The sequence below is a fragment of the Antarctobacter heliothermus genome (genome assembly GCF_900188425.1).
Lineage (GTDB): Bacteria > Pseudomonadota > Alphaproteobacteria > Rhodobacterales > Rhodobacteraceae > Antarctobacter > Antarctobacter heliothermus.
On record NZ_FZON01000046.1, the window covers coordinates 1 to 43,599 of the forward strand.

Here is a 43,599-nt window from a genome sequence, read left to right on the forward strand (position 1 = left end):
TGGAAGCCATCGACTGCAGGGGCTATCGCTCGGAACGAGGCGCTGCGCGCTTCGAAATACCTTGGCCGCGCCATCTGGAGAAAATGGAGCGGATACCACCGACGAAGCCGCGCCGAGACGAAGATGCATTGCGTGAAGCTGCTGGGGCAGAGCCTCATGGCGCGCGACTTCGATCGTCAGGTCGCCGAACTTCAGATCCGCGCCGCCGTGCTCAACGGCTACACCGCGCTCGGCATACCCGTCACAGAGCCTGTGGGATAATTGCGTCCGGGGAAAGGGGAACTCCGGACGTTACCGACTTTGCGCAACAAAGCCCTTCGGCATGGAAAAAGAGCTATTCGAAACTGCCTGCTCTCTAATTGCATCCAAGCAATCCATTATTGGCCTTACCGGTGAATTCGACGCCTATCAGAGCAAGCTTGTGGCAGCAGGAATTTTGACAGAATCCGTCACTGTTTTCGAAAACGTTTCCAGGATTACCGGGGGTTTCGACGAGGCGATTGCACGCCTGAAACCGGATCAGGCGAAGCTTTTAACCGAGTACACAATCTGGGATGATAAATTGATCGCCTTTGCTCGATCAATCGAAAACTCCTGAATCATAATGGCAAAAGGCTGAGCTGGCTGGTGTGCCCCTAACACCGCAGGCACTTAAGTTAAGCGTTCCCCGTTCTGTCAGTTTTCGATGATCGATGTGCGTACTCTTAAAGGTACCCTTGCTTAACTCGTCTCTCCAGAACGGCTAAATGGTGCAAAATTCATGAATCTCGCACTCCCCATGATCACAAATGATTTCAATACCTTAGGTCATGTTGCCCCCGTACGCTGCGCAGCACTCCGGACAATGGGTTCATCTCTGCCGAATACCGCGATCGATCAGGATGCTCGCTCTCTCATCACACCCCTGCCCCAACCAAAGCACCGTCCGCCTGTAAGCCTTCATACGCCGAAAATTGCGCCTCACCCCCGGCCTGAAACACCCCACTCCAAAGCGGGAAACCCTAACAAAACCTAAAAACGTCTCTGTAACCCATTGATTTCTCACAGGCGCAGACGTGTCCACGCGTGGACACGCCCTCAAAGCCCTCAGATCAATAGGGCATCGGATGCGCCTTGTGCGCCTCATCCAGCGCCGCCAAAAGCTCCTCAGACAGCGTCACATCCACGGCCCCCAACAGATGCTCCAGCTGCTCAAAAGTCGTCGCGCCAAAGATCGAGGAGGCCACAAAAGACCGCCGCGCCGACCACGCCAGCGCCATGTGCGAGGGATCAATATCAAAGTCCCGCGCCACCTTCAGATAGGCGTCCACGGCGGCAAAAACCCGGTCCGTCTTGCGCCCGCCCATGCCCTCATTCAGGCTCATCCGCGAGCCTTCAGGGATGGCCCCGCCCTGATACTTGCCGGTCAAAAACCCCGCCCCCAAAGGCGAGAACGGCAGCAGGCCCACATCCTCATAGATCATCATCTCGGCCAGATCCGTATCGGCCAGACGGCAGAGCAACGAATATTCGTTCTGAATGGACGCCACCCGCGGCCCGCCCACACGCTCGGCCGCCTCCAGCCACATCTGCGTGCCCCAAGCGCTTTCATTCGACAGGCCAAAGGCGCGGATCGTCCCGCGCTTGACCTCATCCTGCAGCGCGCCCAGACAATCCTCCATGTCGGCGATCACCTGCGCCCGCGTCCACCCCGACTGCGCCGGATCGTAGCTCCAGTTCTTGCGGAACATATAGCTGCCCCGGTTCGGCCAGTGGAATTGATAGAGGTCGATGTAGTCGGTCTTGAGCCGCTTCAGCCCGGCCTCGACCGTCTCACGGATCGTCTTGGACGAGATCGGCGCCCCATCGCGGGCAAAGCTGCCCTCGCCGGAATGTTTGGTGGCCAAAATCCACTCACCCCGCCGCCCCGAGGCCGCGTTCCAATCGCCGATGATTTCCTCCGTCCGCCCCAGAGTTTCGGCCCGCACCGGGTTCACCGGATACATCTCGGCGGTGTCGATAAAGTTGATGCCCGCCTCCAGCGCGCGGTCGATCTGGCGAAACGCCTCAGCGGGCGAAGTCTGGTTGCCAAAGGTCATTGTGCCAAGGCAAAGCTCGGACACCTGCAGGCCGCTTTGGCCCAGCGGGTTCATTTTCATGGGATCGTCCCGTCATCTGTTTGCTTTGGACGCAAAATGACACCTCCCGCCCGGATGGCAAGGGGGGCCACGCGCCGCACGTCCCATGTTGGACCTTCAACATTCAAAGTCTTGAGAACAAAGTGCGAACATGCTATGGATTCGGACATGACCATGGCCTCTGCCCCCGCCCTTCTGTCCCGCCGCCCTCACACGCCGCCGCCCGCGCTAGTGCTGTGGCGCGACCTCATCTTGCCGCTGTGCCGGGTGCATGAGCTGTGCGGTCAGGCGCGGCGCACGCTGGCGCTGCATATTGCGGCGCAGGCGGGGGGGCCGGTGATCTGGATCACCCGCCGCCACAGCCCCGATCAACTGAACCCCTGCGGCATGGCCGGTATCCTGCCCCCCGGCGATGTGATCTTTGCCGCCACCGACCGCGCCACGGACAGCCTGTGGGCGATGGAAGAGGCATTGCGCAGCGGGGCCGCGCCGGTGGTGGTCGCCGATCTGGCGGAACCACCCGGCATGACCCCCGTGCGGCGCCTGCATCTGGCCGCCGAATCCGGCGCCGAGGTCGGATTGTGCCGTCCGCTGGGGCTGATCCTGACGCCGGGCGCGGGCGGCGCACCGGGGGTCGAAACACGGGTCCGCTGCGATGCCGCCCATGGCCCCGGACAAACCGCCTGGCGGATCGAACGGCTGCGCGCACGGATGCTGCCGCCCAAGGTGTGGCGGCTGGCCGACAATCGGCTGCCCCCCTGGGCCGCCCCCTCATCCACCTGACCGCCCCCGGAAAAAGACCGAAACGACGAAATTTATGTCGCAAGGCCACCTGACTTCCGTTTGCGAAAGGCGCAGAACGGGGCCATGCGCCTGGTCATCTCATTTGCCTCCCTCTTTCTGTCCGTCATCCTGCTACAGCTTTCCTCGGGCAGCGTCGGGCCGCTGGATGCGCTGTCTGGCCTGAGCCTGAACTTTACCAACGCCCAGATCGGCTTTCTCGGCTCGGCGCATTTCGCCGGGTTCTTTGTTGGCTGCTGGTGGGCGCCGCGCCTGATGGGCAATGTCGGCCATTCACGCGCCTTTGCCGCCTTTACCGCGCTGGGGACCATCGGCATCCTGGGCCACATCCTGACCGACAACCCCTACGCCTGGGCCGCGCTGCGGATTGGTCAGGGGATCTGTGTGGCAGGCTGCTACACCGTGATCGAGGCCTGGCTGCACGCCAAGGTCACAAACGAGAACCGCGGCCGCGCCACCGGGGCCTACCGGCTAGCCGACATCACCGCCTCACTGGGCGCACAGTTGATGATCTCTGTCCTGCCGCCCGCGCATTACGTCAGTTACACACTGCTGGCGCTGCTGTGCACCGCAGCCCTGCTGCCGCTGACACTGTCCCGACTGCGCCCGCCGGAAACACCAGAGGCGCCGCGCCTGACACCGGGACTTGCCTGGGCGCGGTCGCCATTGGCGGTGGCGGGTGTGCTCGTCTCTGCGCTGTCAAGCGCGTCCTTCCGCATGGTCGGGCCGATCTACGCCACCGGAGTCGGGCTTCAGACCGGGCAGATCGCGCTGTTTCTGGCCTCTTTCGTTGCGGGTGGCGCGCTGGCGCAATACCCGGCGGGCTGGCTGGCGGACCGATATGACCGGCGCTGGGTGCTGATCTGGCTGTCCGTCGCCGCCATTGCCAGTTGCACCCTGACCGCCACCGCCACGGGGCTGCCCACGGCCGGAATCATGCTGACGGCGGCGCTGTTCGGGCTGACGACCTTTCCGATCTTCTCGATCGCCGCCGCCCACGCGCATGACTTTGCCGCATCGGAAGAGCGTATCGCCCTCTCGGCGGCGTTGATGTTCTGGTACGCCGTGGGCGCCATCGCCGCGCCCTGGATCGCCTCGCTGCTGATCGAGTGGTATGGCCCGCCCGCGCTGTTTGTCATGATCGCCGTGGGCCATGCGTTCCTGGTGATCTTTGGCCTGATCCGGATGCAAAGCCGCCGGTCCTCGGACAGCCGCACCCGCTATATCTATACGCCGCGCTCCAGTTTCATGGTGGGCCGCCTGCTGTCCAGCACGCGCGAGCGCACCAAAAAGGACACCTGAGACACCGCGCAACGGAACGAGACTCGGTTTGCAACACGCTCTGGCCTCTCGGGCGCAGGGTCGGTACACCATGCGCAAACCTCAGGACGGACAAGCGCGCAGATCATGGCACGACATCTCATCACTTCCGCCATTCCCTACATCAATGGCATCAAGCATCTGGGCAACCTTGTGGGCAGCCAACTGCCTGCGGATCTGTATGCCCGCTACCTGCGCGCCCGTGGGCATGAGGTGCTTTACCTGTGCGCCACGGATGAACACGGCACCCCAGCCGAACTGGCCGCCACCAAGGCGGGCAAGCCGGTGGCCGAGTATTGCGCCGAGATGTGGGAGGTACAGGCCAAGCTGGCCGAGGGGTTCCGCCTGTCCTTCGATCACTTCGGGCGGTCGTCGTCGGAACAGAACCGCAAGCTGACGCAGCATTTCGCCAAGGTGCTGGACGAACAGGGCCTGATCCGCGAAGTGTCCGAGACGCAGATGTATTCCAAGGCGGACGGGCGTTTCCTGCCCGACCGTTATATCGAGGGCACCTGCCCCAACTGCGGCTTTGAGAGCGCGCGCGGCGACCAATGCGACAACTGCACCAAGCAGTTGGATCCGGTCGACCTGATCAATCCGCATTCGACCATCTCTGGCTCGACCGATCTGGAAATGCGCGAGACCAAGCATCTGTACCTGCGCCAATCGGCGATGAAGGAGCAGATCGAGGAGTGGATCGACACGCGCGTCGGCTGGCCCGTGCTGACCACCTCCATCGCCAAGAAATGGCTGAACGATGGGGACGGGTTGCAGGACCGGGGCATCACCCGTGACCTTGACTGGGGCGTGCCAGTCCAAAAGGGCGATGAGCCCTGGCCCGGCATGGAGGGCAAGGTCTTTTACGTCTGGTTCGACGCGCCCATCGAATACATCGCCTGTTCCCAGGAATGGGTCGAGGCGGGCAAAGGCGACGACTGGGCGCGCTGGTGGCGCACCGACAAGGGTGCCGACGACGTGCGCTATACCCAGTTCATGGGCAAGGACAACGTGCCCTTCCACACGCTGTCGTTCCCGGTCACGATTCTCGGGAGCGGTGAACCGTGGAAGCTGGTCGATTACATCAAGTCCTTCAACTACCTGAACTATGACGGCGGTCAGTTCAGCACCTCGCGCGGGCGCGGCGTGTTCATGGATCAGGCGCTGGACATCCTGCCCAGCGACTATTGGCGTTGGTGGCTGCTGTCTCATGTGCCGGAAACCTCGGACAGCGAATTTACTTGGGAATCCTTCCAGTCGGGCGTGAACAAGGATCTGGCCGATGTGCTGGGCAACTTCGCATCGCGCGTCACCAAATTCTGCCGTTCGAAATTTTCCGAGGCGGTGCCGGACGGTGGCGCCCCCGGCGAGGCCGAGGCCAAGTTGGTTGCAGACATCACCGCCAAGGTGCGCGAGTATGAGACGCACATGGAGGCCGTCGAGATCCGCAAGGCCGCCGCCGCCCTGCGCGGGGCCTGGGTGCTGGGCAACGAATACCTGCAAGAGGTCGCGCCGTGGACCACCTTCAAGACGGACCCGGAACAGGCTGCGATGCAGATCCGTCTGGCGCTGAACCTGATCCGGCTTTACGCGGTGATCTCTGCCCCGTTCATTCCGGACGCCTCTGCCGAATTGCTGACCGCCATGCACGCCGAGGGCGCCGACTGGCCCGATGACGTCGCGGCCGCGCTGACCGCTCTGCCCGCCGGTCACGCCTTTGACGTGCCCGAGGTAACCTTTCGCAAGATCACGGATGCAGAGCGCGAAGAGTGGCAAGAGCGGTTCGCAGGCAAAAGGGACTGAGCGGCGGCGATGCCTGCGCGCCTCGCCACCCCGGTCCTGACACTCTGCCTGGCCGGGGCGGCGACAGCGGTCTGGCGTCTTCTCTACCCACTCACGGATTGGGCCGGGGTGGCCTTGGGCCTGTTGGCCCTGCTCGTCTTCATGAGCAACTGGCAGGTCGGCATCACCCTCCACCGCGCTCGGCTGCAGGCCGCGCTGCAGCCGGATTCGCCCTTGCGGCACTGGCTGACAGGACGGGTGCGGACGTTCCTGTCCGCGTTTGCCTTTGCCTGCGCGTTCCTCGTGCTGGCCGCCGCGCAGGTGCTGGAGGCCGATCCGCTTGAATTGACCCTTTACGGTGTCCTGACCGGTCTCACGGCCCTTACCACCTGCGGCTCCCGCCATATCCTGCTGCGCCATCTCCGCCCGCCATTTGCAGCGGCGGCGGCCGTGACCCTGTCCACTCTGATCTGCGGGCTGATCTTCACGCCGCTACTCTTCGTCGCCGCCTGGACGTACAAGAGCTTTCCGGGCGAGATTCGTGGCGCCGCCACACTGGCCGAGGCCGCGCTGGCCGGGTTGCGGGATCTTCCGCCGCGCGGCGGCTGGATCGCCGAGGCACTGGCCCCGATCCGCGCCTTTGAGGCGGCCAAGCTTTGGCTGGCCACGCGCGCGGCATGGGCCGGGTGGGGACCCCTGCTGTTTGCAGCCGAAAGCGCGGTTTTTTCCTTTGTTCTCGCGCGCGCGGCGGCTTTAATGTCCCTGATCGTCGCGTCGACAGCAGGATCCAAAGACCCGTGACACCGCCGAAAACAGATAGGACCAGAACCACGACGCGGTTCTTCTGGGGAACGCTGGTCGCCCTTTTCGCAGTTGTGTCCATTGCCGCAGTCGCGGCCTTTCTGCACAAGCCAGCACCCACCCACTTAGACATCCCGCCCACCCGGCTGGAAACCGCGCTGACCGAAAGCGTGGAAAAGGCCCGAGCAGAGGTTGTCAGCGACCTCGATACCTATCTCGACCCCGTCTATGCCCCGGCCTATGCCGCCATCCCGCGTTACGCGGATTTCCACTATTCCATCCTTGGCGAATATGTCGAACTGGGCGAAGCCGCGTTGGGCCAGTCCAGCGAGGCGTTGGAACAACGGCTTCTGGCCGGGTTTGACGCGCGCTTGACCAATGCCGCTGCCGGGATCGACGCAACCTTTGTGCAGGCCTACCGGGACACGGTCGAAACCCGAATCCGGCAAGAGGCCGCGCCCGAGACGTTCGATCTGCCTTTGGGAGAGATGACCGCCAGCGCCATTTCAGACGCGGTGCAACGGGCCAAAGTTACGGCGCCCGTCGCCGCAATGGTCGCGCTTGGCGGCAAAAGCGCGCTCAAGGCGACGGCCAAGCTCTTTGCCAAGAAGTTGGCCACCAAGGTTGCGTCCAAGGCCGCCGCCAAGGGCATCGCCAAAGGCGGCGGCATCGCCGCCGGCGCGGGCGGCGGGGCCCTGCTGTGCAGTTGGTTGGGGCCCGGTGCCGCCATCTGCGGTGCTGCCGGGGCACTGGTGGTCTGGCTGGCGACCGATGCGGCGATCATCGGCCTGGACGAATATTTCAACCGCGACGAATTCGAGGCCGAGCTGCGCCTCATGCTGGACAAGGACCGCGCCGCAAAGCGTCTGGTGCTGGAAAACGCCCTGACCCGCAAAGCGTCGGCGATGGAGGACTTTCGCCTGAATCAGCTTGCCCCCGCCAAGTGACCCCTGCGATTGACAGCCCCCCGCCTGCTTGATACCTCGCCGCCTTCCAATTCATGCAGGGGCATCACATGGCACGCAAACGCAAGGGACGCGATATTTCGGGCTGGCTGGTTGTCGACAAACCCGCAGGCCTGACCTCGACCGCCGTCGTCAACAAGGTCCGCTGGGCGCTGGACGCGAAAAAGGCCGGCCACGCCGGCACGCTGGACCCCGAGGCGACCGGCGTTCTGGCCGTGGCGCTGGGTGAGGCGACCAAGACGGTGCCCTACATCACCGACGCGCTCAAGGCGTACCGCTTTACCGTGCGCTTCGGACAGGCGACCAACACCGACGATGCCGAGGGTGAGGTGATCGCCACATCCGACCTGCGCCCCACCGACGACGACATCAAGGAGGCGCTGCACGGTTTCGTCGGGGACATCATGCAGGTGCCGCCGCAGTTCTCCGCCGTCAAGATCGACGGCGAACGCGCCTACAAACGCGCCCGCGACGGCGAGGAAATGGACATCGCCGCCCGCCCTCTGTGGGTTGAGGAGTTGGTGCTGACCGACCGGCCCGACGCGGACACCGCCGAACTGGAGATGATCTGTGGCAAGGGCGGCTATGTCCGGTCCATCGCCCGCGATCTGGGCAAGATGCTGGGCTGCCACGGCCATGTGCTGCGGTTGCGTCGGGTCTGGTCCGGCCCGTTTGAGGCTCATAACGGCCTGACCCTGGAGGCGATCGAGCAAATGGCGCGGACGCCCGAACTGGACGACCATATCCTGCCGTTGGAACTGGGCCTGACCGATCTTCCGGAACTGCACTGCACCGCGCAGGGGGCCGCGCGTTTGCGCAACGGCAACCCTGGCATGGTGATCCCCGGCAATGTCGAATACGGCGATGAGGCATGGGTATCGTTCGAGGGCCGCCCCCTGGCTGTGGGCCGCTACAAGGCGGGTGAGTTGCACCCCTCAAGGGTCTTCAACCTCACCGACTAGGGGTCTTTCTGCCGGGGACGGTGGGCGGGGCGACTTGGCCCCGCAGGGGGCAAGAGCGCCGCTCCCGTGTCCCGGCTATTTCAGCATGCCCAGCCACTTGTGCAGCGCCTCCAGCGCCTCGGGCTCATCCAGAAACGGGATATGCCCGCGGCCCTTGACCTCGACCGCGATCATGTCCGGGCGCCGCTTTTGCATCTCGGCAAAGCACGCAGGCGTCAGCAGGTCTGAATTTTCGCCTCTGAGCGTACACAGCGGCAGGCCTGCCAGGGCATCGAAATAGGGCCACAGATCCGGGGCGGGCTGCACATTGCCGCCCAGCACCGCCTCACGCAGCTTGGCATCATAGGGCAGGTCCAGCCCGTCCTCTTCCTGCACAAACAGCCGCTCGGCCTCTTCCAGCCAGCGGCTTTCGGGCACGCCGACAAATCCGGTCATCACCTCTGCCCGCCGCTGCGCCACCTCAGCCAAGGTCTTTTGTGGCGGCCTGCGCCCCAGATAGCCTTTGATGACCTCCAGCCCCGTCTCCGCGATCTCCGGCCCGATGTCGTTCAGCGCCACGCCCAGCAACCTGTCCTTGACCGTTGCGGCCAGAACCATGGCGATCAGCCCGCCACGCGACGTGCCCAGCACCGCCGCCTTGTCCAGCCCAAGATGGTCCAGCAGTTCCATCGCGTCGCGCCCTTCGACAGGGATCTGATAGGTCTCGTGCGGACCCCGGTCCGACTGCCCGCGCCCGCGATAATCCAGCCGGATCAGCCGCACGCCCGTCAGATGCGGGGCTACGAAATCGAAATCCCGGCTGTCGCGCGTCAGCCCCGCAAGGCACAACAGCGGAAGGCCTTCGCCCTCATCGCGATAAAACAGCGACAACCCGTCAGAGGTGGTGAAATGTGGCATCAGACAAGCTCCGGTATGGTAGTCAGATCACTCAGGACGTGGGCCGGTTGCGCCATCAGGCGATCCATCGGCAGGCCCATGCGGTTCACCCAGACCGTGTCGAACCCATAGGCCGCCGCGCCCGCCGCATCCCATCCGTTGGACGACACGAACAGCACCTCCTCCGGCGCACAACCGAATTCCTGCCCGACAAGATCATAGACCGCGCGCGCGGGTTTGAAGGTGCCCACCGTTTCCACCGACAACACCGCGTGCAGGAACTCCCCGACACCCGCGCTGTCGACCGCGCCGTCCAGCATGTCGCGGCTGCCGTTCGACAGGATCGCCGTGCCGACACCCTTGGCGTTCAGCTTGGCCAGCATCATCGGCACTTCGCGGTAGGCGGGCAGTTCCCAGTACAGCGCCAGCAACCGTTCGCGCAGTTCCAGATCGTCCAGACCGGCGCGTTCCATCGCCCAGTCCAACCCGTCCTTGGTGACCTGCCAGAACGGCACATAATCCCCCGTGACCGCCCGCAGCCAGCTGTATTCCAGCTGCTTGGCGCGCCAGTCGGCAGCCAGTTGCGGCCAGACCTCTGCCAACGCCGCGCGCCCCGGTTCCTCCGCCGCCACAAGCGCGGCCCCTGCCACGTCGAACAGCGTGCCATAGGCATCGAATACGCAAACCTTAGTGGCCATGAATGCCCTCCTCTCGGGATTTTGCGGCACCCTGACACGGGCCGCTGCCGCCGAAAACCCCGATCCGGGCGAAAGCCGCGCAGACAATCGTTTGCAAACCGCGCTCCGGATGCTTAGTTTACTGCAAATCTTGAGCACCCGGGACGCCCCCGGCCTCACCCAATCACCCCCCAAACATCGAGGTTCCCCCATGACGCAGGTCAAATCCGGCGACACCGTGCGCATTCACTACACCGGCACTCTGACAGACGGCACCAAGTTCGATTCCAGCGAAGGCCGCGACCCGCTGGAATTTACCGTCGGTGAGGGCCAGATCATCCCCGGCCTGGAACAGGCGATCCCCGGCATGGCCGTGGGCGACAAGAAAACCGTCGCCGTCCCGGCAGAAAACGCCTATGGCGACACCAACCCCGACGCCCGTCAGGATGTGCCGCGCGCCGAGATCCCCGACGACATCCCGCTGGACCTTGGCACCCAGTTGCAGGTGCAGGCCCCCGACGGCCAGGTGCTGCCGGTGACCGTGGTCGCCGTGACCGAAGAGGTCGTGACACTGGACGCCAACCACCCGCTGGCGGGCAAGGATCTGACCTTTGACATCGAACTGGTCGAGATCGCCTGACTTTCGCCAGACACTTGCATCTCCCGAATCGAGAGCAGATTGATGGGCCTGTTATTCCAAATGACAGGCCCATTTCATGACCACGATTGTCCGTCTCCTTACTTCTCTGACCTTCTTGGTTATTGCCGGCCCAGCGCTGGCCGGAACGTGGAGCAAATTGACCCCGACCGGGTACGGCGACTGCGCTCTGTTGTTCGAGGGCCCCATTGCCAAAGGGGATCTGACCCGCGCCATTGACGACGGGCTGCTGGACGACTTCGCCCCCCGTATCTGCCTCAACAGCCCCGGCGGATCACTGGCTGAAGTGCTGGCCTTTCTCGAAGCGTCGGATCGACCCGAAAACGGGTTCTACTTTGGAACGCGTGTGCGCACGGGAGACGAATGCCTGTCCTCTTGCGCGATCCTTTTCATGTTCGGGTTGAGCTTCGGCGCCAACAGCCCCTCCCCCAGCCGACAGTTGGCCCCTGGCGCAAGGCTGGGTTTCCACTCGCCCTTCATTCGGGACGGCGCAGCCCCTGCAACGTCGGACGCAGAGGTCTTCTCCGTCGCGCTGCAGGTCGTCAAACTGTTGGCAGACCGTTCTTACAAGGCCACATCAACTGCGGGACCGGCATTGCCGCAGGAGCTATTGGCGCTGGTGCTGGGAACACCGTCGGCAGAGATGCATTACGTCGACACCTTCGCCGAAGCACGACTGTTGGGCATCGAGATGACGCAAAACATCGAATCCAACACCATTTTCACCGACACACCGGAAAACATGGACCGGTTGGCGCGACAGATCTGCCAATCGAGTCACACCCTGACATTTCGGCAGTCTTTCGTGAAGGAGGGGTACGATTTCGATGATCTCATTGCCCGTGCCTCGGACCCGACCAAGGCCGACATCGTCTTTCCCGGGAACCATCAAGTCCATTTCAGAGGTCGCGTCCAACCGCAGACCAACCAACCCGAAAAGTACATCTCTGTCCTGACGGGTCCGGGCTATTTTCAACCTCACTGGAACAGCGCTGGGTCATCCATGTACTGCCGCGTCGAACTCCAGATCAAACGCGTCCGCGGCGGCGCCCAAATCCCCTACTACACTGCAGACTTTAGTTTTCTCGGCCTTGTAGATCTGACCAGAGACCCAGGACAAACAACGACGTTTTGGGAAATGAGCATTGGTCTACTTCCGCTCTCCACACGGTACTGAGCTGCGGCAAGCCCCTTTCTCCTCACCCGGACTTCGGGGTAGACCGAAACCAACGGAGGGACACGACATGCACATGGCTCAATTCGGCGACCTGCGCCTGCACTACGACGTTACCGGCCCCGAGGATGGCACGCCTGTCGTCTTTGCCAACTCGCTTGGCACTGACTTCCGGCTTTGGGACAAGATCCTGCCGCTGCTGCCCGCTGGTCTGCGTATCCTGCGGTTCGACAAACGCGGGCACGGGCTGTCGGATGTGCCGGACGGACCCTACAGCATGGGCGCGCTGATCTCGGACACCGAAAAGCTGATGGAGCATACCGGGTTCAAGGACGCGATCTTTGTCGGGCTGTCCATTGGCGGCATGATCGCGCAGGGGCTGGCGGCCAAGCGTCTGGATCTGGTGCGCGCGATGGTTCTGTCCAACACCGGGGCCAAGATCGGCACCCGCGACATGTGGGCAGAGCGGATCAATGCTGTGAATGAGGGCGGGCTGGCGTCGGTTGTGGACCCGACGATGGACCGCTGGTTCTCCAAACCCTTCCATGCGGACCCCGAATTCCCGGCCTGGCGCAACATGTTCCTGCGCACGCCTGCGATGGGCTGGACCGGCTGCGCTGCTGCCATTGCGGGCACCGATTTCATCAGCACCACCAGCGGGCTGCGCCTGCCGACACTGGCCATCGCCGGGTCCGAGGACGGATCGACCCCGCCCGATCTGGTGTTCGAGACCGCAGACCTGATCCCCGGCGCGCAAAAGGAACTGATCCGGGGCGCGGGCCACCTGCCCTGCGTGGAAAAGCCCGAGGAATACGCGGCTATTCTATCCGCTTTCCTTAAGGCCCAGGGCGCGGCCTGACCCGGTGGCGCGCATCCTGCTGATCCACGGCGCGGCGCATGGTGCATGGTGCTGGCGCGACACGCTGCCCGCGCTGACTGCGCTTGGCCACGAGGTCCGCGCCATCGACCTGCCCTCACATGGGGACGACCCGACCCCGGCGGGCGAGGTCACGCTGGAGGATTACGGACGCGCGATCATTGATACTCTGGACGGACCAACGGTGCTGGTGGGGCATTCCATGGCCGGCTATGCCATCACGCAGGCGGCCGAAATGGACCCGACGCACATCGCCGGACTGGTCTATCTGTGCGCGTACGATCCGTGGCCCGGACTGGGGCTTGCCCAGATGCGGATGGAGGCGGACGAACAGCCGCTATTGCCGGCGATCCGCATGGCCGAGGATCGACTCAGCTTTACTTTCGATCCGGATATGTCCTCCGATCTGTTTTACCACGACTGCCCGTCAGAGACGGTCGCCTACGCGCTGGACAACATCTGCCCGCAATCGGTTGCCGCCTCGAACACGCCCGTAGACCTGACCGAAAACTCCCGTGCCCTGCCGCGCAGCTATATCATCTGCGCCAAGGACCGCGCCATTCCGCCCGCCTTTCAGTGCGTGATGGCATCGCGGTTCGACCCCACCCGCGTGGCCAACCTGCCCAGTGGCCATTCGCCGTTTTTCTCCATGCCTGATGCGCTTGCCCGCACCATCGACACCCTAGTGAAAGCCTGACCGCCCATGCCCGCAACGCCCTTTGACAGCGCCCATCTGACCCGCCTTTTCGCCACCGGCGACACCGCCCGCCTGTTTTCGGACAGCGCCGAGATCCGCGCCATGATGCTGGTCGAGGCGGCGCTGGCCAAGGCGCAGGCGGCACAGGGCATGATCCCCGAAATCGCCGCCGCCGCGATCCAGCGCGCCAGCGTCGAATGCCAGATCGACCCGGCGCAACTGGCCGAGGCGACGGGACAGAACGGCGTCATCGTGCCCGCCTTTGTCAGCGCGTTTCGCGCCGCGATGAGCGCACCGGAACACGCGCAGTACCTGCACTGGGGTGCAACCTCGCAGGATATCCAGGACACCGGGCTGATGCTGCGACTGCGGCAGGCTCTGGCCCAGCAAGAGCACCGCCTGCGCGCCACCCTGACGGCACTGGCGCAGCTGGCAACAGACCATGCAGAAACGCCCATGGCCGGGCGCACCTACGGTCAGCACGCCACGCCCGTCAGCTTTGGTGCCCAGGTGGCCGCATGGGGTTGGCCGCTCATGGACGCGTTGAAGGCACTGCCCGCCCTGCGTGACAGCGCGCTGCGCGTGTCGCTGTCGGGCGCTGCGGGCACCGGGTCCGCACTGGGCCCTGATCCGGCGGGTCTGCGAACCCATATGGCCGAGGCGCTGGGGCTGACCGATCCCGGCCATAGCTGGCACAGCGACCGCACGCCGCTCCTGTCCATCGCCGGGTGGTTCACCCGCACCGCGCTGGTCGCCGGCAAGATGGGTGAGGACCTGATCCTTGCCACCCAAAGCGGCATCTCCGAAGTCCGCCTTGGCGGATCTGGCGCGTCCTCGACCATGCCGCAGAAACAGAACCCCGTGGCCCCCTCGGCCCTTGTTGCGCTGGCCCGTCACGCGCAGGGTCTGGATGCCACGCTGCAGGGTGCCAGCCTGCACCGCCAGCAACGCGACGGCGCGGCGTGGTTCACCGAATGGCTGTGCCTGCCGCAACTGGTGCTCAGTTCCGCCGCCGCGATGACCCACGCACAAAAGCTGGCCGAGACGTTAACCCCCGACGCGGACGCGATGCAGGCCACGCTGGACGCCACCGGCGGCTTGCTCATGGCAGAGGCGCTGTCCTTTGCGCTGGCCGAAACAATGCCCCGGCCAGAGGCTCAGGCCCTGTCAAAGGCCCTGTGCAAAGAGGCCATCTCCAGGGGAAGCCCCCTGTCAGAGGTCGCCCGAGCCGCCCATCCCGATCTGCCAGCCTCCCTGTTTGATCCAGCCACGCAGATGGGCACCGCCCCGGCGGAGGCCCGCACCTTTGCCAAGGCCGTCACCGCCCTGACGGACTGACACCGGAATGCGCCTGCACGTTGTCTTTCTGTTGGCCACGGTGACGCTGAACGCCATGGGGATCGGGCTGATCCTGCCGGTCATCCCGGACCTGATCCGCGACGTCACCGGCCAGCCGCTGTCACAGGCAGCCCTGATCGGCGGCGTCCTCAGCACCGTCTTTGCCACGATGCAGTTCCTGTTTGCACCGTTCATGGGCCGTCTGTCGGATGCCTATGGGCGGCGGCCCGTTCTGTTGGGGACACTGGCGATCATGGTGCTGGACTATGCCGTTCTGGCGCTGGCGAACACGCTCTGGATGCTGGTGGTGGCGCGGATGATCGGCGGCTTTGCCTCATCCACGCAATCCACCGCCAGCGCCGCCATCGCCGACCTGTCAGAGCCGGGGCACCGCGCGCGCGGCTTTGGCCTGATCAGCGCGGCATTCGGGCTGGGCTTTGTGCTTGGCCCGGTGCTGGGCGGCCTGCTGGCAGAACTGGGCACGCGTGCGCCATTCTGGGCGGCAGGGGGTCTGTGTGGCGCGGGCGTCTTGCTTGGCCTGATGAGCTTTCCCGAAACCCATGCCGCCGCAAACCGCCGCCCCGTCACCTGGCGTGGCAGCAACCCTTTCGGGGCCTTTCGCGCCCTGAACCGTCTGCCCGGCCTGACCCGTTCGCTGATCGTGTACTTCCTGTACAACGTGGCCTTTGGCACCTACCCGGCGATCTGGTCGTTCTTTGCACAGGCGCAATTCGCCTGGTCGCCTGCCATGGTCGGCCTGTCTCTGGGGATCTTCGGGATTTCCTTTGCCGTGGTCCAAGGCGGCCTGATGGGCCTGATCCTGCGCGCCCTGGGCGAGCGTGGCACCGCCGCGATGGGCCTTGCCGTCTCAGCGGTGGGGTTCGCAGCGCTCGGCGTGGTCAGCAACGGCACACTGGTCCTGTTCTTTGCGCCCATCGCCGCCCTTGGGGCGACCTATGCCCCGGCGCAGCAGGCCCTTCTCAGCCAACGTCTGGGGCCGGACGAACAGGGGGCCTTGCAGGGGGTTCTGACCTCGACCGTGGCCGTTGCCATGATGGTGGCCCCCGCGCTGATGTCTCAGGTCTTTGCGCACTTCACCGCCCCTGAAAGGATAAATCCTTTGCCCGGTGCGCCGTTCCTGCTGGCGATGCTCCTTGTGCTGGCCGCCTGCGTGCTCTTTGTCTGGCCCCGCCGCGCGCCTGTCGTGGCGTAACCGTCCGCATCCGACATGCACAATGTCGGTTTTTGACGCGCGACGCCCCCAACCCGACCTCAGGTTCAGCCCAAACACGGAGAAATTCCCACCATGCCACGCATTCGCGCCGCGGTTTGCACCGCCTTCGACGCCCCCCTCCAGATCGAAGAGCTTGACCTCCGCGCGCCCGGCGCCGGAGAGATCGAGGTCACGCTGGAGGCGGTCGCCATCTGCCATTCCGACATCTCATACGCCGAAGGTGCCTGGGGCGGCGATCTGCCCGCCGTCTACGGCCATGAGGCGGCAGGGCATGTCACCGCAGTGGGTGGCGGCGTCACGGACTTGCACCCGGGTGACCGTGTTGTCGTTACTCTGATCCGCGCCTGCGGCACCTGCCCCAATTGCGCCGGCGGCCAACCCACGATCTGCATCGGCGACCGCCGCAGCGACCCGGTTCTGACCCGCCCCGATGGCACCCCGGTGATCCCGGCCATGTTCTGCGGGGCTTTTGCCGAAAAGGTGGTCGTCGACCAGAGCCAGGTTGTCGTCATGCCAGCGGATATGCCCGCCGAGGCGGTCTGCCTGCTGGCCTGTGGCGTGATCACCGGCATTGGCGCGGTGATCAACGCGGGCAAGATGCGCCCGGGCGACGACGTGGTGGTGATCGGTGCCGGGGGCGTGGGCCTCAACGCGATCCAGGGAGCGCGCATCGGCGGCGCACGCCGGATTGTCGCCGTCGACATGAGCGAGGAAAAGCTGGAGACCGCCCGTGCCTTTGGTGCGACCGACGGCGTGCTGGCCAGCGAAGCGGCCCCGTGGAAAACCGCCACCGACATCATGGGTCGTGGCGCGGACGTGGTTGCCGTGACCGTGGGCGCGATCCCGGCCTACGATCAGGCGCTGCGCTATCTGGGCTGGGGTGGCCGCATGGTGATGGTCGGGATGCCGCATTCCGGCGCGATGGCCAGCTATGAGCCGGTGGTGCAGGCCTTCATGGGGCAACAGATGGTCGGGTCCAAGATGGGCGATGTGGTGATCCAACGTGACATCCCGTGGATGGCCGACCTGTACCGACAGGGCCGCCTGAAACTGGATGAACTGGTCTCTGGCCGCTGGTCGCTGGAACAGATCAACGAGGCGATTGCCGATACCAAGGGTGGCGGCGCGCGCCGCAATGTGATCGTCTTCGACAAAACGTAACCCGGGTTTTCCACCGAAAATCCGGCGCTGCGCCCAGACCCCTATCCGCAGGAAGGCCCGCCTTGAAACTCCGCGATCTCGATATCATCGTCACCGCCCCCCCGGCCCCCGGCTGGGGCGGGCGCTACTGGATCCTTGTCAAGCTGACCACGGATGACGGCATCACCGGCTGGGGGGAATGTTATGCCTCATCCATCGGGCCGCAGGCCATGCGCGCCGTGATCGAGGACGTCTTTGCCCGCTACTTTGAGGGCGAAAACCCCGAAAACATCGAACGCATGTTCCGCCGCACCTATTCCTCCGGCTTTACCCAGCGCCCGGACCTGACGGTCATGGGGGCCTTTTCAGGGCTGGAGATCGCCTGTTGGGACATTCTGGGCAAGGCGCGCAATCGCCCTGTCTGGGCGCTGTTGGGCGGCATGATGAACGAACGCGTGCGCGCCTATACCTATCTCTACCCGCTGCCCGCCCACAATCTGGACGATTTCTGGACCTCGCCGGACATGGCCGCCGAATCGGCGCTGGACTGCGTCAATCGCGGCTATACGGCGGTCAAGTTCGACCCCGCCGGCCCCTACACCATGCGCGGCGGCCACCAGCCCGGCATGCGCGACATTTCCATGTCCGTCGCCTTTTGCAAGGCGATCCGTGAGGCGGTGGGCGACCGCGCCGACCTGCTGTTCGGCACCCACGGCCAGTTCAACACCGCAGGCGCCATCCGTCTGGGGCAGGCGCTGGAACCCTACCTGCCACTCTGGTTCGAGGAACCGGTCCCGCCTGACAACCCGCTTGAATTTGCCGAGGTAGCGCGTGCGGTCCGCATCCCCATCGCCACCGGCGAACGGCTGACCACCCGCGCCGAATTTGCCTCCCTGTTGCGCACCGGCGGGGCCAGCATCCTGCAACCGGCACTGGGCCGCGCGGGCGGCATCTGGGAAATGCGCAAACTGGCCGCCTTGGCCGAAAGCTTTAACGCGCAGATGGCCCCGCATCTGTACGCCGGTCCCATCGAATGGGCGGCCAACATCCAGCTAGGTGTGTCGATCCCCAATCTGCTGATCGCCGAATGTATCGAAACACCGTTCCATGACGCCCTGATCAAAAGCACCATCAAGGTCGAAGACGGCTTTATTCCTGCCCCGCAAGCCCCCGGTCTGGGCATCGAGGTCGATGAGGATCTGGCGCGCGCGCATCCCTACACCGGCGACGGTCTGCATCTGCAGATGCAGGATGCGCCTTGTGATTATGCAAACGGCAACGCGTTTCAGGGTGGAGCACCGGCAACCGAATCATGATCTCGCATTTCTGGAACGAGGTGTTTATATTGTTCGGAAAGAGCAAACCGCGAGTCCCATGGAAGATCTGACCAAACTGCCGCCTCCCCCGGAGGAAATGCAAGCCAATGCCCAGCACGCCGCCGCCTTTCTCAAGACGTTGGCGCATGAAGGGCGGCTGATGATCCTGTGTCATCTGGGGTCGGGCGAAAAGTCCGTCGGAGAACTCGAAGAGTTGCTCAGCATCCGGCAGGCGGCCGTCAGCCAGATGCTGGCACGCCTGCGCGAAGAGGGGCTGGTGCAAACTCGACGCGACGGAAAGACAATTTACTACAGCCTGGCAGACGACAACACAAACCGGGTGATCGGTCTGTTGTACGACATCTTCTGCGCCCAGTCCGATGAGCCCTGCTGACCCGCCTTTTACCGGCCCTGGGCTGTGTCGCCTGACCGCCTGCGCCGTGGTCGATCTGCTCAAAAGCGGCGAGGTCAGCTCGCGCGACCTGATAGAGGCTAGCCTGTCGCGCATTGCCACGACCAGTCCCGCCATCAACGCCATGGTCACGCCCTGCCCTGATCGCGCACGGCGGGCCGCCGACCCGGCGAACCCGGCCAGCCTGCTGGCGGGTCTGCCCATCGGCATCAAGGACCTGACCCCGGTCGCCGGGGTCCGCAGTACCTGCGGCACGCCCGCGCTTGCCGACCATGTGCCTGACACCTCGGACCCGATGGTCCTGCGGCTAGAGGCCAATGGTGCGGTGATCCTTGGCAAAACCAATACGCCGGAAATGGGCGCCGGGCCAATACCTTCAATCCGGTCTTCGGCATGACGCGCAACCCGTGGAACACCGCCATGAACGCCGGTGGATCCTCTGGCGGCGCGGCGGCGGGGCTTGCCACCGGCGAGGTCTGGCTCAGCCAAGGGTCAGACGTGAGCGGATCGCTGCGCACCCCGGCCAGCTTTTGCGGCATCGTCGGGCTGCGCCCGTCCCCCGGCGTGGTCGCCAGCCCCGGCGGCGACGGATTCAACCCGTTCGGCGTCGAGGGGCCAATGGCCCGCACGGTCGAGGATTGCGCCCTGATGCTGGACGCGATGGCAGGCTGGGATGCGGTGTCACCGCTGGCATTCCCTGCCCCGGCGCAAAGCTATCTGGACACATGCCGCGCCGATGCTGGCAACATCCGCATCGCCTACGCCCCCGACCTTGGCGGGCTGGCCCCGGTAGAGCCGGACATGACGACGCTGCTGTCAGACGCGTTGACCCGGCTGCAAGCGCCGGATGTGACGGTGGTCGAGGCCGCGCCGGACACCACAGGCACCGAAACCGCCTTTCGCACGCTGCGCGGGCTGGGAATGTGGACCGGGTTCCGCGCCACACCCAGCGCCGTGTCGGACCGCTACAAGGCCACATTGCGCCAGAACATCGCCGAGGGCGGCGCGCTAACTGTCGACGATATCGCCGAGGCCCACCTGACCCGCGCGCGCCTTTACGACACCATGCGCCGGTTCTTTGGCACTTTTGATGTTCTGGCCGGTCCCGTCACCGGCATCGGCCCACTGCCGGTCGAGATCGAATACCCGACAGAGGTCGCAGGCCACGCCAGCCACGATAACATCGACTGGCTGCGCTTTGCCTTTCTGGCCACGCTCTGCGGATTGCCCGCCCTATCGCTGCCCGTGGGCCGCGACGCGCGCGGCCTGCCGGTGGGCCTGCAACTGATCGGCCCGCCCCGGGGCGAGGCGCGTCTGTTGCAGATCGCCCGGCGGCTGGAACAGGCGACGGGGTTTCCCCCGACGCCCATTGATCCGGTTGTGACACACTAGCGACGCGCTACGCGACCGCCTTGGCCTCTGCCCAGTCCCAGGGCCGGACAAAATCGCCCAGCACCTTGCCGACCTCATCGCTGGTCGCGCCATTGGCCTGAACCTGCGCGACCAGACCCCGGCTCTTGTCATCGACCACCGCCACAACACGCGCGGCGCAACCCGCCTTTTCCAGCGCGCCGTTGTAGACACGCGTGATCGCATGTTTGCGCAGGTCCGGCTTGAACACCTTGCCGACCGCCGTCTTGGGCAGTTCCGGCAGGATGGTCATGTGTTTGGGGTGTGCGGCGCGTTCATGCACATGAATGCGGGCGTGTTCCAGCAACTCTGCCTCCGTCACCCCGGCTCCGGTCACCAGTTCGACAAAGGCACAGGGCAGTTCGCCCGAATGCGCATCGGGCTGACCGATGGCCCCGGCAAAGGCCACCGCCGGATGCGCCAACAGCGCCTCTTCGATCTCTGCCGGGTCGATGTTGTGGCCGCCGCGAATGATCAGATCCTTGGCCCGCCCGGTAATCCAGATGTAGCCGTCTGCATCAATGCGTCCCAGATCACCGGTCCGCAGATGGGTGCCATAGTGGAACAGCTCTGCGTTCTTGGCCGCCTCTGTATAGGTGTGGCCCGCATAGACGCCGGGGTTGGACACGCAGATCTCACCGATCTCGTCAACACCACACTCCACCGGCTCGCCCTCGACCAGTCGGATGATCCGGACATCCGTATAGGGCAAGGCAATCCCGACCGACCCGATCTTCTTTTCGCCGTCCACCGGATTGACGGAGACCAGACAGGTTGCCTCGGTCAATCCATACCCTTCGCAAACCGTTACGCCGCAGGCCGCCTCGAACCGTTTGAACAGCTCCATCGGCATCGGAGAGGACCCGGAAAACGCCGTCTTGATAGAGGAAATATCGGCATCCACCTTGCGCTGCATCAGCGCCGACACTGCCGTGGGCACGGTAATGACAAAGGTCGTCTTCCAACGTTCGCACAGCTTCCAGAAATTGTCGAAGACGCCCTCGCCGCGATAGCCCGCAGGGGTCGGGAACACCACATGCGCGCCGGAAAACACCATGGCCATCAGGATCACATGGCAGGCAAAAACGTGGAACAGCGGCAAGGGGCACATGACGCTGTCTTCTTCGCCGAACAACAGCGTGTCGCCCAGCCAGCCATTGTACAGCATCCCGGAATAGGTGTGCTGTGCGACCTTGGGCATACCCGTCGTGCCGCCGGTATGAAAATAGGCCGCCACACGGTCCGCCGTGCCATCGGCAAAGGCCAGCGTCTTGGGCTGTTTCGCCATTTCCTTGCGGAAATCCTTGATGTCGGCGTGATGGTTGCCCGGATTCTTGGGGCGCACAAACGGCACGATCCAGCTTTTCGGCGGGGTCAGATAGCGATTGAGATCGACCTCCAGCACCGTATGCACATGGGGCGCATTGCGCACCGCCTCTGCCATCTTCTGCGCGATGTCGGACTTGGGAAAAGCCTTGAGCGTGACCACAACCTTGGCATCCGTCTCGCGCAGGATTGACGCGATCTGCTCCGGCTCCAGCAGCGGATTGATCGGGTTCACGATGCCCGCAACCGTGCCGCCCAGCAGCGCGGCGATGGTCTCGTTGCAGTTCGGCAGCACATAGGCGACGACGTCGTTTTCGCCCACGCCAAGACTGCGGAACAGGTTCGCCGCCTGCGCGGTCTGCGCCTGCACTTCGGCCCATGTCAGGGTTTCTGCCTTGTCGGTCGGACCGGACAGCAGCTGATAGCTGACCGCAGGTCGGCCCGGAAACCGCGTCGCCGTGCGCGTCAACTGCCCCCACAGCGTCGGCGGGATGTCCCGCTCTGCCCAAGGGCCCTCGGCCACGATTGCATTGCGATCGTCCACTCCCGCATAGGACATGGGCGTCTCTCCTCCCGTTTTTTCATTGCGAACCAGTGTGTGAGCCTTTGCCGTTTCACGCAAGAGCGCGCAACGCGGCGGCACTCATGTGGTGACGCAGCGTTCTGCCCGACGTCATGCCAGTAGCCTGCCGTTTCCGGGCGTTCCGGCCCGGGGTATCGCATCATGTCTTTCACAGAGGCCGGTTTTGTGGCAATGAACCGCGCCATGGACCACCCGTTGCTCGACCTCATCAACGCCCGCATAGAGGCGGCGGAACGCTCTGGCGCCTTTGAAAATCTCGAAGGCGCGGGCCGCCCCCTGCCCGCCAGCGATGACCCGGACAACGCGGTCCTGACCCGCATCCTGAAGGAGAACGGCGCCGTCCCCGAAGAGGTCGCCCTGCTCCGCGAACTGGCCGACTTGCGCGCACGCCTGCGTGACACACATGACCGCACCGCCCGAGCGGCGCTGATCCGCGACATCGCGCTGGCCGACACCCGCCTGGACATCGCCAAGCGCCGCTGACGGCGCACCTCTCACGATCAAGACTTGTCCCCCGCCGTCCTTCTGGGGCAAACCGGGGCGCAGCAGCAGGGAGACGCGCGCATGGTATCGGTCAAGGAACAGTACGAAAGCTATCCCTACCCCGAACGCGACCCGGCGGATGAGGCAAAGCGCCTGATCATCGGATCACCGTCGCATCCGCTGGAAATCGACCACTACCTGTATCAGGGCCGGCGCGACTGGACCCAGACCCTGCGGGTGCTGGTCGCGGGCGGCGGCACCGGCGACGCGCTGATCCAGATCGCCCAGATGATGACCAGCGCGGGCGCACCCTATGAGATCACCTATCTGGATCTCTCCAAGGCCTCGCGCGCCATCGCAGAGGCACGGGCCAAGGCGCGCGGACTGACCGGCATCACCTTTGTCACCGGCAGCCTGCTGGATGCACCGGACCACGGCCCGTTTGACTACATCGACTGCTGCGGCGTGTTGCATCACCTGCCGGACCCGGACGCGGGCTTTGCCGCCCTGCGCGCCGCCGTCGCCCCCGGCGGCGGCATGGGGTTCATGGTCTACGCGCCCTACGGCCGCTCCGGCATCTACGCGTTGCAAGAGGCCTTTGGCACGCTGTTTGATGGCATGGCCCCGCAGGCGCGGCTGGCCAAGGCGAAAAAACTCGTCGGCGCGCTGCACAAGGGGCACCCTTTTGCCGCCAACGGCAATGTCACCGATCACAAACAAAGCGACGCGGGGTTCTACGACCTGCTGCTGCACGGTCAGGACACGCCCTTTGACATCCCGCGCTTGCTCGGCACGCTGGACCGGACAGGCTGGAAACTGCAATCGCTACTGCCGCCGGGCCTCTATGATCTGGCCCGGATCACCGACCGGCCCAAGGACATGGACGACGCGACCGCCATGGCCCTGGCGGAAAAGCTGCGCGGTACGATGAAAAAGCACCTTGGCTATCTTGTCCCGGCGGATGAGGACCGCCCCATCGCCCGCGGCTCCAGGCAAAGCCTGATCCCCCGCTCGCCCACCAGCGACATGCGCAAACCGGCGCAGGCGGTGGCACAAGGCCGCCCGCTGCCGATCACCCTGAAAGAAGCCGATGTGCAAATACGCATCCCGCGCGACTGTGCTCCGCTGATGGCCGCCATCAACAACCGCCGCAGCCTTGCCGAAATCCGCGAGGTCACAAAGATGGACCCGCTGCGCTTTGCCGATCTCTGGGGGCGGCTGGAACGCGAACTGACCGCCTGGGGACTGCTGCACTACTCCCGCTTCGGGCTCTGACCCATGTGCGGGCGGTTTGCGATCACCCTGCCCCCCGACGCCATGGCGCAGCTGTTCCAGGCGGTGCCCTCAAACGACCTGCCAGAGGTACCCAACTACAACGTCTGCCCGACAACGCAGATCCACGCGGTAATGGCGGACGATGGCCGTCGCCTGGTCTCCATGCGCTGGGGATTCCTGCCGCATTGGTACAAGGCCCCCAACGGCGGCCCGCTGTTGATCAACGCGCGGGCGGAAACCATCGCCGAAAAGCCCGCCTTCAAGGCCGCGTGCCGCGAACGGCGCTGCCTGATCCCCTGCACCGGCTTTTTTGAATGGACCAAGGACATGGACGGCAACCGCCTGCCCTGGTACATCCACGCGGCGGATAACGCCCCGCTGGTCTTTGCCGGGGTCTGGCAGGACTGGGAACGGGACGGACAGGCCTTTCACAGCTGCGCCATCGTCACCTGCGCCGCAAATGACACCATGTCGGAAATCCACCACCGCATGCCGGTGCTCCTGTCCCCCGACATCTGGGGCAAATGGCTCGGCGAAGACGGCCCCGGCGCGGCCACCCTGATGACCCCTGCACCAAATGATGCGCTCCGGTACTATCGTGTCGATCCTGAGGTAAACTCGAACCGCGCCAAAGGCCCCGACCTGATCGCGCCCATCTGACCTCGGATTGCGCCCGTCCGCCCACACGGCCCCCGCCCCGGCTTCTTCTGTCCTGAAATATCCCGGGGGCGGGGCCGCAGGCCAAGGGGGTCATGCTGCGAGCATACCTCTGGCATAACGCCCCCTAACCCAACCCCGCCATGGCAAACAACGGCAAGGCAGCCAGCGCCCAGCTGAGACCCAAATCATCCAGCCCCGCCCCCGGCGCATCACTGTCGAGTTCCGCGTCTTCGTCCGGCAGGCCCTCAAACAGGCTTTCATCCCCCTCTGCCTGAGCGCCTTGTCCCGGTGCAAATCCCATCAGCCGCAATAGCTCCTGTGCAGCCTCGGCAGGGTCAGCGACGGTTGTTGTGGCAGACGTCGGGGCCTCGCGCGGCACCAGATCGTGTATCTCGGCCCACAGATCGCGCGCCTCGTCCTCCGCGCGCGCCGGGCCGGTTGCGCCTTGCATCGGTCGCGCGGCAGAGGCCGTGGGCTCCGGCCCGCCAAACGACAGAATGTCCGCCCAGTCTTGCAGGGCTGCCCCGGGCTCGTCGTCCTGCACCGCCGAAACCCGGTCGCCGGATCCGGTGTCGAGGGCACGCAAATTCGCGAATGCGTCCGGTTCCGCGCCATCGCGCGCCACGTCCGGGGTCTGGCCACTCTCTGTGAACCCCATGACCATGGCCAGTTCCGGCTCGGTGTTCACGGGGGGCAGCCCGGGTGCGGCGGGGGTTATGTCGGGCCGCACATCGACCTGGGCGCTATCCGCCAGCTCAACATCCACCGGTTCAACATCGGACAGACCAACATCGCTCAGGTCATCCGGCACCGCCCCTGGCGCGGTGCTGTCGAACACCGGCGCAAACTCTGCCGTCGGGATCACGTCGAACAGCCGCAATTGCAAGATCTCGCCCTCGGCCAGCACCACATCCACCTGTCCGCCGTCATAGACGTCCTCCGGGTCCAGCCGCTCCAGCACCGCATCGGATGAGGTATCGCCCGGCGCCTGTCCGGGTGCGACGCCCAGCACCACGGCCTCGACCCCGCCAACATCCGCCACCAGCGCGCGCAGATCCACACCGCCTTGCACAACCCCGCCGCCCTGTGGCGCGGTGACATACAGCAGCATGTCGTCGCCATCGGCAAAGCCATGCACCTCGATCCCCGCGCCCTCATACTCTGTCTCGCGCGCATCGGCGGGGGCGAAATCCAGCATCGTCATGCCGGGCAGATTCTCCGACATCAGGGCAAACATCTCTCCCGGTGGCGTGTTGCCGGAATAGCTCATCCCTTCGCTCAGCGCCGACGGCGTGTTCTGGATCAGCGGCCAGACCTGCGCGGCGTCCACCCCCTCGGCCATGAATGCCTCGACCTGTTCCAGCATCTCCTGTGCCTGAAACAACCCATAATCCTGCGCCTCATCCAGCGAGGAGGAGTTTGACCGCAGGTTCCATTCGGTCACATGGATCTCAAGCTCCGGGTTTTCCTCAAACCATGTGTCCTGGATCTGATCGAGGTGAAAATACCGCGTGTGCGGCGCATCGGGGCCGCGCGAATAGACATGCGCGATGATCCCGTCGACGGCGTCCAGCTCCGCGGCGTCGAACTGTTCCAGCACCAGCAGGTTGTTGACCTCGGTCCAGTCGATCCGCGCGCCGGGCGACAGGTCCAGCCCGTAAGTGGCGTTCAGATCGGCGGCAATTTCAGCGTCGGTAAAGCCGCCATAGACCTCATCCAGCGAGGATTCGCCAAAGTTGGTCCCCATCTGCACCAGAATATCGACCTCTGCCGCCTCGGGGTACAGCGGCGCCAGCGCCTGCAATTCACTGTCGATGATGCGGGTCATCTCGGACGCGACACGGCCATATTCGACCGCGTTCATCCGCCCCGATCCCCAGTATTCATTGCCGATCTCGAACCCCGCGACCGGCGCGTCGCCATATTCGCCGGTGATCACCTCGCGCACGAAACCCCGCAACTCCGTCTCATCCACTGCCGCGAATCGGTCACCATTGTCGTCAAAGCGCGTGTCGGAGATCTGCTCACGCGTGGGCAGCACGATGGTCACCGCGCGGCCCGAGTCGCCCGCGTAATCCATGACGTCCGACAGCGGCATGAAATCCACCACTTCGCCAGTTTCATTGTCGGTGGCGGTGCGGGCATCAGGGTTGGACAGGTCGAAAAAGCTCTCTGTCAGCGACCCGCCGGGATAGCGCAGACTGGTGACGCCCAACGCCTCGACCGCCTCGGCATGACTGCCGGGGCCGGTCATCGGCGCGCGTGGCGCAAGAAGGTTGCCGCCGAACAGCCAAGCGGTCGCGGCCTCGCCAGCGCTGGCAAGGGGTACGGAAAGAATGGGCATGATCGCCTCTGCCTGAGGGAAACTCAGAGGCAGATTGGCGAAGAAATGGAAACGAAGTGTCTACGCAGGCCGGACAATGCCTAAAACTGGAACAGTCACGCCTCGCGCCCGCCCGCCAGCAGCGCCGCCGCCAGCATGTCCGCCGCCGAAGTGCTCAGCGCCAGCGGCGTGTCGTGCAGCATCGACAGCCGCGTCAGCGCCTGCAAATCCACGTCCCCGCCATGCGGCACGGTCGGGTCGGCGAAAAAGATCACCGCATCCAGCTCTCCGGTGGCCACCAGCGCGCCCAATTGCTGATCGCCGCCCCGATCGCCGCGTTGCAACCGGCGGATGGCCAGTTCCGGGGCCAGTTCGGACAGCATCCGCCCGGTGCTCCCGGTACAGATCAGCCGGTGCCCCGCCAGCGCCGCGCGGTGCCGCAGCACCCAGGCGCGCAGTTGCGCCTTGCGCGTGTCATGCGCCACCAGCGCCAGCCGCCGGGGTGCTGTGGACACCGCCCGCGCCCGCGCCGTGATCGCCAGGATCGCGCGCACCTGCGCCGCGAACCCGCTGCCCTCTGCCGGAAACACCCCGGACAGCGCCGCGGTGCCCACGGTAAACCCCGCCGCCCCCGCCCCGGCGCAAGCGGCCACACGGGCCTCGCTGTCGATGCTGCCCGCCATGATGACAGGTTTGCCCACAGCATCGCAGACCGCCTTCATCAGCGCCGGAACCGCGCCGTCGAACCGGTAAGCCAGCAGGTCCAACCCGTGTACATGCTCAAAATCCGCCAGTTCGCGGGCCGAGGCGGCGATCTCCTCGACCGGCCCTTCCAGCACGCTGGGATGGCCGGTGATCTTGCCCGGAAACGGGTAATACCGGACCGGATGATGGCGCGTGACCTCCGTCACCTCGCGCGCGCGCGTCCCGCCCAGCAGACAATCCACGTCGATCTCGACCGCCGCGCGGGCCGAGGCCAGCTCACTCTCCGCGTCCAGACTGACCACCTCCAGATACGACCGCCCCCCGGCGCTGCGAATCGCGGCGGCGAGGCTTTTGAGTTCGGACAGCGGCAGTCCCACGTCCTTGAACCCGATATGGCGCACGCCGCCTTCCAGCGCCTCTTCCAGACGCGCGCGGGCATCGGGGATGGTGCGGTCATTGGCGGTCAGCATCAGGATAAAGTCAAAGGCCATGGCTCAGATCTCCGTTGCGGTCAGGGGGGCGGCGCGGGTCCATGTCGCGGCGGTCTCGGCAATGCGCAGGTGCGGCGCGTGCAGGCTGTTGTCGATCAGCGCGGACAGATGCCCCAGCGCCATACCCAGCGGCACGCCCGCCGCAATCAGCGCGGCAAAAACATCGCCCACCCCATGCGGCACCCCGTCCCGCAGGGGCGCCGGGTGGATCCGCGCATCGGCGGCCACCACCACATGCGCGGGCGTCGGCAGATACCCCACCAACAGCGCGTCCTGTTCTGTCAGCCAGCCATTCGCCGCCAGCGCCGCCATCATCTCATACAGGCATTCGGGCGGAACCGGGGCCCCGGCAACCTGCGGCCAGCCGGGATGATTGGACAACATCACCGTCGGCAATTGCGTGACCGTATGGCCCAGTGCCTGCAACGCCGGGACGCCAGCACACAGCCCGACGTGACCATGCGCCACCCAGCTGGACAGGATCAGGACACGGGCCATGCGCACCGCCTGTGGTCCCCAGTCGACATCCCACTGCGGCCTTCCCTGCAAACGCCGTCATCCGCTTTGATCATCCAGCTTTCTCCCAGCTTTCCCCACAGATGCCCCTGCACGACCTTGACCCCGATTTGAGTCTATCATAGGACATAACCCGCTGAGCGGGCGTTGTGTAATGGTAAGACCTCAGCCTTCCAAGCTGATGATACGGGTTCGATTCCCGTCGCCCGCTCCATAATTCTTCCCTGCCCGCCCCTCCCCCGCGTCAAGACAGCGCTTGACCCTCACGCCCCGCGTGGCAAAACGCCCTGTGCGTGACAAGGAAGGAGCCCCCATGGCCGCCAAGACCACCCCCGGCACAGGTGAGCAGGAGCGTGAGAAGTCACGCCGGCTGAAATCCCTGCGCGCGCTCTGGCCTTTTCTGGCACCTTACCGGTTGTTGATGCTGGCCGCGCTTGCCGCGCTGACCGCCACCGCCACGGTGTCGCTGATCCTGCCGCTGGCGGTGCGCCGCGTCGTGGACAATTTCAACACCGAGGACGGCGCGCTGCTGGACCAGTATTTCGGCGCGGCGCTTCTGATCGCGGCCCTTCTGGCAACCGGCACCGCGCTGCGCTACGCGCTGGTGACGCGGCTGGGCGAACGGGTGGTTGCCGACATCCGCAAGGCCGTCTTTGACAAGGTCATCGGCCTGTCGCCCTCGTTCTATGAAAAGATCATGACCGGCGAGGTGCTCAGCCGGATCACCACCGACACCACGCTGATCCTGTCGGTCATCGGCTCGTCGATCTCGATCGCGCTGCGCAACGTGCTGTTGTTCGTCGGCGGCATTGTCCTGATGCTGTTCACCTCGGCCAAGCTGACCGGTCTTGTGCTGCTGATCGTGCCCGCCGTCGTCATTCCGATCCTTGTGCTGGGCCGCCGCGTGCGCAAGCTCAGCCGCGAAAATCAGGACTGGATCGCTGCGTCGTCGGGCAATGCCTCCGAGGCGTTGACCAGTGTGCAGACAGTTCAGGCCTACACCCATGAGACCCAGTCGCGCGGCACCTTCGCCGACGTGACAGAGAAAAGCTTTGACGCCGCGCGCAAACGCATCTGGACCCGCGCGCTCATGACGATGATCGTCATCTTTCTTGTCTTCACCGGCATTGTCGGAGTGCTCTGGATCGGCGCATGGGACGTGCGCGCAGGCGGGATGAGCGCGGGCACCCTGATCCAGTTCGTGATCTATTCCGTCATGGTGGCCGGTGCCGTTGGTGCCCTGTCCGAAGTCTTCGGAGAGTTGCAACGCGCTGCGGGGGCCACCGAACGCCTTGTGGAATTGCTACAGGCCGAAGACACCGTCAGCGACCCCGCCGCACCAGTCCCCGCCCCCACACCCGTGCGCGGTGAGATCACCTTTGACCACGTCAGCTTTTCCTACCCCTCGCGCCCCGGAGTCTCTGCCCTGGCAGAGGTCGATCTGACCATTGCACCGGGGGAAACCGTGGCGCTGGTTGGCCCGTCCGGCGCGGGCAAAACCACCATCATCCAGTTGATCCAGCGCTTTTACGATCCCGCGCAGGGCCGCATCCTGCTGGACGGCGTTGCGCTGGACGCGATGGCGCGGCATGACTTCCGCCGCCACATCGCACTGGTCCCACAAGACCCGGTGATCTTTGCCGCCTCCGCGCGCGACAATATCCGCTTTGGCCGCCCCGATGCCTCTGATGCGCAGGTGGATGCCGCCGCCCGCGCCGCTGCCGCGCATGAGTTTCTCACTGCCCTGCCAGACGGCTATGACAGCTATCTGGGCGAACGCGGCGTGATGCTGTCGGGGGGGCAGAAACAACGCGTCGCCATCGCCCGCGCCATCCTGCGCGACGCACCCGTCCTGCTGCTGGACGAAGCAACCAGCGCGCTGGACGCCGAAAGCGAACGCGCGGTGCAACAGGCCGTCGACACACTGGCCGAGGGGCGCACCACGATCATCGTCGCCCACCGCCTGGCCACCGTGAAAAAGGCCGACCGCATCGTCGTGATGGAAGACGGCCGCATCGTCGCCACCGGCACCCATGACGCGCTGGTCGCCGAAGGCGGGCTTTACGCGCGCCTCGCCCGGTTGCAGTTCACCGAAGGCATGGCGGCGGAATAGCGGCGCAGGGCGGCGGTCACCCCGCCGCCTCCTCTGTCACCCAGTCGCGAAACTTGCGCACCTTGGGCATCTGCCACCTGTCGCGGGCGCCCAACAGGCAAACCCCGCCCAGGGGTGAGCCGCTGACCAGATGCGGGAACGGCGCGACCAGCGTTCCGGACGCCAGTTCATCGCGGCACAATTCCAGATCCGCCATCACCACCCCGGTTCCCATGACTGCGGCGCGCGTGGCAATATCGAGGTTGGGGAAATCGTCGCCCGCCCCGGCATCGACCCCCGCAACCGGAAAGGCCGTCAGCCACGCCGTCCAGTCCGCATGGTCAGGCGTTTCGTGCAGCAGCACCGCATTGGCCAGATCTTCGGGCCGGTCCAAGCGTACCCTGTCCAGATAGGATGGCGTGCAGGCCGGGGTCAGGCGTACATCAAACATCACCTGCATCTGGATGTCCGGCGCGCGGGTCGTCCAGTGTTCGACCGAAAACCCCAGGTCATATTCGATCCCGTCAAAGCCGATGTCACCGTGAAAATCCGTGGTCAGACGCACCCGGATCTCCGGATGTCTTTCCCGGAAACGCCCAAGGCGCGGAATAAGCCAGCGGATCGAGGTGGCGGGCGGGCAGATGATCCGCAGGTCCGACGCATCGGATGTGATGCGCCCCGCCTCAGACGCGATCCGCGCGAAACTTTCGGTCAGCACCGGCAGCAGACGCCGCCCCGCCGCCGTCAGGCTGACGCCGCGCGCATGACGGCGGAACAATGGCACGCCCAGATGATCCTCCAGCAGCTTGACATGGCGGCTGACCGCGCCGCGTGTGACGTGCAACTCCTCTGACGCGCCGATGAAACCCTCGTGACGGGCGGCGGCCTCAAAGGCGCGCAGGGCATTCAAAGGCGGCAGTTTCGGCATCACACAGGCCCCGTCATGGATCAGGAAAACTATGCCATGATAAGAGAAACCTTGGCTTGCGGGCAAGACCCGGACGGCGATATCAAGAGGCTATCCCTAGAAAACCGTCCTCAAGAGGGTTCGCATGAACAGTATGACACGCCTTCGTGCATGGCCGCAGATCCTGCCCGGACTGGAATGGATCAGGAAAGCTGCGCACGCACTGGACAACCGAAACACCGACCGCCACATGCGGCAGCACCTTGCCCGCCTTGTAGAGACCGCCCCGCATCTGCTCGAGGACGCGGGTCTCTGCCGCTCCGGAACCGCAGAGCGAACCACCAGTGTCTGGCTGGGGCGTGGACTGCGCGTGACACGTCGCTCCGCCCTGCAAGGCGCGCCCCGCATTACCGTCGAGACCGGACGCTGAACCCCACGAAAAAGGCCGCCCCACATGGGGCGGCCCTGGGACGCGCGAAGCGATCCGCGCTTATTTCTTCAGCGTGATCCGGCCATCGGTGTAGGGCTGATAGGCCCCGTCCTTGGCAAGGTACTCTGCCGTCACATCCGCCAGATCCGGGCCAAAGTCATAGGCGTTCTCGGCATCCTTGAACATGGCATAGCCATCGCCGCCGTTGCGCACATAGTTGTTCGACACGGCACCATAGACCTTGTCCATCTCGACCGGCGCGCCGCCGACCATCACGTCGGAAATCCGGCTGCCCGGCTCTGCGGTCAGATCGGCGGTAAATGTCATGCCCGCCACCTGCGGGAAACGACCAGCGCCCTCTTCCACCTGTGACACACCGTTTTCCAGCGCCTCGACCAGCGTCGCGCCGGTGATCTGGAAGGTCGACAGCGTGTTCTGGAACGGCAGCACGGTCAGCACCTCGCCCATGGTCACTTCGCCCGCGTCAATCGAGGACCGCAACCCACCGCTGTTGGCGATGGCGACATCGATGCCCTGCGCCTTGACCCGGTCCAGCATGGCGTCAGCCACAAGGTTGCCCATCGAACATTCCATCGCGCGGCAAACATCGCGGCTGCCGTCGATGGCTTCGGCGGACTCGGCCACCACCTTGTTGCGGATCTCTTCCAGCGGCGCGGCGGCCTCTGCGATGCGTGCCTTGACGGCGTCATCCTCTGTCACCGATGCGTCAATCAGGATCGGCGCACCTTCGGCAGAGATCACCTCGCCTGCGTCGTCAAAGGTCACGTTCAGCTCACCCAGGAACTTGCCATAGGCATAGGCCTGCACGATTTGAACGCCGTTCACGACCGTCGGATATGCGCCCGCAGCCCCGTCCATGTCGCCCAGCAGGGTGTTGGAGTGGCCGCCGACGATCACGTCGACACCGGTGGTGTTCTCGGCCACGCGCTGATCGACACCATATCCGGAATGCGACAAGACGATGATCTTGTTCACGCCCATCTCGGTCAGCTTGTCGACCTCGCCCTGCACCGCGTCCGACGGATCGGTAAAGATGATGTTGTCGCCCGGGCTGGCCAGTTCATCGGTGTCCTGCGGTGTCAGGCCGATCAGGCCCAGCTTTTCGCCGCCGCGTTCGATCACGGTGGATTTCATCAGCGCACCGGCCAGCAGCGGCTCACCGGAGACATCGGCGTTTGACATCAGGATCGGGAATTCCAGCGCATCCATGAACCCGCGCAGCACTTCGGGGCCGTCATCGAATTCATGGTTGCCGACGGTCATGCCGTCATAGCCCATGAGGTTCATCATCTCGGCGGCCAGCTTGCCCTTGTAGTAGGTGTAGAACAGCGTGCCCTGGAACTGGTCGCCGCCATCCACAAGGATGTGGTTGTTTGTGCGTGCCTTGGCGGCATTGATCGCCGTGATCATCCGCGCGGACCCGCCAAAGCATTCACCAGCGGTGTTGTCCTCTGCGCTGCAGCCCGAATCATACTTGCTGATCGGTTCAAAGCGGGCGTGAAAATCGTTGGTGTGCAGGATCGTCAGCGAATAGTCGGCCTGTGCGGCCCCGGCGATCAGCGCCAGCGTGGCGGCGCCTGTCATCATGCGAAACATGAAGTTTCCTCTCTGTCGGTTTTGTTTATGCCAATAGCAGACCCCGGCGCGTGCCAAGAGTCAAAGCCTGACTGTGCGTTTCCCTCACGGCTGTAACAGGGGGATGAACCCCGGCCCGCTGCTGTGCCGCAACAGCAACCGCCATGCTTGACCCCGGACACGCGGCGCGGCATCACTCGGGCCATGGAAATCTACAAGATCCTCCGCGCCGACGAATGGTCGGCCCTGCGCAGCCAAAAGCAAACCAGCGGCGCGCCGATCGACGTCTCTGACGGATTCATCCACTTTTCCACCGCTGCGCAGGCGCGCGAAACCGCGGCCAAGCATTTCGCCGGGGCCGACGGGCTGTTCCTGGCCGCGCTGGACAGCGACGCGCTGGGGGAGGCCCTGAAATGGGAGGTGTCGCGCGGCGATGCCCTGTTCCCGCACCTCTACGGCCCGCTGCGCCTGTCGGACATCCTGTGGTGCCAGCCCTTGCCGCTGGGGGCCGACGGCACCCACGACTTTCCCGCCGGTATTGCATGACCGGCCACATCGACCCGACGCGCGCCCAGTTCGACGCCTTCAAGGCGCTGGACCGGGATGAACCCTGCGAAATGCTGAACCTCGTTCGCTTGCGCGACGCCGCCCAGTACCCCGAGGGACACGCACAAGCTGGATCAACCCTCACCGGGGCCGAGGCCTATCGCCTCTACGGCAAACACAGCGGCCCGATCTTTGCCCGCGTCGGCGGCGCGATTCTCTGGCGTGGCGAGTTTCGCACCACGCTGACCGGCCCGGACGGCGACCAGTGGGACCACGTCTTTGTCGCCCGCTACCCCACCGCGCACGCCTTTCTGGCCATGGTGACCGACCCGGAGTACCAGCACGCCGTCATCCACCGGCAGGCCGCCGTACAGGACTCGCGCCTGATCCGCTGCGCCCCCGCTTCCGCCGGGGAGGTCTTTGGATGACCCCGCTGGAACGCCTTGGCCTTGCCGCCCTGCACCGTCTGGACCCGGAAACCGCCCATGGCCTCGCGCTGAAGGCGCTTCAGGCCGGTGCGGCACACAGCCCCGGCCTTGTGACCTCAAACCGGCTGCGGACCACGCTGGCGGGCCTGCCCCTGCCCAACCCTGTCGGCCTCGCTGCCGGGTTCGACAAGAACGCCACCGCCCTGCAGGGCCTGTCCCGTGCCGGGTTCGGCTTTGTCGAGGTGGGGGCCGCAACGCCCCGCCCGCAGCCCGGCAACCCACGCCCGCGCCTGTTCCGCCTGACAGAGGACCGCGCCGCGATCAACCGCTTCGGCTTCAACAACGACGGGATGGAGGCAATCGGCGCGCGGCTGACCACCCGCCCCCGCGACCTGGTGCTTGGCCTGAACCTGGGTGCCAACAAGGACAGCGACGACCGCGCCGGGGATTTCGCCCGCGTGCTGGCGCACTGCGGCGCCAACGTCGATTTCGCCACCGTCAATGTCAGCTCTCCCAACACCGAAAAGCTGCGCGACCTGCAAGGCAAGGCCGCGCTCGCCGCTCTGCTGGCGGGCGTCATGCAGGCGCGTGACTCCTTGGCCACGCCCATCCCGGTCTTCCTGAAAATCGCGCCGGATCTGGACGATGCGGAACTGGCTGACGTCGCAGAGGTCGCGCTGTCCTCCGGCGTGGCAGGCATCATCGCCACCAACACCACCCTGTCCCGCGCCGGGCTGTCCTCGCGCCACGCGACAGAGGCGGGCGGGCTGTCCGGTGCGCCGCTTTTTGACCGCTCCACCCGCGTGCTGGCCCAGCTGTCGCACCTGACCGAGGGCGCGCTGCCGCTGATCGGGGTCGGCGGCGTCGGCTCTGCCGAACAGGCCTATGAAAAGATTCGCGCGGGTGCCAGCGTGGTGCAGCTTTACACAGCGCTGGTCTACAGCGGCCTCAGCCTCGTGCAGGAGATCGCAGTAGGGCTGGACGCGCTGCTGGCGCGCGACGGGTTCGACACCGTTGCGCAGGCCGTGGGCAGCGGACGCGGCGCGTGGCTGTGACACCCGCCTGACGGTGCCTTCCTGACCGTGCCTTATCGGCCGCGCGAAACGCGGCCCTTCACAAGCGCGGCGCGACCTCCGCCACCCGTGCCGCACTCACAAAACCCCGGATCAGGGCCGCGTCCTTGATCCCCGGCGCGCTCTCCACGCCGGACGATACATCCACCTGCGTCACACCTGTCATCGCCACGGCGCGCGCCACGTTCTGCGGCGTCAGGCCCCCGGCCAACATCCACGGCCGCGACCAGCGCCGCCCGGCAATCAACCGCCAGTCAAAAGCCAAACCGTTGCCGCCCGGCAGATCCGCCCCCTTGGGCGGCTTGGCATCCACCAAAATCTGATCCGCAACCCGCTGATAAATATCCAGCTTGTCCAGATCCGCCGCATCGGCAACGCCAACCGCCTTCATCACCGGCAACCCATAGCGCGCGCGCACCTCGGCCACCCGCTCCGGCGGCTCTGACCCGTGCAACTGGATCATGTCCAACGGCACCTGCGCGGTGATCTCATCCAACAACGCGTCGGAGGGGTTCACCACCAGCCCGACCTTGGCCAGCCCCACGGGTGCCCGCACCGCCAGATCGCGCGCCACCGCGACAGAGACATTGCGCGGACTCTTGGGGAAAAACACCAACCCCGCATAAGAGGCCCCCGCCGCTGCCACCGCATCGACATCCTCAGGCCGCGTCAGGCCACAGATCTTCACGCGCACGTCCGCCATGCAGGCCCCTGCTTCTTCTTTGCAAAAATACCCCGGGGTGAATGCGCCCAAAGGCGCAGAGGGGCAGCGCCCCTCCTCCCCCGGCGACGGGTCAGCTGGCCTGATCCAGGATCGCCAGCACCTCGTCCTTGTCCTTGTCGCGCTCGGCCTGCGTCTTCTTCAACTGACGCTCCAGCTTGCGCACCTCGGTCTTCTTGGCAGAGGCCTCGGCGCGGTACTTGTATTCGCGCAGCCACTCATAGACCTCGCCCAGAACCCACCCCATCACAAGGAATCCCAGCGCCACGGCAAACAGCGGCACCTCGACGGAAAACGCCAGCCTGTCCATCTGCGGAAGACGCGCCAGCCCCTCGGGCAGCGTGTTCAGCGTCACCCACTGCAAGTTCGCGACACAGACAACCGTCAGAACAATGAGCAGGATCGCGTAAAAGGCGTATAGAGCGTAGCGCATGGATTACTTTCCGTTCAGGCGGTCCCGCAAGAGCTTGCCGGTCTTGAAAAACGGAACGTGCTTTTCCTCGACCTCGACCGACTCCCCGGTGCGGGGGTTCCGCCCGACGCGCGCGTCCCGCTTCTTGACCGAAAAGGCCCCGAAGCCCCGCAGCTCGACCCGGTCGCCCCGGGCCATGGCGTTGGTGATCTCTTCAAAGATCGTGTTCACGATCCTCTCTACGTCACGCTGATACAGATGTGGATTCTCATCCGCAATCTTCTGGATCAATTCAGATCTGATCATACCCCACATCCCCCGTGGACTCGGCATTTGCCTTGTACTTTTCCGCAACTATACGCGCCGATAGTGGAAACGGGAACCGCCTAAGATCGTGAAAAAATCTGGATTCGCAGCAGTTTGCAGGCCAAATCCCGGCCACCGGCGGGAATCCCCGCTGTCCTGCCGGCCTTGGCACGGCACAACACCACCGCATCAAGGTGTGCGATTCGCCCTGCGCGGCCCATCGGCCAGAGCGTGGCCAGAGCATGGCCAGAGCATTTCCCTCGCATTGTATCCGTTAGGGGTTGCTCAAGAAATCGCTCTCATAGTCGCCCCAACGATTGACTGAACGGGCCGCCGCCTTGGCTTGTTATCCGTTGCATGGACTGGAGAGAATTTGACACCCTTCTTTTTTCCGGGCGCGTTGCGCCGGGCCTTGCTGTGCGCCTTGCGCAAACCTGCTGCCTCCGTCGCAACGACCGGCCTGCTCCTGGCCTGCTATGTTGCCAGCGCAGGCAGCGCACAGGCTGACGACCACATTCTTGCCATTGGCGCCTGTCCGGCCTGGGCTGGCGTGCCGCCGACCGTTTGCGAAACCGCCGTGACAGAGGTGACGGCAGCATTGTCTGCGCGTTACGCTGTTCCGGATACACAGGTCCACACTCTGCTGAATGCGCAGGCCACGGTCACAGGTTTTGTGGACTTTCTGAATGCCCTGCCCGCCATTGCCGCCGATGACCGCGTGTTTCTCTACATTGTCATGCACAACGGCGCCGGTCATCAGGATCGCGCCGCCTCGGCCAAGGATGACATCCTGGTGTTCTGGTCCGACAGCGACCCGGGCGTGATCGAATTTGCCCTCGCCGAAGGCAAATGGCTCCGCGCCAGCGACTTTGCCGACGCAATCGGGCAGCTCGGGATGGGGACGCTGGTCGCATTTCTCGAAGATTGCCAATCCGGCGCACTGGGTCTTGAGATCCTGCATGAGACGACCCCGAAAACCGAACATGTCGCCACCATCGCCTCCGCGCAGGCTGGCCAATACGCGAACCTGACACTGGACTACAAACGACCGCTGTTCAGCAGCCTTCTGGTCGCCGCGATGGGCGGCCCAAAGGAGACGCTGTCAGAGCTGCTGACCACTGTTTCCGGGCAGGTCACCGACGCCTCGGGACCAATCTGCGCCGCGCACAAGGTCAAATCATCAACCGCTGGTGGCTTCACGCCCCAATGCCGACAAACCCCCGTCATCCGGGATCCGCAGGCTGTTTTACCCGGCCTTTGATCCCGCACCAGATGTGGTCACGCCCGCGCGTGACCTCATGCCCGGCCATTCCGGCCTTCTTCGAGCGTCCGTCGCTCATCCCCCAAAGTGGAGAATGACTATGAAATATGCAATGGCAGCCGCAATCCTCGCAGCATCGACCCTGTCCGCTCATGCATTCCACATCAGCATCGGTTTTGCCGAGGAAGGCGCAAACGCCGTACTCTGCGTCGTCAACGATGTGACCGTGCTGGCCGAAAAGGCCGGTGATTGCGATGCCATCGGTGGCGCGACCAGCCATGAGGTGACCCCGGTCGCCAAGTAAGCGCGCCGCTTTCGTCGCACTTCAAGACCCCGCGTCATGGCGGGGTCTTGTCCCCCCCCCCGCAAGGGATCGCCTGCCTCCGGCTATAGCGCGCCTCGCGCCTTGCACCGACTGAAACGCCGCGAAGCCCAAACGCCCGATTGACCCTTCCGGGGCCATGCACACCGACACGGGCACCGACACAAGCACCAACACAGGCACCGTCGCCCCTCAAAACCGACCCCCTGTCGGGTCCTGCTACTGGCAGACCGCCGCAAACTCGGTCCAGTCACCATCCGCTTTTTCCGCCGGCTTGAAATAGACCAGCCGCAGTCCCCCCTCGGCACAGGTCTTGGCGGCCTGTTCCTTGACGTCCTGCGCCGTCCAGGCAGAACCATAACGTCCCCGAAGCTGCTTTTGCCCCTGCACCTCGACCCGGCGCATGGTCATCCCTGTGCCGCCTGCGGGCCGGACCTGCGTGACTTCTGTCCCATCGTCAGGGAGCACAATCTGGTCTTGCGCGGCCCCCGGCCCCGCCAAGATCAGCCCAAAGACCAACAGCACAACATGCTTCATTCAGATCCCCTGTCCCAAGCGCCCCCTCGGCGTCCTTGGCACAAAAGCAAAAAGGCCCCGCAAATGCGAGGCCTTTTCGATGTCTTCACGGTACGAGATTACTCGTCGCGCTTGAGCGCCGCGCCGAGGATGTCGCCCAGCGACGCACCCGAATCGGAGGAACCGAACTGTTCCACGGCTTCTTTCTCTTCGGCGATCTCGCGTGCCTTGATCGACAGACCCAGACGACGGGTCTTGGTGTCGATGTTGGTGACGCGCACGTCGACCTTGTCACCGGTCGAGAAACGCTCGGGGCGCTGCTCGGCACGATCACGCGACAGGTCAGAGCGGCGGATGAAGGATTTCATGCCCTCATATTCCACCTCGATGCCACCATCCTCGATCGCGGTGACCTCAACGGTCACGATCGAACCGCGGCGCACGCCATCAGCCGCTTCGGCGAACTTGTCGCCGCCCAGCGCCTTGATCGAGAGCGAGATACGCTCTTTCTCGACGTCCACTTCGGAGACAACCGCCTGAACGATGTCGCCCTTGCGGTATTCCTGAATGGCTTCTTCGCCACGCTGGTCCCAAGACAGGTCCGAAAGGTGGACCATGCCGTCGATCTCGCCGTCGAGGCCGATGAACAGACCGAATTCGGTGATATTCTTGACTTCGCCTTCGACCTGCGTGTTCTCGGGGTGCGTTTCTGCAAACACTTCCCACGGGTTGCGCATGGTCTGCTTGAGACCCAGCGAAACGCGACGCTTGGCACCGTCGATTTCCAGCACCATGACGTCCACTTCCTGCGAGGTGGAGACGATCTTGCCGGGGTGCACGTTCTTCTTGGTCCAGGACATCTCGGAGACGTGGACCAGACCTTCGACACCGGGCTCCAGCTCAACAAATGCGCCGTAATCGGTGATGTTGGTCACGCGGCCCTTGTGGACCGAGGCCAGCGGATACTTGATCCCGACCAGATCCCACGGATCTTCCTGCAGCTGCTTCATGCCGAGGCTGATACGGTGGGTTTCCTTGTTGATCTTGATGACCTGCACTTTGACAGTTTCACCGATCGACAGGATCTCGGACGGGTGGTTGACCCGGCGCCATGCCATGTCGGTGACGTGCAGCAGGCCGTCAACGCCACCCAGATCGACGAATGCGCCGTACTCGGTGATGTTCTTGACCACGCCGTCAACCGAATCGCCTTCTTGCAGCTTGCCGATAACCTCGGCGCGCTGCTCGGCACGCGATTCTTCGAGGATCGCGCGGCGCGACACAACGATGTTGCCCCGGCGACGGTCCATTTTCAGGATCTGGAACGGCTGCTTGAGACCCATCAGCGGGCCGGCGTCGCGCACGGGGCGCACGTCAACCTGAGAGCCGGGCAGGAACGCAACTGCGCCGCCAAGATCGACAGTAAAGCCGCCTTTGACCCGACCAAAGATCGCACCTTCGACGCGGGCGTCGTCGGCGTATGCTTTTTCCAGACGGTCCCAGGCTTCTTCGCGGCGGGCCATCTCGCGCGAGATGACGGCTTCGCCACGGGCGTTTTCGGCGGAGCGGAGGTAAACCTCGACTTCGTCGCCAACTTTGACCTCGGGGTTTTCGCCCGGTTCAGCGAATTCTTTGAGATCGACGCGGCCTTCCATCTTGTAACCGACGTCGATGATGGCTTGTCCCGCTTCAATCGCGATGACTTTGCCTTTGACAACCGTACCTTCGTCCGGTGTGTCCATTTCGAGGCTTTCATTAAGGAGGGCCTCGAATTCCTCCATCGATGCGCTAGGCATATGTACTTACAGTCCTTTACAACGGTTTTCTGGCCATGCGGTTGTCTCCGCCGGTCTAGGTGATGTCCGCACTTGCGGCGAAACGGGTTGGTCAGTGGGCATGCCGCAAAACAAAGAGGGCCGGAAGATGTCCGACCCTGCTCGATCTCTTTGCCGCGGCGATTTTGCCTTGTCGACGCGCGCGGGTATAGATGAGGTTGACGCGGGGATCAAGCCCCGCAACCCCAAAGCCCCCGCCGGGCCGCGCTGTCCGGGGGTCATGTTCTCCTGACTTGAGCGATCCCATCGAATCCATGACCCTGAGGGCGGGATCACCCTATCCCAAAGCAGGACGAGTACCGGGTCCGTTTCACCCATCCCCTTTTGCAACGCAAACATTTCGGGAGAGGACCATGAAAATCTTGACCACCTTGACCGCGGCCTTGGCCATCTGGACCACCGTCGCGGGCGGCGCGACCGCCCAGAACTGCGACAGCAAGGGCTCCAACTGGCAGGGGCGCATCGACATCGGCAGCACGATCTACGGCTTTGAACTGCGCCGCCTCACCTGCGCCACGGACAGCATGTGGAACTACTATGTCTGGACCACCAGTACCCGCTGGGAAGGCACGGCAACGGTCGACAAGGCCGGCACAAACCTCTCCGTGGTGACTGTCACGGGCGGTCTGGCCGGCTGCTCGCTGTCCGGCACCTGGTATCCGCGCGACGTCATCAACGCACGCCCATACCGGGGCAACGGATCGGCCAACTGTGGCGGCGGCGGCAGCTGGAGCGCGAACATCCGCTAGGGTCGCCCCCCAGCCCGTCCCTTGGTCAGCCCGCCGCAAAGACCTCGCCGGACATCACGGCGGTCATCTTCATCGGCAGTTCTTCGGCCGCCTGTGACCGGATCTCGGCGATCTTTGCCTGCGCCGCCTCTGCCGTGGCGGCGTCCGCGTATTCTGTCACAACCATGAAACTGCGGTCCGCCACGCGAACCATCGACACCCGCAGCGCCCCGACCGCCTTGACCAGAGGCACGTATTTGTCGCGCGCAAGGGCCTCCATCTCGTTGGTCCAATCGTCTGTTTCCCAATGCGAAATAGCAAAATAGGCCATAACAACATCTCCCCCTTCAATGCCGCGCCGGGATGGCCCGGTGCGGTCATACTGCGCCTTTCCGGGCGAATCAGGTAGAAAAACCGCCACCGCACAGGCCTGCCGCAGTTGGCACCAAAGGGCCGCATGGCCGAACATGGCCCGCTGCTGACGGCAGGCTACAAAACTCAGCCAGATTGACTATCTTCACAGTGTAGAAACCAAAAGGCCTTGGTCATGTCGCACCCTTTGAATGCCGCAATTGAAATGGCGATGAACGCCGCAGAGCGGGCGGATGAGTTCAAGAACCTCCCCGGCGCAGGCAAGCCGTTGGGGTTTCTCGCCACCCCCAAGGACGCGGTCATTGATCGTCTCATGAAGGAAAATCAGGCCAAGCCCTTGGCCGTTCTGTTGAAAAACAAGATCGCAGAGCTGCAAAAGGCGCTGAAATCCGCCCCGAATGAGGATGCGCGTCGCGCCGTGATGAAAGAGATCGCCGATCAGCAATTGAGACTGGATCTCGAACTCGAAGCGCTCCGCAAATACGGCTGATGCGGCGCGGCCCGCTCGGGTGCCGAAATCGTGCGTCTGTACGCTGTGTTGCCAGTGGCCGTCCTGTGACGGCCTCTTAACATTGGCGTCTCGGACCCTATCTTAATCGCATTAACATCAAACCGCCGCCGCAACCGGAGCCCGGAATGAACTACGTTCTCGCCCTCTTTCTGCCGCCGCTTTCGATCCTGTTGAACGGGCGGGTGATCCTGTCGATCATCGTTTTCTTGATCTGGGTTCCGGCGATTATCTTTTCCGGCGGGCTGACGCATCCGATGTTCATCGCGCTGGCCTGGCTCCTGATTTGTATCCGTCCGTTGTGACCGCTCTGACGGTGAGCCTCTGCTGTCGATAATGTCCATGATCGATAATGGACATCTTGAGGCACTCCATGACGGGCATGAAGGGACAGAAGAAGCGGTTCTGGTCTGACGAGGAGAAACGCTCGATCTGCCGGCAAACATGCGCGCCCGGTGTGTCGGTGGCGCAGGTTGCGCGCCGGTATGCGATGAACTCGAACCTGATCTTCACCTGGCTGCGGGATCCGCGTTTCGCGCCGGCCGAAGCCGAAGCGTCCAGTGGTGCCAAGGATGACACTCTCTTCCTGCCGGTCGAGATCACCGGCTTGGCCGCCGAGCCTGAGCCGGG

General features: G+C 64.5%; 47 protein-coding genes, 1 tRNA gene and 1 pseudogene. 34 read left to right on the forward strand and 15 right to left on the reverse strand.

Annotated features, from left to right (window positions below; all coding sequences use genetic code 11):
• Positions 1-261: pseudogene (locus CHB90_RS19030) on the forward strand (IS5/IS1182 family transposase); the annotation flags it as partial.
• A gap of 61 nt (positions 262-322) precedes the next feature.
• Entirely contained in the window at positions 323-598 is a 276-nt protein-coding gene (locus CHB90_RS19035) for a hypothetical protein (RefSeq protein WP_089279437.1), read from the forward strand.
• A gap of 493 nt (positions 599-1,091) precedes the next feature.
• Here CHB90_RS19035 and CHB90_RS19040 read toward each other — a convergent pair whose 3' ends face one another.
• The gene (locus CHB90_RS19040; protein ID WP_089279438.1) at positions 1,092-2,138 is read right to left on the reverse strand and encodes an aldo/keto reductase; all 1,047 of its coding nucleotides are present in this window, start codon (positions 2,136-2,138) and stop codon (positions 1,092-1,094) included.
• Between the two features lie 147 nt (positions 2,139-2,285).
• Between CHB90_RS19040 and CHB90_RS19045 the strand changes: the two genes are divergently transcribed.
• From CHB90_RS19045 to truB, 6 genes are all read left to right on the forward strand, one after another.
• Entirely contained in the window at positions 2,286-2,900 is a 615-nt protein-coding gene (locus CHB90_RS19045; protein ID WP_089279475.1) for an ImuA family protein, read from the forward strand.
• Positions 2,901-2,984: 84 nt separating this feature from the next.
• Positions 2,985-4,220 (forward strand): MFS transporter, encoded by a 1,236-nt coding sequence (locus tag CHB90_RS19050; protein WP_089279439.1) that lies wholly within the window; start codon positions 2,985-2,987, stop codon positions 4,218-4,220.
• A 105-nt stretch (positions 4,221-4,325) separates the two neighbouring features.
• Positions 4,326-6,038 (forward strand): methionine--tRNA ligase, encoded by a 1,713-nt coding sequence (metG, locus tag CHB90_RS19055; protein ID WP_089279440.1) that lies wholly within the window; start codon positions 4,326-4,328, stop codon positions 6,036-6,038.
• A 9-nt stretch (positions 6,039-6,047) separates the two neighbouring features.
• Positions 6,048-6,818 (forward strand): hypothetical protein, encoded by a 771-nt coding sequence (locus CHB90_RS19060; protein ID WP_089279441.1) that lies wholly within the window; start codon positions 6,048-6,050, stop codon positions 6,816-6,818.
• Complete coding sequence (locus CHB90_RS19065) at positions 6,815-7,765, forward strand: hypothetical protein (RefSeq protein ID WP_089279442.1); 951 nt, start codon at positions 6,815-6,817, stop codon at positions 7,763-7,765. The genes CHB90_RS19060 and CHB90_RS19065 overlap by 4 nt, the downstream gene beginning before the upstream one ends.
• A 68-nt stretch (positions 7,766-7,833) precedes the next feature.
• Entirely contained in the window at positions 7,834-8,745 is a 912-nt protein-coding gene (gene truB, locus CHB90_RS19070; RefSeq protein WP_089279443.1) for a tRNA pseudouridine(55) synthase TruB, read from the forward strand.
• Positions 8,746-8,820: 75 nt separating this feature from the next.
• On the opposite strand, the gene CHB90_RS19075 is transcribed toward truB, so the two are convergent.
• A complete protein-coding gene (locus CHB90_RS19075; RefSeq protein WP_089279444.1) occupies positions 8,821-9,642 on the reverse strand; it encodes an alpha/beta fold hydrolase in 822 nt (273 codons plus the stop codon).
• Positions 9,642-10,319 carry a haloacid dehalogenase type II gene (locus CHB90_RS19080; RefSeq protein ID WP_089279445.1) on the reverse strand — a complete coding sequence of 226 codons (678 nt, stop codon included), beginning with the start codon at positions 10,317-10,319 and terminating at the stop codon, positions 9,642-9,644. The genes CHB90_RS19075 and CHB90_RS19080 overlap by 1 nt, the downstream gene beginning before the upstream one ends.
• 190 nt (positions 10,320-10,509) lie before the next feature.
• On the opposite strand from CHB90_RS19080, the gene CHB90_RS19085 reads away from it, so the two are divergent.
• From CHB90_RS19085 to CHB90_RS19130, 11 genes are all read left to right on the forward strand, one after another.
• Positions 10,510-10,938, forward strand: coding sequence for an FKBP-type peptidyl-prolyl cis-trans isomerase (locus CHB90_RS19085; RefSeq protein WP_089279446.1), 429 nt, complete (start codon positions 10,510-10,512; stop codon positions 10,936-10,938).
• Between the two features lie 76 nt (positions 10,939-11,014).
• Positions 11,015-12,133: a hypothetical protein gene (locus CHB90_RS19090; protein ID WP_089279447.1), complete on the forward strand. Its 1,119-nt coding sequence runs from the start codon at positions 11,015-11,017 to the stop codon at positions 12,131-12,133.
• A gap of 67 nt (positions 12,134-12,200) precedes the next feature.
• Positions 12,201-12,989, forward strand: a complete 789-nt coding sequence (pcaD, locus tag CHB90_RS19095) for a 3-oxoadipate enol-lactonase (RefSeq protein WP_089279448.1) — start codon at positions 12,201-12,203, stop codon at positions 12,987-12,989.
• 4 nt (positions 12,990-12,993) lie between these two features.
• Positions 12,994-13,704, forward strand: a complete 711-nt coding sequence (locus CHB90_RS19100) for an alpha/beta fold hydrolase (RefSeq protein ID WP_089279449.1) — start codon at positions 12,994-12,996, stop codon at positions 13,702-13,704.
• 6 nt (positions 13,705-13,710) lie between these two features.
• Complete coding sequence (locus tag CHB90_RS19105) at positions 13,711-15,042, forward strand: lyase family protein (protein WP_089279450.1); 1,332 nt, start codon at positions 13,711-13,713, stop codon at positions 15,040-15,042.
• Between the two features lie 7 nt (positions 15,043-15,049).
• Positions 15,050-16,255, forward strand: coding sequence for a TCR/Tet family MFS transporter (locus tag CHB90_RS19110; protein WP_089279451.1), 1,206 nt, complete (start codon positions 15,050-15,052; stop codon positions 16,253-16,255).
• Positions 16,256-16,348: 93 nt separating this feature from the next.
• On the forward strand, positions 16,349-17,437 hold the full coding sequence (locus CHB90_RS19115) for an alcohol dehydrogenase catalytic domain-containing protein (RefSeq protein ID WP_089279452.1): 1,089 nt from the start codon (positions 16,349-16,351) through the stop codon (positions 17,435-17,437).
• A gap of 62 nt (positions 17,438-17,499) precedes the next feature.
• Positions 17,500-18,732 carry a mandelate racemase/muconate lactonizing enzyme family protein gene (locus CHB90_RS19120; protein ID WP_089279453.1) on the forward strand — a complete coding sequence of 411 codons (1,233 nt, stop codon included), beginning with the start codon at positions 17,500-17,502 and terminating at the stop codon, positions 18,730-18,732.
• A 58-nt stretch (positions 18,733-18,790) separates the two neighbouring features.
• Positions 18,791-19,126: an ArsR/SmtB family transcription factor gene (locus CHB90_RS19125; protein ID WP_245823305.1), complete on the forward strand. Its 336-nt coding sequence runs from the start codon at positions 18,791-18,793 to the stop codon at positions 19,124-19,126.
• Positions 19,113-19,541, forward strand: a complete 429-nt coding sequence (locus CHB90_RS27350; RefSeq protein WP_281256117.1) for an amidase family protein — start codon at positions 19,113-19,115, stop codon at positions 19,539-19,541. Before CHB90_RS19125 ends, CHB90_RS27350 begins: the two co-directional genes overlap by 14 nt.
• A complete protein-coding gene (locus tag CHB90_RS19130) occupies positions 19,538-20,536 on the forward strand; it encodes an amidase (protein WP_281256118.1) in 999 nt (332 codons plus the stop codon). Before CHB90_RS27350 ends, CHB90_RS19130 begins: the two co-directional genes overlap by 4 nt.
• Before the next feature lie 7 nt (positions 20,537-20,543).
• Here the strand turns inward: CHB90_RS19130 and CHB90_RS19135 are convergent, their stop codons facing one another.
• Positions 20,544-22,439 carry an acyl-CoA synthetase gene (locus tag CHB90_RS19135; protein ID WP_089279454.1) on the reverse strand — a complete coding sequence of 632 codons (1,896 nt, stop codon included), beginning with the start codon at positions 22,437-22,439 and terminating at the stop codon, positions 20,544-20,546.
• A gap of 207 nt (positions 22,440-22,646) precedes the next feature.
• Between CHB90_RS19135 and CHB90_RS19140 the strand changes: the two genes are divergently transcribed.
• The 3 genes from CHB90_RS19140 to CHB90_RS19150 all read left to right on the forward strand — a co-directional run bounded on the left by CHB90_RS19140 (position 22,647) and on the right by CHB90_RS19150 (position 24,881).
• Complete coding sequence (locus tag CHB90_RS19140; RefSeq protein WP_089279477.1) at positions 22,647-22,946, forward strand: DnaJ family domain-containing protein; 300 nt, start codon at positions 22,647-22,649, stop codon at positions 22,944-22,946.
• Positions 22,947-23,027: 81 nt separating this feature from the next.
• The gene (locus tag CHB90_RS19145) at positions 23,028-24,221 is read left to right on the forward strand and encodes a class I SAM-dependent methyltransferase (RefSeq protein ID WP_089279455.1); all 1,194 of its coding nucleotides are present in this window, start codon (positions 23,028-23,030) and stop codon (positions 24,219-24,221) included.
• A 3-nt stretch (positions 24,222-24,224) separates the two neighbouring features.
• Positions 24,225-24,881, forward strand: a complete 657-nt coding sequence (locus CHB90_RS19150; protein WP_089279456.1) for an SOS response-associated peptidase — start codon at positions 24,225-24,227, stop codon at positions 24,879-24,881.
• 124 nt (positions 24,882-25,005) lie between these two features.
• On the opposite strand, the gene CHB90_RS19155 is transcribed toward CHB90_RS19150, so the two are convergent.
• The 3 genes from CHB90_RS19155 to CHB90_RS19165 all read right to left on the reverse strand — a co-directional run bounded on the left by CHB90_RS19155 (position 25,006) and on the right by CHB90_RS19165 (position 28,898).
• Positions 25,006-27,225, reverse strand: a complete 2,220-nt coding sequence (locus CHB90_RS19155) for a hypothetical protein (protein WP_089279457.1) — start codon at positions 27,223-27,225, stop codon at positions 25,006-25,008.
• A 95-nt stretch (positions 27,226-27,320) separates the two neighbouring features.
• The gene (locus tag CHB90_RS19160; RefSeq protein WP_089279458.1) at positions 27,321-28,400 is read right to left on the reverse strand and encodes a methylglyoxal synthase; all 1,080 of its coding nucleotides are present in this window, start codon (positions 28,398-28,400) and stop codon (positions 27,321-27,323) included.
• Positions 28,401-28,403: 3 nt separating this feature from the next.
• Positions 28,404-28,898 carry a carbohydrate kinase family protein gene (locus CHB90_RS19165; protein ID WP_089279459.1) on the reverse strand — a complete coding sequence of 165 codons (495 nt, stop codon included), beginning with the start codon at positions 28,896-28,898 and terminating at the stop codon, positions 28,404-28,406.
• Positions 28,899-29,056: 158 nt separating this feature from the next.
• Here CHB90_RS19165 and CHB90_RS19170 point away from each other — a divergent pair.
• Positions 29,057-29,130, forward strand: a tRNA-Gly gene (locus CHB90_RS19170).
• 99 nt (positions 29,131-29,229) lie between these two features.
• The gene (locus CHB90_RS19175) at positions 29,230-31,029 is read left to right on the forward strand and encodes an ABC transporter transmembrane domain-containing protein (protein ID WP_089279460.1); all 1,800 of its coding nucleotides are present in this window, start codon (positions 29,230-29,232) and stop codon (positions 31,027-31,029) included.
• Between the two features lie 16 nt (positions 31,030-31,045).
• Here CHB90_RS19175 and CHB90_RS19180 read toward each other — a convergent pair whose 3' ends face one another.
• Complete coding sequence (locus CHB90_RS19180) at positions 31,046-31,936, reverse strand: LysR substrate-binding domain-containing protein (RefSeq protein ID WP_089279461.1); 891 nt, start codon at positions 31,934-31,936, stop codon at positions 31,046-31,048.
• 124 nt (positions 31,937-32,060) lie between these two features.
• Here CHB90_RS19180 and CHB90_RS19185 point away from each other — a divergent pair, with 124 nt between their 5' ends.
• Positions 32,061-32,345, forward strand: coding sequence for a hypothetical protein (locus CHB90_RS19185; RefSeq protein WP_089279462.1), 285 nt, complete (start codon positions 32,061-32,063; stop codon positions 32,343-32,345).
• A gap of 60 nt (positions 32,346-32,405) precedes the next feature.
• Here CHB90_RS19185 and CHB90_RS19190 read toward each other — a convergent pair whose 3' ends face one another.
• Positions 32,406-33,962, reverse strand: a complete 1,557-nt coding sequence (locus CHB90_RS19190; RefSeq protein WP_089279463.1) for a bifunctional metallophosphatase/5'-nucleotidase — start codon at positions 33,960-33,962, stop codon at positions 32,406-32,408.
• 183 nt (positions 33,963-34,145) lie between these two features.
• Here CHB90_RS19190 and CHB90_RS19195 point away from each other — a divergent pair, with 183 nt between their 5' ends.
• The 3 genes from CHB90_RS19195 to CHB90_RS19205 are packed head-to-tail and all read left to right on the forward strand — an operon-like array spanning position 34,146 to position 35,970.
• The gene (locus CHB90_RS19195) at positions 34,146-34,487 is read left to right on the forward strand and encodes a DUF952 domain-containing protein (RefSeq protein WP_089279464.1); all 342 of its coding nucleotides are present in this window, start codon (positions 34,146-34,148) and stop codon (positions 34,485-34,487) included.
• A complete protein-coding gene (locus CHB90_RS19200; RefSeq protein WP_089279465.1) occupies positions 34,484-34,915 on the forward strand; it encodes a DUF1330 domain-containing protein in 432 nt (143 codons plus the stop codon). The genes CHB90_RS19195 and CHB90_RS19200 overlap by 4 nt, the downstream gene beginning before the upstream one ends.
• Entirely contained in the window at positions 34,912-35,970 is a 1,059-nt protein-coding gene (locus CHB90_RS19205) for a quinone-dependent dihydroorotate dehydrogenase (protein ID WP_089279466.1), read from the forward strand. The genes CHB90_RS19200 and CHB90_RS19205 overlap by 4 nt, the downstream gene beginning before the upstream one ends.
• Before the next feature lie 58 nt (positions 35,971-36,028).
• On the opposite strand, the gene CHB90_RS19210 is transcribed toward CHB90_RS19205, so the two are convergent.
• The 3 genes from CHB90_RS19210 to ihfB all read right to left on the reverse strand — a co-directional run bounded on the left by CHB90_RS19210 (position 36,029) and on the right by ihfB (position 37,427).
• Positions 36,029-36,691: a phosphoribosylanthranilate isomerase gene (locus CHB90_RS19210; RefSeq protein WP_089279467.1), complete on the reverse strand. Its 663-nt coding sequence runs from the start codon at positions 36,689-36,691 to the stop codon at positions 36,029-36,031.
• A gap of 91 nt (positions 36,692-36,782) precedes the next feature.
• Positions 36,783-37,142, reverse strand: a complete 360-nt coding sequence (locus tag CHB90_RS19215) for a LapA family protein (protein ID WP_089279468.1) — start codon at positions 37,140-37,142, stop codon at positions 36,783-36,785.
• 3 nt (positions 37,143-37,145) lie between these two features.
• The gene (gene ihfB, locus CHB90_RS19220) at positions 37,146-37,427 is read right to left on the reverse strand and encodes an integration host factor subunit beta (protein WP_058245850.1); all 282 of its coding nucleotides are present in this window, start codon (positions 37,425-37,427) and stop codon (positions 37,146-37,148) included.
• 373 nt (positions 37,428-37,800) lie between these two features.
• On the opposite strand from ihfB, the gene CHB90_RS19225 reads away from it, so the two are divergent.
• Complete coding sequence (locus CHB90_RS19225) at positions 37,801-38,688, forward strand: hypothetical protein (protein WP_089279469.1); 888 nt, start codon at positions 37,801-37,803, stop codon at positions 38,686-38,688.
• 100 nt (positions 38,689-38,788) lie between these two features.
• Entirely contained in the window at positions 38,789-38,992 is a 204-nt protein-coding gene (locus CHB90_RS19230) for a hypothetical protein (protein WP_089279470.1), read from the forward strand.
• Positions 38,993-39,229: 237 nt separating this feature from the next.
• On the opposite strand, the gene CHB90_RS19235 is transcribed toward CHB90_RS19230, so the two are convergent.
• Entirely contained in the window at positions 39,230-39,547 is a 318-nt protein-coding gene (locus CHB90_RS19235; RefSeq protein ID WP_089279471.1) for a hypothetical protein, read from the reverse strand.
• A 98-nt stretch (positions 39,548-39,645) separates the two neighbouring features.
• Entirely contained in the window at positions 39,646-41,322 is a 1,677-nt protein-coding gene (gene rpsA / locus CHB90_RS19240; RefSeq protein WP_089279472.1) for a 30S ribosomal protein S1, read from the reverse strand.
• 392 nt (positions 41,323-41,714) lie between these two features.
• On the opposite strand from rpsA, the gene CHB90_RS19245 reads away from it, so the two are divergent.
• Positions 41,715-42,110, forward strand: a complete 396-nt coding sequence (locus CHB90_RS19245; RefSeq protein ID WP_089279473.1) for a hypothetical protein — start codon at positions 41,715-41,717, stop codon at positions 42,108-42,110.
• A gap of 25 nt (positions 42,111-42,135) precedes the next feature.
• On the opposite strand, the gene CHB90_RS19250 is transcribed toward CHB90_RS19245, so the two are convergent.
• Positions 42,136-42,420, reverse strand: coding sequence for a hypothetical protein (locus tag CHB90_RS19250; RefSeq protein WP_089279478.1), 285 nt, complete (start codon positions 42,418-42,420; stop codon positions 42,136-42,138).
• Positions 42,421-42,636: 216 nt separating this feature from the next.
• Between CHB90_RS19250 and CHB90_RS19255 the strand changes: the two genes are divergently transcribed.
• The 3 genes from CHB90_RS19255 to CHB90_RS19260 form a co-directional block, all read left to right on the forward strand.
• Positions 42,637-42,951, forward strand: a complete 315-nt coding sequence (locus CHB90_RS19255) for a DnaJ family domain-containing protein (protein WP_089279474.1) — start codon at positions 42,637-42,639, stop codon at positions 42,949-42,951.
• Between the two features lie 146 nt (positions 42,952-43,097).
• On the forward strand, positions 43,098-43,274 hold the full coding sequence (locus tag CHB90_RS26625) for a hypothetical protein (protein ID WP_170941117.1): 177 nt from the start codon (positions 43,098-43,100) through the stop codon (positions 43,272-43,274).
• A gap of 68 nt (positions 43,275-43,342) precedes the next feature.
• Positions 43,343-43,599 (forward strand): transposase (locus CHB90_RS19260; RefSeq protein ID WP_141135876.1); only part of this gene is annotated, 257 nt, incomplete at its 3' end.

What these genes read in the sequence shown, in the direction of transcription:
- CHB90_RS19235 (WP_089279471.1), bottom strand. Translation starts at nt 39,547, where the DNA reads ATGAAGCATGTTGTGCTGTTGGTCTTTGGGCTGATCTTGGCGGGGCCG.
- CHB90_RS19200 (WP_089279465.1), top strand. Translation starts at nt 34,484, where the DNA reads ATGACCGGCCACATCGACCCGACGCGCGCCCAGTTCGACGCCTTCAAG.
- truB (WP_089279443.1), top strand. Translation starts at nt 7,834, where the DNA reads ATGGCACGCAAACGCAAGGGACGCGATATTTCGGGCTGGCTGGTTGTC.
- CHB90_RS19105 (WP_089279450.1), top strand. Translation starts at nt 13,711, where the DNA reads ATGCCCGCAACGCCCTTTGACAGCGCCCATCTGACCCGCCTTTTCGCC.
- CHB90_RS19205 (WP_089279466.1), top strand. Translation starts at nt 34,912, where the DNA reads ATGACCCCGCTGGAACGCCTTGGCCTTGCCGCCCTGCACCGTCTGGAC.
- CHB90_RS19040 (WP_089279438.1), bottom strand. Translation starts at nt 2,138, where the DNA reads ATGAAAATGAACCCGCTGGGCCAAAGCGGCCTGCAGGTGTCCGAGCTT.
- CHB90_RS19245 (WP_089279473.1), top strand. Translation starts at nt 41,715, where the DNA reads ATGAAAATCTTGACCACCTTGACCGCGGCCTTGGCCATCTGGACCACC.
- CHB90_RS19090 (WP_089279447.1), top strand. Translation starts at nt 11,015, where the DNA reads ATGACCACGATTGTCCGTCTCCTTACTTCTCTGACCTTCTTGGTTATT.
- CHB90_RS19140 (WP_089279477.1), top strand. Translation starts at nt 22,647, where the DNA reads ATGGACCACCCGTTGCTCGACCTCATCAACGCCCGCATAGAGGCGGCG.
- CHB90_RS19175 (WP_089279460.1), top strand. Translation starts at nt 29,230, where the DNA reads ATGGCCGCCAAGACCACCCCCGGCACAGGTGAGCAGGAGCGTGAGAAG.
- CHB90_RS19035 (WP_089279437.1), top strand. Translation starts at nt 323, where the DNA reads ATGGAAAAAGAGCTATTCGAAACTGCCTGCTCTCTAATTGCATCCAAG.
- CHB90_RS19230 (WP_089279470.1), top strand. Translation starts at nt 38,789, where the DNA reads ATGAAATATGCAATGGCAGCCGCAATCCTCGCAGCATCGACCCTGTCC.
- CHB90_RS19125 (WP_245823305.1), top strand. Translation starts at nt 18,791, where the DNA reads ATGGAAGATCTGACCAAACTGCCGCCTCCCCCGGAGGAAATGCAAGCC.
- pcaD (WP_089279448.1), top strand. Translation starts at nt 12,201, where the DNA reads ATGCACATGGCTCAATTCGGCGACCTGCGCCTGCACTACGACGTTACC.
- CHB90_RS19155 (WP_089279457.1), bottom strand. Translation starts at nt 27,225, where the DNA reads ATGCCCATTCTTTCCGTACCCCTTGCCAGCGCTGGCGAGGCCGCGACC.
- CHB90_RS19210 (WP_089279467.1), bottom strand. Translation starts at nt 36,691, where the DNA reads ATGGCGGACGTGCGCGTGAAGATCTGTGGCCTGACGCGGCCTGAGGAT.
- CHB90_RS19060 (WP_089279441.1), top strand. Translation starts at nt 6,048, where the DNA reads ATGCCTGCGCGCCTCGCCACCCCGGTCCTGACACTCTGCCTGGCCGGG.
- rpsA (WP_089279472.1), bottom strand. Translation starts at nt 41,322, where the DNA reads ATGCCTAGCGCATCGATGGAGGAATTCGAGGCCCTCCTTAATGAAAGC.
- CHB90_RS19255 (WP_089279474.1), top strand. Translation starts at nt 42,637, where the DNA reads ATGTCGCACCCTTTGAATGCCGCAATTGAAATGGCGATGAACGCCGCA.
- CHB90_RS19185 (WP_089279462.1), top strand. Translation starts at nt 32,061, where the DNA reads ATGAACAGTATGACACGCCTTCGTGCATGGCCGCAGATCCTGCCCGGA.
- CHB90_RS19165 (WP_089279459.1), bottom strand. Translation starts at nt 28,898, where the DNA reads ATGGCCCGTGTCCTGATCCTGTCCAGCTGGGTGGCGCATGGTCACGTC.
- CHB90_RS26625 (WP_170941117.1), top strand. Translation starts at nt 43,098, where the DNA reads ATGAACTACGTTCTCGCCCTCTTTCTGCCGCCGCTTTCGATCCTGTTG.
- CHB90_RS19180 (WP_089279461.1), bottom strand. Translation starts at nt 31,936, where the DNA reads ATGCCGAAACTGCCGCCTTTGAATGCCCTGCGCGCCTTTGAGGCCGCC.
- CHB90_RS19190 (WP_089279463.1), bottom strand. Translation starts at nt 33,962, where the DNA reads ATGTTTCGCATGATGACAGGCGCCGCCACGCTGGCGCTGATCGCCGGG.
- CHB90_RS19195 (WP_089279464.1), top strand. Translation starts at nt 34,146, where the DNA reads ATGGAAATCTACAAGATCCTCCGCGCCGACGAATGGTCGGCCCTGCGC.
- CHB90_RS27350 (WP_281256117.1), top strand. Translation starts at nt 19,113, where the DNA reads ATGAGCCCTGCTGACCCGCCTTTTACCGGCCCTGGGCTGTGTCGCCTG.
- CHB90_RS19145 (WP_089279455.1), top strand. Translation starts at nt 23,028, where the DNA reads ATGGTATCGGTCAAGGAACAGTACGAAAGCTATCCCTACCCCGAACGC.
- CHB90_RS19080 (WP_089279445.1), bottom strand. Translation starts at nt 10,319, where the DNA reads ATGGCCACTAAGGTTTGCGTATTCGATGCCTATGGCACGCTGTTCGAC.
- CHB90_RS19075 (WP_089279444.1), bottom strand. Translation starts at nt 9,642, where the DNA reads ATGCCACATTTCACCACCTCTGACGGGTTGTCGCTGTTTTATCGCGAT.
- CHB90_RS19215 (WP_089279468.1), bottom strand. Translation starts at nt 37,142, where the DNA reads ATGCGCTACGCTCTATACGCCTTTTACGCGATCCTGCTCATTGTTCTG.
- CHB90_RS19050 (WP_089279439.1), top strand. Translation starts at nt 2,985, where the DNA reads ATGCGCCTGGTCATCTCATTTGCCTCCCTCTTTCTGTCCGTCATCCTG.
- CHB90_RS19045 (WP_089279475.1), top strand. Translation starts at nt 2,286, where the DNA reads ATGACCATGGCCTCTGCCCCCGCCCTTCTGTCCCGCCGCCCTCACACG.
- CHB90_RS19135 (WP_089279454.1), bottom strand. Translation starts at nt 22,439, where the DNA reads ATGTCCTATGCGGGAGTGGACGATCGCAATGCAATCGTGGCCGAGGGC.
- CHB90_RS19130 (WP_281256118.1), top strand. Translation starts at nt 19,538, where the DNA reads ATGACGCGCAACCCGTGGAACACCGCCATGAACGCCGGTGGATCCTCT.
- CHB90_RS19110 (WP_089279451.1), top strand. Translation starts at nt 15,050, where the DNA reads ATGCGCCTGCACGTTGTCTTTCTGTTGGCCACGGTGACGCTGAACGCC.
- CHB90_RS19250 (WP_089279478.1), bottom strand. Translation starts at nt 42,420, where the DNA reads ATGGCCTATTTTGCTATTTCGCATTGGGAAACAGACGATTGGACCAAC.
- CHB90_RS19150 (WP_089279456.1), top strand. Translation starts at nt 24,225, where the DNA reads ATGTGCGGGCGGTTTGCGATCACCCTGCCCCCCGACGCCATGGCGCAG.
- metG (WP_089279440.1), top strand. Translation starts at nt 4,326, where the DNA reads ATGGCACGACATCTCATCACTTCCGCCATTCCCTACATCAATGGCATC.
- CHB90_RS19115 (WP_089279452.1), top strand. Translation starts at nt 16,349, where the DNA reads ATGCCACGCATTCGCGCCGCGGTTTGCACCGCCTTCGACGCCCCCCTC.
- ihfB (WP_058245850.1), bottom strand. Translation starts at nt 37,427, where the DNA reads ATGATCAGATCTGAATTGATCCAGAAGATTGCGGATGAGAATCCACAT.
- CHB90_RS19160 (WP_089279458.1), bottom strand. Translation starts at nt 28,400, where the DNA reads ATGGCCTTTGACTTTATCCTGATGCTGACCGCCAATGACCGCACCATC.
- CHB90_RS19085 (WP_089279446.1), top strand. Translation starts at nt 10,510, where the DNA reads ATGACGCAGGTCAAATCCGGCGACACCGTGCGCATTCACTACACCGGC.